35 protein-coding genes and 4 pseudogenes are annotated in these 42,266 nt (G+C 38.7%); 16 read left to right on the plus strand and 23 right to left on the minus strand.

Annotated features, from left to right (window positions below; translation table 11 throughout):
* Positions 1-132: 132 nt before the first annotated feature.
* The 3 genes from MTN97_RS18160 to MTN97_RS16470 form a co-directional block, all read right to left on the minus strand.
* Positions 133-309: a hypothetical protein gene (locus tag MTN97_RS18160; RefSeq protein WP_248474902.1), complete on the minus strand. Its 177-nt coding sequence runs from the start codon at positions 307-309 to the stop codon at positions 133-135.
* 464 nt (positions 310-773) lie between these two features.
* Positions 774-1,670 carry a spermidine synthase gene (locus tag MTN97_RS16465; RefSeq protein WP_248474903.1) on the minus strand — a complete coding sequence of 299 codons (897 nt, stop codon included), beginning with the start codon at positions 1,668-1,670 and terminating at the stop codon, positions 774-776.
* Complete coding sequence (locus MTN97_RS16470) at positions 1,663-2,283, minus strand: fused MFS/spermidine synthase (RefSeq protein ID WP_024602440.1); 621 nt, start codon at positions 2,281-2,283, stop codon at positions 1,663-1,665. The genes MTN97_RS16465 and MTN97_RS16470 overlap by 8 nt, the downstream gene beginning before the upstream one ends.
* A 160-nt stretch (positions 2,284-2,443) precedes the next feature.
* On the opposite strand from MTN97_RS16470, the pseudogene MTN97_RS16475 reads away from it, so the two are divergent.
* Together MTN97_RS16475 and MTN97_RS16480 are read left to right on the plus strand one after the other, a co-directional pair.
* A pseudogene (locus MTN97_RS16475) lies at positions 2,444-2,983 on the plus strand (TonB-dependent receptor plug domain-containing protein); the annotation flags it as partial.
* 225 nt (positions 2,984-3,208) lie between these two features.
* Positions 3,209-3,817, plus strand: coding sequence for a hypothetical protein (locus MTN97_RS16480; protein ID WP_138561057.1), 609 nt, complete (start codon positions 3,209-3,211; stop codon positions 3,815-3,817).
* Between the two features lie 291 nt (positions 3,818-4,108).
* Here the strand turns inward: MTN97_RS16480 and MTN97_RS16485 are convergent, their stop codons facing one another.
* On the minus strand, positions 4,109-6,190 hold the full coding sequence (locus tag MTN97_RS16485; RefSeq protein WP_036983575.1) for a TonB-dependent hemoglobin/transferrin/lactoferrin family receptor: 2,082 nt from the start codon (positions 6,188-6,190) through the stop codon (positions 4,109-4,111).
* A 137-nt stretch (positions 6,191-6,327) separates the two neighbouring features.
* Here MTN97_RS16485 and MTN97_RS16490 point away from each other — a divergent pair, with 137 nt between their 5' ends.
* Genes MTN97_RS16490 through MTN97_RS16505 form a run of 4 tightly spaced genes read left to right on the plus strand, consistent with a single transcriptional unit; the run spans position 6,328 to position 9,687 of the window.
* On the plus strand, positions 6,328-7,137 hold the full coding sequence (locus MTN97_RS16490) for a hemin ABC transporter substrate-binding protein (RefSeq protein WP_248474904.1): 810 nt from the start codon (positions 6,328-6,330) through the stop codon (positions 7,135-7,137).
* The gene (locus tag MTN97_RS16495; RefSeq protein ID WP_024602445.1) at positions 7,134-8,186 is read left to right on the plus strand and encodes an iron ABC transporter permease; all 1,053 of its coding nucleotides are present in this window, start codon (positions 7,134-7,136) and stop codon (positions 8,184-8,186) included. Before MTN97_RS16490 ends, MTN97_RS16495 begins: the two co-directional genes overlap by 4 nt.
* Positions 8,183-8,971, plus strand: coding sequence for a heme ABC transporter ATP-binding protein (locus MTN97_RS16500; RefSeq protein WP_051498254.1), 789 nt, complete (start codon positions 8,183-8,185; stop codon positions 8,969-8,971). Before MTN97_RS16495 ends, MTN97_RS16500 begins: the two co-directional genes overlap by 4 nt.
* Complete coding sequence (locus MTN97_RS16505) at positions 8,968-9,687, plus strand: HugZ family protein (protein ID WP_248474905.1); 720 nt, start codon at positions 8,968-8,970, stop codon at positions 9,685-9,687. The genes MTN97_RS16500 and MTN97_RS16505 overlap by 4 nt, the downstream gene beginning before the upstream one ends.
* A gap of 66 nt (positions 9,688-9,753) precedes the next feature.
* Here MTN97_RS16505 and MTN97_RS16510 read toward each other — a convergent pair whose 3' ends face one another.
* A complete protein-coding gene (locus tag MTN97_RS16510; RefSeq protein ID WP_248474906.1) occupies positions 9,754-10,734 on the minus strand; it encodes a ChaN family lipoprotein in 981 nt (326 codons plus the stop codon).
* Positions 10,735-10,839: 105 nt separating this feature from the next.
* Here MTN97_RS16510 and MTN97_RS16515 point away from each other — a divergent pair, with 105 nt between their 5' ends.
* On the plus strand, positions 10,840-11,259 hold the full coding sequence (locus MTN97_RS16515) for a hypothetical protein (protein ID WP_214551874.1): 420 nt from the start codon (positions 10,840-10,842) through the stop codon (positions 11,257-11,259).
* Between the two features lie 38 nt (positions 11,260-11,297).
* Here MTN97_RS16515 and MTN97_RS16520 read toward each other — a convergent pair.
* The 3 genes and pseudogenes from MTN97_RS16520 to MTN97_RS16530 form a co-directional block, all read right to left on the minus strand.
* Positions 11,298-11,579: pseudogene (locus MTN97_RS16520) on the minus strand (GNAT family N-acetyltransferase); the annotation flags it as partial.
* A 203-nt stretch (positions 11,580-11,782) separates the two neighbouring features.
* The gene (locus MTN97_RS16525) at positions 11,783-11,935 is read right to left on the minus strand and encodes a hypothetical protein (protein WP_409418118.1); all 153 of its coding nucleotides are present in this window, start codon (positions 11,933-11,935) and stop codon (positions 11,783-11,785) included.
* A 161-nt stretch (positions 11,936-12,096) separates the two neighbouring features.
* A complete protein-coding gene (locus MTN97_RS16530; RefSeq protein WP_248474907.1) occupies positions 12,097-12,597 on the minus strand; it encodes a lactoylglutathione lyase family protein in 501 nt (166 codons plus the stop codon).
* Positions 12,598-12,701: 104 nt separating this feature from the next.
* Here MTN97_RS16530 and MTN97_RS16535 point away from each other — a divergent pair, with 104 nt between their 5' ends.
* Positions 12,702-13,568 (plus strand): LysR family transcriptional regulator, encoded by an 867-nt coding sequence (locus tag MTN97_RS16535; protein WP_248474908.1) that lies wholly within the window; start codon positions 12,702-12,704, stop codon positions 13,566-13,568.
* 865 nt (positions 13,569-14,433) lie between these two features.
* Here MTN97_RS16535 and MTN97_RS16540 read toward each other — a convergent pair.
* On the minus strand, positions 14,434-14,667 hold the full coding sequence (locus MTN97_RS16540) for a heparan-alpha-glucosaminide N-acetyltransferase domain-containing protein (RefSeq protein ID WP_248474909.1): 234 nt from the start codon (positions 14,665-14,667) through the stop codon (positions 14,434-14,436).
* Complete coding sequence (locus MTN97_RS16545) at positions 14,651-15,001, minus strand: hypothetical protein (RefSeq protein WP_248474910.1); 351 nt, start codon at positions 14,999-15,001, stop codon at positions 14,651-14,653. Before MTN97_RS16545 ends, MTN97_RS16540 begins: the two co-directional genes overlap by 17 nt.
* A 129-nt stretch (positions 15,002-15,130) precedes the next feature.
* Between MTN97_RS16545 and MTN97_RS16550 the strand changes: the two genes are divergently transcribed.
* Positions 15,131-15,280: a hypothetical protein gene (locus MTN97_RS16550; protein ID WP_248474911.1), complete on the plus strand. Its 150-nt coding sequence runs from the start codon at positions 15,131-15,133 to the stop codon at positions 15,278-15,280.
* A pseudogene (locus MTN97_RS16555) lies at positions 15,216-15,350 on the plus strand (IS982 family transposase); the annotation flags it as partial. The gene MTN97_RS16550 and the pseudogene MTN97_RS16555, both read left to right, overlap by 65 nt.
* A gap of 195 nt (positions 15,351-15,545) precedes the next feature.
* Here the strand turns inward: MTN97_RS16555 and MTN97_RS16560 are convergent.
* Positions 15,546-16,586: a methionine synthase gene (locus MTN97_RS16560; RefSeq protein ID WP_248474912.1), complete on the minus strand. Its 1,041-nt coding sequence runs from the start codon at positions 16,584-16,586 to the stop codon at positions 15,546-15,548.
* A 31-nt stretch (positions 16,587-16,617) separates the two neighbouring features.
* Positions 16,618-17,592 carry a DUF1852 domain-containing protein gene (locus MTN97_RS16565; protein ID WP_248474913.1) on the minus strand — a complete coding sequence of 325 codons (975 nt, stop codon included), beginning with the start codon at positions 17,590-17,592 and terminating at the stop codon, positions 16,618-16,620.
* Between the two features lie 463 nt (positions 17,593-18,055).
* On the opposite strand from MTN97_RS16565, the gene MTN97_RS16570 reads away from it, so the two are divergent.
* Positions 18,056-18,865 (plus strand): sulfite exporter TauE/SafE family protein, encoded by an 810-nt coding sequence (locus MTN97_RS16570; protein WP_248474914.1) that lies wholly within the window; start codon positions 18,056-18,058, stop codon positions 18,863-18,865.
* A 152-nt stretch (positions 18,866-19,017) separates the two neighbouring features.
* Here MTN97_RS16570 and nhaR read toward each other — a convergent pair whose 3' ends face one another.
* Positions 19,018-19,911: a transcriptional activator NhaR gene (gene nhaR, locus MTN97_RS16575; RefSeq protein ID WP_248474915.1), complete on the minus strand. Its 894-nt coding sequence runs from the start codon at positions 19,909-19,911 to the stop codon at positions 19,018-19,020.
* A gap of 109 nt (positions 19,912-20,020) precedes the next feature.
* Here nhaR and MTN97_RS16580 point away from each other — a divergent pair, with 109 nt between their 5' ends.
* A complete protein-coding gene (locus MTN97_RS16580) occupies positions 20,021-20,332 on the plus strand; it encodes a hypothetical protein (protein ID WP_248474916.1) in 312 nt (103 codons plus the stop codon).
* Positions 20,333-20,765: 433 nt separating this feature from the next.
* Positions 20,766-21,053: a helix-turn-helix domain-containing protein gene (locus tag MTN97_RS16585; protein WP_008464453.1), complete on the plus strand. Its 288-nt coding sequence runs from the start codon at positions 20,766-20,768 to the stop codon at positions 21,051-21,053.
* Positions 21,054-21,258: 205 nt separating this feature from the next.
* On the opposite strand, the gene MTN97_RS16590 is transcribed toward MTN97_RS16585, so the two are convergent.
* The 4 genes and pseudogenes from MTN97_RS16590 to MTN97_RS18055 form a co-directional block, all read right to left on the minus strand.
* The gene (locus MTN97_RS16590) at positions 21,259-22,659 is read right to left on the minus strand and encodes an AAA family ATPase (protein ID WP_248474917.1); all 1,401 of its coding nucleotides are present in this window, start codon (positions 22,657-22,659) and stop codon (positions 21,259-21,261) included.
* Positions 22,619-23,581 carry a reverse transcriptase domain-containing protein gene (locus tag MTN97_RS16595; protein WP_248474918.1) on the minus strand — a complete coding sequence of 321 codons (963 nt, stop codon included), beginning with the start codon at positions 23,579-23,581 and terminating at the stop codon, positions 22,619-22,621. Before MTN97_RS16595 ends, MTN97_RS16590 begins: the two co-directional genes overlap by 41 nt.
* A 508-nt stretch (positions 23,582-24,089) precedes the next feature.
* Positions 24,090-26,441 (minus strand): S9 family peptidase, encoded by a 2,352-nt coding sequence (locus MTN97_RS16600; RefSeq protein WP_248474919.1) that lies wholly within the window; start codon positions 26,439-26,441, stop codon positions 24,090-24,092.
* Between the two features lie 134 nt (positions 26,442-26,575).
* Positions 26,576-27,467, minus strand: a pseudogene (locus MTN97_RS18055) (LysR family transcriptional regulator).
* A gap of 71 nt (positions 27,468-27,538) precedes the next feature.
* Between MTN97_RS18055 and MTN97_RS16610 the strand changes: the two are divergent.
* Positions 27,539-28,255, plus strand: coding sequence for an MBL fold metallo-hydrolase (locus MTN97_RS16610; RefSeq protein ID WP_248474920.1), 717 nt, complete (start codon positions 27,539-27,541; stop codon positions 28,253-28,255).
* A gap of 255 nt (positions 28,256-28,510) precedes the next feature.
* On the opposite strand, the gene MTN97_RS16615 is transcribed toward MTN97_RS16610, so the two are convergent.
* The 5 genes from MTN97_RS16615 to MTN97_RS16635 all read right to left on the minus strand — a co-directional run bounded on the left by MTN97_RS16615 (position 28,511) and on the right by MTN97_RS16635 (position 37,258).
* Positions 28,511-29,308, minus strand: coding sequence for a class III extradiol ring-cleavage dioxygenase (locus MTN97_RS16615; protein WP_248474921.1), 798 nt, complete (start codon positions 29,306-29,308; stop codon positions 28,511-28,513).
* 104 nt (positions 29,309-29,412) lie between these two features.
* Positions 29,413-30,882 (minus strand): DNA recombination protein RmuC, encoded by a 1,470-nt coding sequence (gene rmuC, locus MTN97_RS16620; protein WP_248474922.1) that lies wholly within the window; start codon positions 30,880-30,882, stop codon positions 29,413-29,415.
* Between the two features lie 586 nt (positions 30,883-31,468).
* Complete coding sequence (locus MTN97_RS16625; protein WP_248474923.1) at positions 31,469-34,615, minus strand: DEAD/DEAH box helicase; 3,147 nt, start codon at positions 34,613-34,615, stop codon at positions 31,469-31,471.
* A 426-nt stretch (positions 34,616-35,041) separates the two neighbouring features.
* The gene (locus MTN97_RS16630; protein WP_036983557.1) at positions 35,042-36,004 is read right to left on the minus strand and encodes a transcriptional regulator; all 963 of its coding nucleotides are present in this window, start codon (positions 36,002-36,004) and stop codon (positions 35,042-35,044) included.
* A 15-nt stretch (positions 36,005-36,019) separates the two neighbouring features.
* Positions 36,020-37,258, minus strand: a complete 1,239-nt coding sequence (locus MTN97_RS16635; RefSeq protein ID WP_036983556.1) for an AAA family ATPase — start codon at positions 37,256-37,258, stop codon at positions 36,020-36,022.
* A 771-nt stretch (positions 37,259-38,029) separates the two neighbouring features.
* Here MTN97_RS16635 and MTN97_RS16640 point away from each other — a divergent pair.
* Positions 38,030-39,244, plus strand: coding sequence for a hypothetical protein (locus tag MTN97_RS16640; protein WP_013463357.1), 1,215 nt, complete (start codon positions 38,030-38,032; stop codon positions 39,242-39,244).
* A 62-nt stretch (positions 39,245-39,306) separates the two neighbouring features.
* On the opposite strand, the gene MTN97_RS16645 is transcribed toward MTN97_RS16640, so the two are convergent.
* Positions 39,307-40,182 carry a DNA replication terminus site-binding protein gene (locus tag MTN97_RS16645; RefSeq protein WP_008464472.1) on the minus strand — a complete coding sequence of 292 codons (876 nt, stop codon included), beginning with the start codon at positions 40,180-40,182 and terminating at the stop codon, positions 39,307-39,309.
* A 588-nt stretch (positions 40,183-40,770) separates the two neighbouring features.
* Between MTN97_RS16645 and MTN97_RS16650 the strand changes: the two genes are divergently transcribed.
* On the plus strand, positions 40,771-42,120 hold the full coding sequence (locus tag MTN97_RS16650) for a class II 3-deoxy-7-phosphoheptulonate synthase (RefSeq protein WP_171034713.1): 1,350 nt from the start codon (positions 40,771-40,773) through the stop codon (positions 42,118-42,120).
* The last annotated feature ends 146 nt before the right edge of the window (positions 42,121-42,266 follow it).

A 42,266-nucleotide genomic window follows, 5' to 3' on the forward strand; every position in this document is an offset into this window, starting at 1 on the left:
TGCGACCAAGTAATTATTATGCCTTGATCTGATCGCTACTTGCTCTATAAGTTCAATTTATAATGATCTTGCCGTGGCTGTAAATAGCTGCTTGAGATAGATTTATTATCCAGAGTTCAGGTTAAATAAGTATTATTTTGATAAATAGTGCGCAGCAAGCTTTTCTAAGAAAGTATAAAGCTTATTGTTCATTTCACTATAGTCATGACTTAAGAGCTTTTCGGGCTGTTCAACAAAGCGGTAATTATGGGCATTGGTTAAATCATCGTTGGCAATGAGGAGGGTAACCACCTCGGTGGTCAATTCCATGTAGCATTGAAAACCAAAGACTAAATCGCTATAAGCGACTATTTGCCTTGGACAACCTTCGCTATTGGCAATAATACTGGCTGTAGTAGTCAGCCTGGCATATCGTTATGCCAATGCCCCACATTAAGCTCACTGCCAATTTGTTTGCCGTGATCATGCTGGCAATAAAGGCTTGTTCTTTTTTGCTATCAAAATAGGCGCATTCTGCAAGCTATATAGCGGGCGATTGTGGCCCGCCCATTACAATTAAAAAGTCTATATCATCAGCATGTTGTGGTAAGTGTTCAGCTAAATAAATACGGTTTAAGACAGCGTATGACCATTCATTTTAGCCCAAGCTTCATAAGCGCCTGGCGCTTCAAAATGTTCATGAATAATAAAGTGAATGTGCATTATCGCTTCCTTAAAATATTATCTTTTTAATAAGTAATGGCCACCGGATATAAGTGACCATGTAATAGCAATCAAAAATTAAGTAAATTAGCTGGAGAGTATTGATCTGTCAGCACCTTAGTATCACTTGGCCAATCTTTACCATCTTTAGTGAAAAACATACGCTGGCTAATTGCCTTTATATCTACGCCATAAGGAGCAAGTAACGGAGCTAGCTGCGTCACCCGCTGTGCTATTTGTTGCTCTGTAGGGATATTGCTATAACCAGCCAAAATAATACGATTACTGTTATTATTGGCTGTTACATTAATAAAATCGCCAAATACTGCATGATAGGTTGCCGACTCATGTTCATAGAGTTTACTTGATGAAAACGTGTTAGCAGCAACAATTCCGCCTTCGGCTAATACGCTTTTTATCTCTTCAAAAAACTCTTTTGTGAGTAAGTGCTCAGGAATGTAGTCGCCATTAAACGCATCCAAAATAATCCAATCAAATTGCTGTTTTTTAAGCGCCGCACGTTTAATAAAAATACGCCCATCTTGCACTTTAGCAGTTACGTTATCGGTTTCTAAAAAGTTAAAATAATCGCGCGCCACTTTAATTACCGCAGGGTCTATTTCTATATTTTCAATGTGTGCCTTTGGGTATAGCTCATGAATCATATTAGAAAGCGTACCGCCACCTAAACCAATAATGAGCACTTTTTTAGGGTTATCAATCAGTAACAAACTAGAAAAAGCCAGCTTAGTGTAGTTAAACACGAGTTTTTTAGGGTCGCTAATGTACATGCAACTTTGGCTGCTTTGTCGGGTTTTTTCATCAAACTTTAAACAGCGTAAATCGCCAGTTTCTTCAACAAGTAGATTTCGATACAAGGAGCGCTCTTTATGCACAACATTAGCTGCACTGTATGATGAAAACAGTAGCGCCGTAATACAAACAAACAGGGATTTAAACTTAAGCATAAACGGCCTCTCGTACTTTAAGTTTGTCAAAGGTAATAGCAATTAGCCCAAGCGTGCCTAATACACCAGCAAAACCTAAAATAATCGCGTTAACATCAAACGCCAATACCATATAAAAAGAGGTTATAATGGTGCCCAGTGCGCTGCCTAAGGTACTTACAAAATAAAGGCCACCTGCCACTTGGCCGCTGCGCTCACTGTTTGTAACCAGCAAACGTACGGAGTAGGGCGAGATCATGCCTAAAATAATGGTGGGTATAAAAAATAACGCGGTTGAGGCGAGTAACGAGCCATAGCGACTGTCTTCAATATGCGAAAAAATAAATGCCATAATTGGCTCAGCAAACAAAGCAATGGGTAGTACCATAATACTGGCAACTAAAAAGATTAACCCATATTTGGTCAACGAAGGATGACGAATAGACAGCTTACCCCCCAGTAAATACCCAAATGATAAGCTAAGCATAAATACAGTAATAATACTGCCCCAGATATGTACACTACTGCCAAAGTAAGGCGCTAAAATGCGCCCACCTAATAGCTCTATTCCCATAATACTAAAGCCACTACTAAACGCTAAAAAGTAAATTAATGCATTTGTTTTTGTTAACATTATATTGTTCTTATTGTGTTATTTTTACCCATCTTAACGTGATAGCTGCATAGTCGCTAGTGTAAAAATTAGACGCATACATAGAGCGCAAAAAACATTTTGTTATAAAGTAACAAATGCTGTAGTTTGAGTTATAACATAACATTACTAAAAGCATTTTATGAAGTACTTATTAATTTACTTAGCCTGCTTAAGTGCAAGCGCACAAAGCATTGCCCAAAGTCAACCAATAGAGAAAATTGCGGTTACATATAAACAAGCTTACCGAGGCGATATTCCTCAAAAGCAAATGCCACAATCAATCGAAACCCTCGATAACGCAGTACTTGATCAAAAAGGAATAACTCAATTACAAGATGCGCTGGATTTTTCTGCCAGTATTTCACGTAAAAATAACAGTGGCGCGTTATGGGATAGCTTTTCGATTCGTGGATTATTGGGTAACGAAAACATGCCATCGGGTTACTTAATTAATGGTTTTAGCGGTGGACGCGGATTCAGCGGCCCTCGTGATGTATCAAACATTGAGTACATTGAAGTATTAAAAGGTCCAAGCTCCGCACTTTATGGCCGCTCAGAGCCCGGCGGTACAGTTAATATCGTGACCAAAAAACCTCAATTTGAGCAACAGGGTGAGCTAAAACTTAGCTTAGGTAGTGATAATTTTAACCGCGTTGAAAGTGACTATACACCCAGCATTTTTAACGTCTAGTTATTTATAGTTTTTCATCCAAAGCGTCTTAATGTAGTGGTTAAGGCGCTTTTTTTTGGATAATAAGTAGCTGCTTACCATCTTTAAAGATACTTTTACTTTTTTAGGTAGCTATCTTGTTTATAACATTTTAGGTACGCTGCATTTTAAATTATGTTATAAATATTACACTAAAAATACAGCGACTCCGGTTAGATTAAAGGACAAAAATCAATGGATAAAAGCAGCAATAATGTCTCGTTAATTATCTTTCTTATTACGGCATGTTTATTGTTACCCTTTCTGGAGAGTATGCATGGTGGAGCGCTTTGGGGTTTAAATTGGCACTCTCCAAGGCTTATGGATACATTAAGCCATAATTTACTTTATATAAAATTGGTGTTGGTAATTACAGGTTTAATATTACTGCTCGCCAAATCTGAAAAAATTAAAAGCATAATTAAAAATAAAATCGCTCAGTGGTTGTTCTTTATCATTCTTACATTAGTCGGTGTAATACAAATTCCTTTTTTGTGTTTAGGGATTTTATTCAATGGTTCTTCATTATCAACCCCTGATTATATTCATAAACAAAGCACGTTTACTGATCGTACTATTTATATTTACACCGCAGACCCTGGCGCGATGGGGAAAGCCTACCATTATGTATATTTAAATTGCCCGCTAGCATTTGGCCGTTATGAGCTAAAACAAATTGCTAAACTCAATTGGATGCGCGAATACACTTTTTACATTGAAAAGAATAACCTAATAGTAATTAATAAAGATCCTGCTGGTTTAACGCATACTTTCGATATGAGTGACGTAACCTGTTCGAGCTAATACCTCCTTTTTATAATTAGCTTAGGTTTCTGGTGTTGAATACGCATGCCTTAAGTGCCTTTAGTAAACCAATATTGATTTAAGCGCACTCTTTTGAAAATGTATGAATAGTGTTATTGAAAGATATGAGCAGTACAAAGATCACGGGGCGTAAACCCCCTTTACACTATGGCGCAATACGCAGTGTTTTTAGTGCTTTATATACCAATCAGCTTAGACATAGAAAAATTCAATCCGTTAAATTATTCAGATATTTATGCTGATTGGTATATACACAACTTTTAATATTAATTAAAACTGATAGCTTATCCGAGCCGAAACATTACGTCCTGGTTGGCTATATTGGCTAAAATCAGTGCCTTTGGATTGACCAGCAATAAGTTCAAACGGTACGTACTCTTTATCGAGTAGGTTAAGTAAACCTACATTCATTTGCCATGCTTGCCACTGATAATTTGCATATAAATCAACAACACCATAACCGTTACCTTGTGTTGTTTTATTACCATTAGTATCAAGTACTACATCAGACTGCGCCTTAGCTAAACGCCAAGCAGCGGTCCAATTAACATTGCCAAACTCAGTGCTTACCAATATAGAACCATTTAACGGGCTAATACTAGTGAGTGGCTGGTCAGAGTCTTTGTTTTCACCATCTACGTAAGCAACATTGGCCTCTAATAAAATATCGTCGGTAACATACATAGCAATACCAGCTTCTACACCGCTGATCTGGGTTTCGCTAATATTTTGGTATTGGTAAAATGTTTTATTTACATTAGGAATATAAGTTGGTTCAACACCCGCAATTGCCGTTTCGATAAAGTCATCATAGGCAGCATAAAAGGTACTTAGATTTACACTAATATCGCTACTTGCGTATCTTAATCCGATCTCAAATGAGTCACTGCTTTCAGGGTCTAAATCTGCGTTTGGTAATATTTGATAAAATGGCTCAACACCATGGCTTTGATAGGCTTGGTCGTGTGGCGGTATTTTAAAGCCTCGAACATATTGCCCATACCAAGATAAATTATCGTCTACCTGATAAATCACACCCAGCTTTGGTGAAAACGCAGATTCGGTAATATCATCAAGCTCGGTGTCAGCGTATAGCGCATCTTTTTTAGCTTCAAGTGCATAATAATCGTAACGAATACCCGCAACTAACGACCAATCAGTCTCATTAAATTTAATACTGTCTTGCATATATACACCAACTAAAGAAGTATCGGCGCCAGGAAATGCTTTTTGTTTTTCATTCGTAAAATCAACAGTACCATCATTTAATACACGGGTTTTTAAGCGTGGTCGTGTTGTATCATATAAATCAATATCGATTCCATAAACAAATTCATGCTTGGTATTTTCTCCTTTAATTTCCTTATTAAATACCGCTTTTAGGCCTAAAATATCTTGCTCAAACCCGTAGTCATTATAATCAATGTAATTTCTAGCCGCGCTTATTTGGTCACTTTGTTGCTCGTAACGACTATAGGATAGTTGCCCATACCATTTATCAAATATGGCTGTTGCCATATTTGAATCATAATCGAGTGCAAATGAGATATTTGTATCTTCGTCTTCGGTTTCTTGAATGGATGGAGTGATTACTTGCTCTGTCGTTTGGTTAAAGTAATCTAAGGTGTACTTAAGGGTTCGTTTTTCATCAAATTTTTGCTCAACTTTAAGTAGTAAAGCGTCCGAGCGGGCATCGTAACCTGGTAAATTTTCAACGTAATTTTGTACTTCTTCACTATCGCGATGGCTATAAACAGCGCTAATAGCAAAGTCACCTAAATCTTTTGCTGCTGTAATATCAGCAGCAACCTGATTGCTTTGGCCTTGGTAGCCTAACGCTACTTTTACCAAGCTTTGTTGATCCACTAAATAATCACTTGGATCTTTAGTTGTTATTACTACAATTCCCCCTAGTGCATCAGAACCATATAGCGATGATGCCGCCCCTTTTGCAACTTCAACTTGTTTAACACCAGCAACATCAAAGTAGTTTCGACCCACTAAATAACCGCCGCCGCCAGCGTAGCCATCGTTTGTGCGTCTTCCATCTTTAATAAAAACAACTCTATTGCCACCAACACCCCGTACAGTTAATGTTTGCGCGCCTGCGCCACTGCCAGTACTTGAGATACTTGGATCATATTTAAACATCGTTTGTAAATCTACAGCGAGTTGACGCTCAATATCTTGTTCGGTAATAACCGTTACTGAGCCAGTTACATCTTCTAGCTTTTGTTCAAAGCGAGAACCACTAACCACAATATGATCGTCAATAATATTTTCGGCCAGTGCGCTACCAGAGCTAATTAACAAAGAGGCTAATGCTGTAAATTTAAAAGAAAAGGGATTCATCTCCACTCCAAATGATAATAGTTATTATTTACTTTTAAATGTTACAACTAACCCAAAATAAGATCAATTAATTATGATAATCATTTTCATTTAGATTAAAGTGGTTATAATACTAAAAAATAAAATCGGAGTTTGTTATGAAGTACCTAATTTTTTTTCTGGCTTTAGCCACTCAATCAGCACTCGCTAAAGAGCGTGTGATCAGTGCTGGCGGCACATTAACTGAAATAATCTACGCACTAGAAAAACAAAATAGTTTAGTAGCGGTTGACCAATCGAGTATGTATCCGCAACAAGCAACACAATTGCCACAGGTAGGCTACTATCGAGATCTAGCCGCTGAGGGAGTGCTTTCAATGCATCCAACTGCGTTACTTGCACTTGAAGGTGCAGGAAGAGAGCAGGCGCTCAAGCAAATAGAAGCGACCGGAGTGAAGGTTATTCACTATAAAAAGCCGACTTCTGTAAATGAACTACTTGCGCTAATTAAGCACCTTGGTAGTGATTTAGATGCAAACCTAAAAGCTCAAAACCTAATTACTAAAATAAAAAAATCGTTACCTACTAAAGCAAAAACACAGACTCATAACGCTTTGTTTTTACTTTCAGCTAATGAGCGTGGGCTCGTCGCAGCAGGACAAGAAACGGTGCCCAACTTACTGTTTAACTATGCGGGCATTACCAATATAGCTGCTACGCATACAGGCTTTAAAGCAATTAACAGTGAAGTACTGGCTGTAAATCAGCCCGATTTTTTAGTGGCGCCAGCGCATGTTGTGCAAAGCCTTGGTGGGAAACAAGCCTTTTGTAAACAGCCTACACTTCGCTTATTAAAAGCAGCGCAAGAGTGTCAATTACTGGTCATGGACAGCTTACTTTCACTGGGCATATCGCCGCGTATTGCTACTGCGATTCAAGCATTGCATGAGTATAAAACACGCTTATGAGCACGTTAACTTTGAATCGTTTTAACGCCATAACACTGAGTAATCCGCATAAGTGGATGCTATTAAGTTATGGCTGCATTTTTGCTTTAGCATTACTTAGCATAGGCTATGGAGCGGCAGGGTGGGATTGGCGTTTAGCGATTGCATGGCTAGCTCCTGAACATTTTAGTCAATTTGATGCGCTACAAATCAATGTGGTTACACAAATACGCCTGCCTCGTTTTGTCCTTGCAGTGATGGTGGGTTTAGTACTTGCACAAACAGGAGCTGCAACTCAAGCGCTGTGTCGTAACCCGCTTGCTGATCCTTCTATTATTGGTATAAGCGCAGGCGCTGCAATGGTCGCGGTTGCTTTTATTGCCCTTAGTGCACAATTTAATTTTAACGCCCAACACTACTTACCTTATGCCTCATTTTTGGGCGCACTATCAGTAACGTCGCTGGTATATTTAGTCTCAAAACAACAAAAACAAATTAATATAAATACACTTATATTAGTCGGTGTCGCCATTAATGCATTGGCATTCGCTGTTATTGGATTATTAAGTTTTTATGCCGATGACAGCGCACTGCGGTTAATTAACTATTGGACCATGGGCTCATTAGGCGGTGCAAGCTGGGATAATATAAAACAGGCGAGTCCTTTGCTATTACTGAGTCTTATCGGGCTATGGCGATTAAAAGAGCCAATGAATCTACTTCTTATCGGTGAATCACAAGCCCAATACTTAGGAGTGGATACCAGCAAGCTTAAATTATACGTCATTATATTAGTTGCATTGGGCGTAGGTGCGGTGGTTGCGCTAACAGGTTTAATTGGCTTTGTTGGTTTAGTTGTCCCTCACATCGCACGCCTCATGGTTGGCCCACACTTACGGAATATGCTGCCACTTTGTATGCTTTTAGGTGTCATTGTATTGCTACTTTCAGATTGGTTAGCACGCTTGGTTGTTATGCCTGCGGAGCTGCCGATAGGCATTATAACGGCGTTACTTGGGGCTCCTCTGTTTATATATTTGATCATTAAAAATAAGCGAGATTGGTCATGATCACGTTTAACAACCTCAATATAGGCTTTAACACGCATCGTGTTTTAGAGGATATTAGCGGCAATATCCAAGCAGGACAACTTGTCGCTCTGATAGGCGAAAATGGTGCAGGTAAATCAACCTTACTGCATACTTTGGCAGGCATGCATCCCTTTGAGGGAGATATACTATTTAATACCAAGCCTTTGCATTCATTTTCTAAAGAGCAATTAGCTAGCAAGCGCGCTGTAATGATGCAAAGTAACCATGTTGGCTTTGATTTTAGTGTATTTGAACTCATTGCTATGGGTCGCTATCCCTATACAGAGTCTCTTAAAACACAAGCCAATAAAGTTCAAAAATATGCCTCACTTATGGATTTAACCCATTACCTAACACGTCGAATGAGTGCGCTTTCGGGCGGCGAACAACAGCGTGTTCATATGGCGCGCACATTAGCCCAGTTAGATGCTTTTACTGCGCAAACTGAGCCTAAATTAATGTTACTCGATGAGCCAACATCAGCGCTAGATATGCGTCATCAACATACCTTACTTAGCTGTGTTAGAACCTTTGTAGAGCAAGGAAACAGCGCCATTATTGCTATACACGATCTTAATTTAGCAAGCCTTTATGCAACCAACGCTATCTTATTACACAACCAAAAAGTGCTGCAAAGCGGGTCTATAAATACCGTTTTAACAGCACAAAACTTACAACAAATGTACGCCATGAAATTGCACGTTAACCCTCATCCTTATAACGATGCGCCCATGGTTTTTTCTCAACGTCAGGAGTTTTCATGAGAGAACAAGCATTAAACGACGCACGCACGCTCGTTTTTAAAACCCATGCCGGCGTAATGTCGACCATTTCAAATAATTTACGCGGCTATCCGTTTGGCTCTGTTACACCTTATATGTGTGACGAACAAGGCCGCATCTACTTTTTTATTAGTGACATAGCTCAGCACACCAAAAATTTAAAACAGGACTCACGCATGAGTCTGACTATTTTTGATGCCGCCGATTATGGCGATCAAAACGAACATGGGCGAGTAACACTCGTAGGTGATGGCTCTATTGTGGCAAAAGAGCAAAGCGAAGTGCTACTTGATAAATATATAGCTTTGTACCCTGAGGCTGCAAGCTATCGCAATGCGCATGATTTTCAGCTTTGGCAATTAGATGTAGTGCGGGTGCGTTATATTGGCGGTTTTGGAAAAATATTTTGGCTTGAGCAAAACGAGTGGCAAGCTCAGCCTAAAAAATGGGATGAAAGCCAGCAGCAAACCATGATCACTCATATGAATGAAGATCATCAAGATGCTATGTCGCTGATATTAATGCAGCACTATAACGTAGCCGATAACACCCCAATAATGAGCGGCCTACTACCCACAGGCTTTTATATACAAAGCCACAAGCGTAATTACTTTATTAATTTTGCGAACGAGTGCGATAGCCCATTAGAGATACGTAAAGCGCTGGTTGAGCTAACCAACCAAGCTCGAAGTAAATAAACTAAATACATGACGACATAGTTAACCTGAGCCCTGTTTAAGAAATTCACTAACTATGTCGTTATTTTATAAGCAGGCTGTTTGCTCGCCTCGTTTAGCTAACGCTTTAAATGCAGTTTGTTGATGTGCTTTTTGCACATAGCGAGCAGGCAAAGCGTTAACTTCTAATTGATAACCACTTTGCTCAGATTGTACTTTTGATACTGGCGATATCCATACAATATTAAGCTCTGGGGCAATTCGCTTAATTACCCGCGCTATGCCTTCACCATTTCTCACATGAAAGTCACCGGCTAAATGTATAACCTGCGTGCCCTTATTTTGACTAATATAGTTAACGATAGACTCAGCCATGGTTTCGTCCCAAGTAACTTGCGCGGCGTATAGTTTTTCGTTTTTACTCGCCGTTCCATGATGCATGGATTGCATAAAGCGTTCTTTATAAAGGCTTGGAGAAATATCTATCTCTTTTGCAATAAAACTACGCTGCTGTGCGTCGAGCTTATTAATATAATTAATACCTTGGCGACCAATACAGGTAACAATATGCTTAGGCGCATTTGCAGCTATTACATCGCTATTTTGCATCTTCGCCAATTCCACTAACGCACGATAATCACTCTTATAATTAGCCCAAGCCTTAGTATTATCAATTAGGTATTGTTCACCTATTTTACTCTCAAGGTAAAGGCTTAGTGTTTGCTGATCAGCGCGGCTAAATTGCTCAAGCGATAGAGCAATAGGCTTATTTTGCGTGCTTAATTGCTGAAATAGCTCAGCTTGAAATAAGTGCACACCGGGGTGTGTATGCCACTCACCAACTAAAACAACATCGGCATTCAAAAGCGTGGACTCTGACAATATTGAATTAACTCGCTGGCCATTTGCGTTATAAAGCCCGTAATTATACAAGGATGAACTTTGAGATACTGATACTGTGTTTATACTGCAGCCTGATAATCCACTGAATAAAACAAGTGCTAAAAATGGGTTTTTCATATCGGTTTTTATAAAAATAAGAATCAAAACAATGAAGTTAGTATACACAACAAACTGCTTTAAACCCACAAATGCAAATAAAAACAATTATCATTTGATGTTTTGGAGTTTCTGTTTTACAGTCTTAAAAAATATACAGATATGGAACGTACCATGGCCTTACCTTTTTTATGTGCTCGACACAAACAACATGTTTTATGTCAACCAGAACAAGCAATTATAGATATTCAAAACGCGCAGCTAAGTGGCGAAGCGCTGTTTAAACGATACCAATTTGCACAAGCATTGCCGTACTTGGGGTGTGCACTTGAAAGTGCGTCCTTGTTAGCTCAAATGTATAATTGTGCAAACAAACAGCAAGTAGTACAAATTACCTCACTTACAGAGCGCCTTTATTCCACACTTCACTTTTTAGGCGAACAAAGTGCTGCGCACAATGCACTCATACAATCTATTAATCTGCTAAACGAAATATTGTATAGTGACGATGAATATCATGACTTAGCGCTTTCATGCATTACACAGCTAAAAAAATTAGCACTGCAACATCCTCCACACCTTACTAAGCACTAATTTTTATGGCAATAAGCAACGCGCTAAACAAAATTGGGTTAACTTTTTATATTAATAATGGCTAACATATCGTCTTCATCTAGGCCAACTTCTTCAAACCCAAAACTAGAATAAAAATCCTTAGCAACAGGGTTTTGCGGGTTATAACAAATCTCGATTTGTTCAAGCTTAGAAGTCGTTTTAATCTCTGCAATTGCCATGAATAATGCTTGGCGGCCAATACCTTTATTTTGATGATGTTTATCTACCATAAAACGCCAAATAGAAACCTTTGTAGGGGTTTCTTACACCCACATAAAAAAGCCTACAGGCTTATTATTTTGCTAAATAACCTGAACTCTGGTTAAGGGATTTACTAACGTATTGAGTCAAAATTGATATTCATGCTTATTCTCTCTAGCCAGAGATTTTCAGTGAAAATAAGGCGAAATTACGCGTCAATAGCTAGCCTATTGCAAGTAAATTCAACGAAGTTAGCGCTGAAAATAGCTGCTTGAGATAGATTTATTATCCAGAGTTCAGGTTAATTCGCTTTACAGGTATGCCCAACATTATAATGAGACTCAACAAGCGACCACATATTACACGCTACGTATTCTTGTTGCGCTTTGGTAACGTCTAAATCGCATACCTCTTCGTAATTAGCAGAGGTGACATCTTCCAATGAAATGTTCATTATTGTCCTTAATTTAAAATATGAAGTTATAAGTAGTTTTGTTTTATCACGTTATCAGCACTAATACATCTAGGCAATGTATTCTTTTAGGAACAAAAAGGCCGCAGTAATAAATACTGCGGCCTTTTTGTTTATAGTTAAACTTTTTAAACGAGCTAAGTTTAGTAAGCGCCTGCGCTGTATATAAGCTCGTAGCTGTGGCTGTAAATCTCAAGGATGTTACCAAATGGGTCTTCCATGTAGATCATGCGGTACGGCTTTTCGCCAGGGTAGTAGTAACGTGGCTCTGGCATACGCTTTTTACCACCTGCAGCAACAATACGATCCGCTAAGCCTTCAACATCTGGGTCTTGTACACAGAAATGAAAGATACCGGTTTTCCAGTATTCAAAGTTGTCTTTAGGGTTTTCTTGGTCTTTAAATTCAAAAATTTCTACCCCAACACGGTCGCCTGTTGAAAGGTGCGCTATTTTAAATTTTTCCCAATTTGGACCAAATACATCGGTACACATTTCGCCAATTGGGCTGTTGTCTTCAGTGATCACAGTCGGCTCCATTATGGTGTACCAGCCCATCACCTTAGTGTAAAACTCTACGGCTTTTTCAACATCCGGTACTGAAATACCAATGTGCGAAAAACTACGTGGATATGTATGACTCATAATAAATACTCCTACTTAACTATGTTTAGTTGATGGAATTAGTTTACGAACCGACCAACATTAAGTAAAATTATCATTAATCATCATTTTGAGTATGTTTTGTAATGATAAATCCTACATGGTTAAACACGTTTTGTACTTTAGTTGAGGTAAACCATTTTACCCAAACCGCCGAGCGCCTTTATATGACCCAGTCAGGCGTAAGCCAACATATAAAAAAGTTAGAGCAGCAAGTAGATTGCGCCTTGCTTGAGCGCCACGGTAAACAATTTACCCTTACCGTTCAGGGGCAAAACTTGTATCAGCAAGGCAGCTTATTATTAAAAGAATGGCAGTTTTTAGAGCAGCAATTAAAAGATGATTCACCTTACAGCGGTTTAGTAAAAATACAGTCGCCAGGCAGTTGCGGGCTAAAGTTTTACAATCAACTATTAGCACTGCAAGTAGAGCACAAGAAGCTTATTATAGATTACCGCTTTGCTCCAAATACCAATGTTGAACAAGCGGTGGCCAATCATAGTGCCGATATTGGCTTTTTAACTCAAGCGCCTACCCTTAGCGAAGTTACTAGCCATAAAATAGGCCAAGAACCTTTACTATTGGTAACACCGGCCGCAATAAAAAATCCAACATGGAGCGCATTAAATGAACTGGGTTTTATTAGCCACCCCGATGCAAAACACCACGCGCAGCTTTTACTTAGCGAAAACTACAGTGAGTTTGAACATGTTGATCAAATTAAGCGCACGGGGTTTTCTAACCAAATAAGTTTAATACTAGAGCCGGTAAGTTTAGGGCTCGGTTTTACGGTTTTACCCGCACACGCAGTAAGTGCTTTTAATAAACCTGCGCTTATTAAAACGCATCATTTAACCAAACCGATTAGCGAAAATATTTATGTATGCCATCACCGAAATAGGCCGTTAGCAAAGCGTATGCATAGCGTTATTGACGCAATAAAAGCAAGCTAGGGCACCCAAATCAGCGTCCGTAAAGCCCCTTTACAGTTTATGCTGCACGTTTAGATTTTTGCTTAAAACCAAGTAGGGTTAACTTAGTTTGCAAATACATTTTGTGTATTGCAAAAGTGAGTAAACTCATAAGCGCCATTAGGCACAAGGTTGGCACAAGCGACTGCGTATGATAACCAAACACACCCATAAACCAGCAAATAAGCACCCACTGAATAACATACAAAGCGGTAACATGTTTACAGGCATATAAAAGAGCACGTGTAATAGGGCCATTATATTTATCAGCAAAAATATACTGTATAGCCGCTAGGGCACATAAATTTAAGCCAATTAAATAGCTAATACCGCCGCCATTTAAATTAAAAAATTTGCCAAACTGACCTTTAAAATCAATGGCTAACCATATGCCGCCAATAACTAGTAAAGCAGCACCAAGTTGTGCACATACTTTATATAAGTAATCGGCACATTGGTGGTTACTAAGGTATTAACGACAAAGTACATACCCCGTTAATATCGCACTTATCAAAAGAAATACCGGAAAATACACCTGATAGTTATTAGCAAAAAAACAAATCGCTAAAATAAGGTGAAAGCGTAAATTGCAGCCGCCTTACAAACTGGCTCAAAACTGCAATTGCAATGGCTAAACCCGCAATCCATGTTGTTTTCCAACGGTCAATATTAAGCACACCAAATAGCAATAAGCTAACTCCAGCCAGTTGTAAAATAATTGTAACTGCCCAGCACTGAGCGGACTTTGCCAGCCATACGCATTTATAAACGCCTCAGGCATGGTATTAAATACTTCAATAGGCAGCCAGGACTTGGCCGCATTCATTAAATAAGCAAGCAGTAAAAGCTATATGCCACGCTTAATTAATAGCAAGGGTGTTTGCCTGCGCGAAAGCGCCATAAATAGCCCCATTGCCACCAAAAACGAGGCGGTGCCTTTGCCAAGTATATGTACAACCGTACCAAATGCGCTTTCACTTTGAAGCGTTGTGGAGGCATACATCCATAAGGTATGCACAATAATCATAATGAAAACGCTCGCACCACGCACAAGATCAATCGTTTTAAGACGTTGGTTCATTGGTATTAATGTCCTTTTTAGGGCAGGTTTGGCATTTGCTATAACAGGCTAAATAATAGCGGCAACAGGCTAAACGCTGGGTTTTTTCAGTAAATGGCGCATCAAGATTTAAGTGTTCACAAATAACGGTGTGCAGCTGACGATGGCAATTGTTGATATGTAAAATAGTAGCAAGGGCTAAACTATGAGCTCGATCAATGGCGCTACTTAATGAATCGAGTAATAACCGTGCTTGTTCTTTTTTATCCAGCGCGTAGTCGGTATTTATCCATTCACCAACTTGGCTTATAAAATGAGTAAACGCTTTGGTTTGCTCAGTTTTACTTACTAACACGTCGTTATTCAGGTTAAACCCACGACAAGAAGCGTAAATAACCTGAGCTGCACATAAGAAATGGAACTAAATGCCCTTGCGGTGATCAGATCTTTCGACCAAGAAACATAAGATTACCGAGGCAAGGGCATGAATAACTTAGATGCAATTTACCTAGGTGTCGATGATTTTTGTTTATTGTTTGAACCTCAATGGATTAAACACCTAATAGAGTCAGCTGAAAAATATGGCTCAAATAGACCACACAAGGCACCGCAGCGGCATCTCATTTATGGTTAATTTAATGGCTGGATTAATTGCCTATACTTTTCAGACTAAAAAGCCGAGTATAAAAGTGACTCGGCTTTAATTCTTATGCAGTTCTGAGGTTAATTACGCTAGGTTTGCTGCACTCACCCAACCAATATTCAACGAACTTAAACCTTTTCCCTTTCACCTTTGACCTTGCACTTTAACTGTAAACCCCCCTTACATTTTGATCAAAAAAGCCACACTTCAATATTTGTTGAGGTGTGGCTTTTTTTGCAGCAGCTGTAACTAAAAATTAAGCGACATTCGCTGCTAATAACTCGTTGCGTACTAGCTCTGCGCCTTTGCTTAGGGCGTTAAGTTTACCGTTTGCGATGTCGCGGGGTAGGGGTGCCATGCCGCAGTTGGTGCAGGGGTAGAGTTTATCGGCATCTACATATTTAAGTGCTTCGCGTAGGGTTTTGGCCACCTCTTCGGGTGTTTCTATAGTATTGGTGGCTACATCGATTGCGCCCACCATTATTTTTTTACCGCGTACCAGTTCGAGTAGCTCTATGGGTACATGTGAGTTTTGACATTCGAGCGAAATAATATCAATATTCGATTTTTGCAGCTTAGGGAATACTTCTTCGTATTGTCGCCACTCGGTGCCAAGGGTTTTCTTCCAATCGGTGTTGGCTTTAATGCCGTAGCCGTAGCAAATATGCACGGCGGTTTCGCATTTTAACCCTTCTATGGCTCGCTCTAAGCAGGCTATGCCCCAGTCGTTTACGTCGTCAAAAAACACGTTAAAAGCAGGTTCATCAAATTGAATTATGTCGACCCCTACGGCCTCTAGCTCTTTGGCTTCTTGGTTGAGTATTTTAGCAAATTCCCATGCTAGTTTTTCACGGCTTTTATAGTGATCGTCATACAGGGTGTCGATCATGGTCATTGGCCCTGGCAATGCCCATTTAATTGGTTGGCTGGTTTGCTGGCGTAAAAACTTAGCGTCTTCAACAAATACCGATTTAGTGCGAGACACAGGGCCAACCACTGTGGGTACGCTGGCGTCGTAACGGTCGCGAATTTTAACTGTTTTACGGTTTTCAAAATCAACGCCATTTAAATGTTCAATAAAGGTGGTTACAAAGTGTTGGCGAGTTTGTTCGCCATCGCTGACTATATCTACGCCTGCGGTTTGTTGCTCGTGTAGGGAAATACGCAAGGCGTCGTGTTTGCCATCAACCAGCTCACTGCCCTGTAATTTCCATGGCGACCATAAGGTTTCGGGCTCAGCAAGCCATGACGGTTTTGGCAAGCTGCCTGCTGATGATGTAGGTAATAGTTTTTTCATAATAAATGCTGCCTTTAATTTTGTTGTGTGATTAAGCGATACTTGCTGAGAACTGCTGCAGCACTGACTGATAAGGCTTAATAAAATGCTGCTCGGTAAATTTGCCTTGCTCAACCGCTAATTGACCTCGCTCTGCGCGGTCATACACAATTTGCGTTAACGAATGATCGTCATTTTTTAAATTTGGTTTATAACGGCTACCTGCGGCGGCATTGGCGTTATAAATTTCTGGACGATAAATTTTTTGAAACGTTTCCATGGTGCTAATAATGCTAATTAGCTCAAGGTTGCTGTAGTCGTTAAGTAGGTCACCAAAAAAGTAAAAGGCTAACGGTGCAGCGCTGTTTGGTGGCATAAAGTAGCGCACTTGTAAGCCCATTTTTTTAAAATATTGCTCTGTTAACGACGACTCATTAGGCTGATACTCTACGCCTAAAATGGGGTGTAGATTTTCGGTTTGCTGATAGGTTTTGTTATCAGACACGCTTAAGCAAATAACTGGTGGCTTTTTAAAATGCTGTTTATAGGTATCTGAGTTTACAAAGCATTTAAACAACTTGCCGTGTAAGTCACCAAAGTTATCGGGAATACTAAATTGCGGTTTGCTTTTGTTATGCTCAAGCAATAACACACTAAAATCGTAGTCGCGCACATACGATGAAAAGTTATTACCCACTATGCCTTCTATTCGCTCGTTAGTTTGGTGGTCAATAATATTGGTTTTTAATACCTCTATTGACGGAAATGCTTGGCCACTGCCTGCAATGTTTAAATCAACCGAAATGATCTTGAGCTCAACCTCGTAACGCTCCCCTTCTGGGTTATCCCAACTGGCCAGTGCATTAAAACGATTGTTGATCATTTTTAGGGTATTTCGCAGGTTTTGTTGGCGGCTTTCACCCCTTGCTAAATTAGCGAAATTGGTCGTAATACGTGTGTTATTTGATGGATGATAGTTTTCATCCAAGTTAGTGCTTTTAATCGTAAATGTAAGATCAGTGCTCATAGCCGTATCCTTTCAATCTGAGTTGTTACTGCTTTTATCAATGACACATTACTCGCTGTTAAAACCAAACTAACGGGATAACTGTAATGGTGCTGTGCAGAGTTAATAAATTTATACGCGCTATGTAGCATGAAGAAAAACGGTATTATTTCAGGTAAAACATGAGCCAGATTCACTCTCTTACTAAGTTGCATGAATAAATTAGGCTAGTAGACGCCCCCTCTGCGACAAAACCCACTTTAGAAGTCTAGACTTCTAGATGTTTTTACGGGTGTTGTGATTTATTCATACAAAACGTGAGTATTATTCAATGCTTATAGGCACTTAAAGTGGCATTTGCATAAACGGTTGTTGATATACTCGAGTAAACCTTGGTGAGCTTAGCTGTTTTATTAAACGTTTTTTACACGCAACTCACCGCCACAGAGCATAACAACCCCTAACATAAGAAGAGACAAAAGGAATGAGTGATTTAATAGTGTTAATTATTTACTGCGCCATACTTGGCAGTGGTGTTGGTTTTTTAGCAGGCTTATTAGGAATAGGGGGCGGTCTGGTTATTGTACCCATACTCAGCATGATATTACTGCACTTTAATGCTTTGCCACCTGAACAAGTGGTGGTGGTTGCCATTGCGACCTCGCTGGCCTCTATTTTATTTACTTCGACCTCGTCGGCTATTGCGCATCATAAAAATGGCAATGTACCCTGGGATATTGCACCTTGGGTTATGGCAGGCGTTGCCTTTGGCGCGCTTATTAGTGGCTTTATGGCTGCGCTGTTACCTGAGCATGTAGTGCGTTTGGTGTTTGCTGTAAGCGTAGTGCTAATTGCACTAAAAATGATTTTTTCAGGTAAGAGTGATTCCGCAATAGCGCGCCCGTTACCAAACAAAGGGCTACTGAGTGTTTATACGACCATAACCGGTGGGTTATCTGCCATGATTGGCATTGGCGGCGGGGCAGTATTAGTGCCGCTACTAACGTTTTTTTCTGTTGATATGAAAAAAGCCATTGGCTGCGCCTCGGCCTCAGGCATTGTGATAGCGCTGTTTGGTTCAATAGGTTATATCAGCTCAGGCAGCCAGTTATTTAGCCTAAAACAAGGATTTGCAGGCTTTGTGTATTTGCCCGCTTTATTGGGTATTGTATGCACCTCATGGTTTACTGCGCCACTCGGTGCTAAAGCCACGCATTACTTACCGGTTTCAACCATTAAAAAAATATTTGCCGGCTTATTAATAATAATGGCAATTAATATGTTTACTCGATAAGAGCATTTATATGAGCCTTAAAAACACGCGGCATAAAGCCGCTGCTACCTAGAATATTAGCGACTAGTAGCAGCGGGTTCATCCCGCGTAGGTGTTGAGCGTTAGAGTCCGAATCCTTTAACCTTTAACATCTTAAGGTGATTAACTAAAATCTACGTCATTTGCGCGTGCTTTATAAATTCGTCATAAATACTGTCTTTAATGAGCTTGTCGGGCGTAAAGGCATAATAATGCTGATAAACATTATCAATTGTACCAATGTAATTTACGCCGTAATGGCGCTCTACTTCGGCTCTTACCAAAATAGGCGCAGGGAATATCCCAAACCCTTGCTCACCGAGTGACTTCATTAATGCGCTGTCGTCAACATGGCCAGCTATTGTCATTTCAATGTCTTGCTCTTGCAGCCAATAATAAATAGCCCGCGCGACAGGGCTTTCTTTTGCGGGGAGCACTAAAGGCTTGTTATTTAAAGACTGCGGAAACTGCTTATGTAACTGCGAATGCCATGTTTCGTTACCAAAAAGAGCGATTTGGCTTTTACCTATTTCATGACAAAACGCCTTAAATGGCAAAGTAGTATCGAGTGGTTTATCGGCTAACACTAAGTCGAGCTTATGAATCGCCATTTGTGCAAGCAGCTCATCTTGTTGGCCGTCAATACAGTGTAAGTTTGTAATACGGTCGTTATTAATTAAAGGCGCTAGCCACTTCGACACCAGTGATTTAGGCAACACATCTGAAATACCCACCTTTAACGTTCGTGAGTATTGCGTGGTATCACCTTGCGTGGTTTCTAGCCATTCGTGAGCAATAGCAAACATATCATTGGTGTATTGCTGAGTTACATGGCCAAATTCAGTTAACTGTAGGCCTCGCCCTTGGCGAACAAACAGTGGTTTTCCTAATCGTTGCTCTAAGTTAGTAATTTGTGAGCTGACCGTTTGCGGCGTTGAATTAAGTATTTTACTCGCCGCTGCAATACTTCCATGCTTACTTACCTGCCAAAAATAATATAAGTGATTGTAGTTAATGTTGGTAATCATTCGAAAATACCTGTTTTAAAGTAAGAAATAATCAGCTTTTTCCTTTGCCACTAAGTTAGTAGATTACAGTCATGCCTGCAACATAGTTACTATTAAAAGGTGTAATTGCATGAAGCTAAAACTTACAGTTAAAAACAAGATAATTAACGCAAGTGAAAAGATGTCGCTTTTGAAGTTGATAAAAAGCCAATTGGAAAAACATGCTTTAAATATTCGTAAAGTAGAGATTCAAATTAATGATCTTTCAAGTGAGCGCCACGGCACTTTGCAGCAATGCAAAATTAATATTCTTTTGACTGGGCTACCCAGTATTAATGTAAATACAAAGGGAAGAAGTATGCTGCAAGCGATAAAGCGGGCACTTAAAAGTTTGCAGCACATTCTCGTTAATAAGTATCAACCTTCGCAACCAAGCTCTTAGTTTTTTATTAATATCGCACTTGCAGTAGCATGGATGCTACTCTTTTTATTTCTATTCTCGTACCAAGCTATGTTTAACATTAAACGATTCACTTATTACCTATTGAGCAGTATTTCCTTGTTGGGTTTTGTTGGACTATACCAAACTTAACGTAACTAAAATTTTTTGACCTTGTTCCTTTAACCTTTGACCTCAGCTGTAAACCCCCGTTACATTTTGATTAAAAAGAGAGTGAAATTTTCAATTACCTAAATTCATAGTTTATTGTGAATTTATTAGGTTCATGCCTATTAATTTACTAATTCACAAAATACTGTGAATTTATTCTTTAGTAAGTTAACTTTCGCTATAATTCACAAAATATTGTGAATTATTAGCTTTTTTGTACTTTTTTAACTATTATTCACAAAACACTGTGAATTTTGGATTGGTAATGGAAGTCACGATAAAGTCAGCAAAACAATTAGGTAAATTGGCTAGCATTGTGAGAAAAAGCCAAAAGCTTGACCAAAAAACTGCGGGAGATTTCTCCGGTATTAGTATTAATACAGTAAGTGATTTTGAAAATGGCACAGGTTCGTTATCAATTGGCCGCGCGTTTGATTTAATGGAAGCTTTAGGCTTAGAAGTAAAAATAGACGTGGTTGTACCTCAACATGATGAAAAGGCTAAAAATAAATTACTAATGCAAATCCAGAACATGGTGGCTGAGCATGAATAATAGATCACTTAATGTTTATGCTGGCAAACAGCTCATGAGCCAGTTACAAGATAGTAATGGTTTTTGGAAGTAAAAATAAAAGTTAGCTCTTAGCACACGTTTTAAATAATTTTTGCTCAATTAAAAAATTCGAGCGTATTTATATTTTCGTATACGTTGAAATTGAGAAAGTAATACTGTTATAAAAAATATAGTATTTAGATCATTAATCTCTATATAGAAAGCTTTTTAAATGACCTGCAAGTAATTGTGATTCTTCGACAGCCTGTTCGACTACCTTTTTATAGAGCTCTATTGGTCTGCAAAGAGGTGTTCGATCAACAGTTAACCATTTCCAATAAGATTTAGATGCTGTTTTAGGTCTTGAAGACTCAGCATAAGGTGGTACAAAATTATCAGTAAATAACGTTTCCCTATTTAAATATATGAATAACTCAAGATCATCGATTCCGGAACTAACGACACCACTTCTTCCTTCATAAGAACTTTTAAAATCAGGGTATGCATCATTATCAAGTACAGCTAAAACATTTTCTGCATTTGAGAAGAGCTCATCTACTTCATTTTTCATAAGTAAGGTTTTTAATTGATTACAACCACCTACACCAATCACTTTATATTCATAGTCAGGTTGTATATTAAAATATTGAATAATAAATAGTATAAACCCTTCTAGTACAGGATCTTCTGTAAGGATGTATTTATCTGAGCCTTTGAAACCATATAAATCAGAGTTTATATAACCAAATGATTTAGGCTCTAAAGTTAACTTTCCTTGAATACTTTCTAGGTAAAACAAAGCACCATCGGGAGTTTTTTTCATTAGTGCTAATGAGTGCGAAATAAGTATTATTTTAGACTCTGTGCCTTGCAGAATCTCAGTCAGTGCATTGTATAAATTCACTTGTGCGACAGCATCTAAAGCAATATCAACTTCATCAATAATTATAAATTTTGCACCCGTTTTGATAAAGCGGAACAATTGAATCAGAAAAAATTCACCTGAACTAAAATGATCTTCTCTTAAATAATAATCATCATCTTGCGGTATAAAATAATACTTAGTTCCTTTTACTCTTGTTTCGCATAAATTTTCATATCTATGGCTTGATAAATGCCCATACACTGAAACCAAAAATGCTTTGAGCTCATCAGCAACTTTATAGTTTGAGGTAGCAATATTAGTTCTCAAATCTACATCGATAGCTGATACATCAGAATAACGCCTAAAGCGGTCACCAAATGGAACTGGAAGCTCTGCAACCACTGTATTCTTTGCAGGTAGTACACTTTTAGTATCAAGCGCTTTTAAGTGTTTGTTGTATTGAAATATCACTTCAGGATGGTGACTTAAATGAACCGATATTTCACTTGAATCACTGATAGAGCCTTCGCTAGAGGTGTGTGTAAATACTTTAGGGTCATAAATTTGCTTAAGCGCTTTAACAATCGTAGTTTTACCTATGCCGTTTTTTCCTGTTATAACGATCATTTGTTGCTCAGAAAAGTTAAATTCCAGCTTTAATGATTGAAAGCTCTTAACATTTTTTATTGATACTTGATGCTTAGTCATTCCACTTATTTTCCAAGAGGTCTGTAATTGCATAAGCTCCATATTTGCGTTGCAACTTATTTATATATCTTGGTTCAACAGATTTTGCATAATGAAGTAAGCCAAATAAAGACTGTTCTTTTCCTGCGAAATGCTCTTCCAAATAATCTTTAAAACGCAACTTATCCGTCACGAAATAATGAAGAGCCACCTCCAAATGGTTTTTATGTTTTCGACTAATAGTTAATGTTTGGTACTGAGTAATTACTAATCCAAGAATCGTAAATGGCTGACCTATCGTATATATTTTAGTTTTATCGAGATTTACTTCTAACTGTCCGTTTGTATTTTGTGAAATTAAGCTCTGTAATTGGGTTTGAAGTTCTATTAGCGGCTCTCGAGCTTGACTTGATACAATTAAGTCATCTGAATACCTGGTGTAAGTTAAGTTTTGCTTTTTACAATAATCAGCCATTGCAGAATCAAATTGGAAGAGTGCAGCATTACTTAATTTAGGGGAAGTTACAAAACCAACAGGCAAACAGTTATTCCAACAAACTAATGTAACTATTCTCGGTATGTAATCCTCAATATCTTCAATTGGAATATTTGAAACGTTTGCCACTAATATTTTTTTTACATCTTCTGAACTTACGTTTGAAAAAAAACTCACAATATCAGAAACTAAAAAATACTTACCATTCACATGCGATTGCACAGCTGACATAGCACTTTTTTCTTTGATATACGAATGTACAACATCCTCATTTATTTTTAAGTGCTGTAAAATGACTTTATCGATAAAGCGAAGAAATGTTTTAAATTTTTCAGATACTCGGATTACTTTTCGTGGTTTTTCTTTGCCTATGTAAAACTCTTCTACTTCGTTCGATAAATCTGAACAAAGGAACTCTTCAAATAATTGAGGGTTATGAAACATAGTATTAAAAGCTTTCTCTAAGCTTTTTAAGTGCATTAAAACCTCCTCAGAAAAATTATGAGTTTACTATGTAAATTAAACATAACGACAAACACAAATCGAATCAACTTTATAAGTTTTAGAGTTTAGATTTGAAGCAAGGTGAAAAAAGCGAAAGACTCCAGAGACTAATTTCAACTAGTTGCCTTTGTCGAACCGAATCGTTGACAAAGGCAACAGAAGAAACATACCTATAGGCATTTAGGGACCAGCACATTGACTGGAGATACTCCGAGTCGCCAGTCATTCCATTATAAAAGATCCCTATAATTATGCAATCTATTACTTCATAAAAGACGTAACGGTCAGATAATGAGGTACATCTAACTATTTTTATTTATCCAGATAACTATCATTAACTGGGTTTCGTATGACTTACTCGCCCCCAACCCTTGCCAAAGCTTTAACCTTTAAACCCAGCTGTAAACCCCCGTTACATTTTGATTAAAAAAGCCGCACACTAATAATTAGTGTGCGGCTTTAGTATTTTATTTTTTTAAAGCGATTACTTGTTTAGTAAGTGCTTTTCAAAAAAATCAGCCATCATAGTATGGTAATGCAAAGTGGTGCCTTTGCCTTCGCGCAAGCTGTGTGAGCGGTTTGGGTATGAGAAAAACTCAAACTGCTTGTTATGCTTTACAAGCTCGTCAATTAAACGCTCTGAGCCTTGGTAATGCACGTTATCATCGCCTGTGCCGTGAATAAGCAATAGCTTACCGGTTAGGTTTTTAGCAAAGGTAATCGGCGAGGTGTTATCGTAACTCTCAGGATCGGTATTTGGGTTACCCGCATAACGCTCTTGGTAAATAGTGTCGTACAAACGAATGTCTGGCACGGGTGCTGAGGCAATGCCTACTTTAAATTTATCACCGTGGCGGAACAATAAGTTAAGGGTTGAACTACCGCCCCCTGAATGCCCCCACACACCAACACGGTCTGTGTCTATTACATCCCAACGTTTAGCCATAGCATCTAGGGCGTCTACTTGGTCTTGCACGGTAATTGAGCCAATTTTTTTATAAATCGATTTGCGCCAATCGCGGCCTTTTGGTGCACGTGTACCACGGTTATCAACCGATGCCACAATAAAGCCTTTTTGCGTTAACAGTGATTTATACAGGTAACTGTTGCCTTCCCAGCGATCTTGCACGGTAGAGCCCCATGGTTCGCCGTATACGTAAAACACAATTGGGTATTTTTTACTTTTATCCATGTTCTCTGGGAACATAATGTAGCCGTCAAGCTCGGTGCCATCTTGCGCGTTTACTTTGAAAAACTCATGCTTTGGTAAGCTTTGCTCAGCCAGCTTTTGTTTAAGCTTTGTATTTTCAACTAAGGTTTTTACATTACTATGATCTGCCACTTTAATGATCTCTTTAGTCGGTGGCGTACCAAATTTAGAGTAAGTGTGCATTGCCCATGAGGCATCTTTTGACATGTAGTAGCTGTTTGAACCTTCAAACTCAGCAGGTGTTACTCGCACCGGTTTGCTGCTGCCATCAAGCGGTGTGCTGTATAAATAACGCTGACCAGGATCGTTTGGCGAGGCAATAAAATACATCACGTTTTTATCTTCATTGATGGTAAGCATATCAATAATGTCGTAATCGCCAGGGGTTAGGTCGATAATAGTCTTGCCATCGCGCGATACACGATAAAGATGACGCCAACCGTCGCGTTCGCTATGCCAAATAAAAAACTCGCCGTCTTTTGACCAGTTTGCTTTATAAAACCATTCGATAAACGCATCGTCTTTGTCTTCTAAAATCTTGGTCAGTTGCTGCTTTTGCCAATCAAACAACCACACTTTGTTATGGCTTTGCGGGCGGTTTAAGTCTTGAATCATTAATTCATTACCGGTGCCTGCCCAGCTAATACGCGGAATATAACGGTCGCGGTTATCGCCTTCAAGCTCAGCCCAACGGGTTTGTTTATCAGCAAGGCTTACCACACCAACACGCACGGCAGAGTTGGTTTCACCGGCCTTAGGATAAGGGAATTCTTTAAGGGTAGGGTACAGTTCGTCGGTGTTGTTAATCATAGTGAAAAATTTAACGTCACTGGTATCAAGCTGCCAATAGGCGATTGATTTGTTGTCGGGGCTCCAACGAAAACCATCGGCAATAGTAAATTCTTCTTCGTATACCCAATCAAAATTACCGTTAACAATGGTGGCACTGCCATCGGTTGTGAGCGCGGTTACATCGTTACTGCCGACCGATTGCATGTAAATGTTGTTATCGCGTACGTAAGCCACTTTTGAGCTATCTGGCGAGAACTTAGCAAACATTAACTTAGTTGGCTCAACGTCTTTACCACCAAGTTGCTGTAATTGGTTAGTCTCAAGGTTAAGTAACCAAAAGTCGCCTCGGCTGCGCGAACGCCAAACTTGCTCACTGTTGGTAAATACCATAAGCCATTTACCGTCTTTTGACCACTGATAGCTTTCGATTGCAAATGGCTCGTCTGCGCCCTCTGGCAACAGCTTTTCAAACTCAACCAGTACTTTACGGCCTGTGCCGTCAGCATTGTAAAATACAATGTCGTTGCCTTTTACGCCGTGCTCTTTTTCGTCATCGACGTTGTTATCGTCTGCTTTTTCTTTTTCACTTTCTTCTTTTTCACTTTCGCGCTCTTCAAGCACAGTGTAGCCGGTACCATCGTCTAGCCACTTAAAATAAGTGCTACGCTGGGTTTTAAATTCTTTGTCTTTATAAATTTGCGCTAGGCTTAATGGATTATTCACGGTACTCATCGCTGCATTGTTGTTGGTTGATATGCTAGTACTTGAACATGCTTGCAAGCCTAAGCCCGCAACAATGGCCAGTGCCAAGCCCGATGTTTTGATCAGATTCATTGTTATTGTTCCTTCGGTCTTTTGACCTTTATAGATTAAGGCGCTTATTACATTTACTGTAACAAAATAACGTACACAATATCAGCATGTTTAACGCACAAAGCCATGGTTTAAACCCAAACTTTTATAATTAATTACCATGCTGGATTTTTAAATTCTTCACTGAGCGTGTCGATTAGCGCTCTTACTGTTGTCGATATATGCTGACGAGAAGGGTAAAGCACATAAATTTTCATTGGGTTTAATGTCCATGGCGCTAATACACGCTGCAAGCGACCATCCAGTAAATATTGATTTGCTAAATACGTAGGCTGCACTGAAATACCACCACCGGCTATGGCTGCATGAAGTAATGTGGTGGCCTCGTTTGCACTTAAATTACATTTAACATCAACCGATTGAAATTCATCCCCGTTGTGTAAATACCAAATATATCGGTCAAAGTTTTTATAGCCTAAACACTGATGAGTGCTTAACTGTTGTGGTGTCGTTATTGGCGGATAATCTGTAAGGTAATCAGCTGAGGCCACCCACTGATATAGATTCACACTCGGCAATAGGTTTACCTATTAACGAAGGATCAGGATTGGCTGCAATACGTATAGCCAAATCAACACGTTGCTCTATTAGATCTGTGGTTGAGTCTTCAAGATCTATGTCTATTTGCACGTTAGGGTGACGTTTCATAAAGCGTGTAAATATAGGGGCTAATTGTGCAAAACCTAACGACATACTGGTCACTACTCGTATTTTACCTGACAACTGTTGCTGGCTTTTAGTTTGTTCAACTAAACGGTTAGCCTGTGCTAACCATTGCTCTATTTCGGGTAAACAGGCCTCGCCAGCGGTGGTAAGTGTAATTTTTCGGGTAGTTCGGTGTAGCAAACGAGTATTGAGCCATGCCTCTGCCGACTCAATACGACGAGTAACCATAGGGCGTGACATTTCAAGCCGTTCGGCAGTGGCAGTAAAACTGCCTGAGTAGGCAACATCAACAAAAACCTGCGCTGCGGTGAGTTTATCCATAGTATTTACACGACTCATGAAACAATGATGCTAATTATTGGTTGTTTTTCTGAACATATCAAACCTTTATTATGCTCGCATTAGCAACCAATGATGAGAATACCATGAACCTACGCACGCTTTTATTAAGCACACTATTAACCAGCAATATCGCTATTGCAGACGAAACCCCATTAACCCTTGATGTTTATAACGCTGACAGCAATAGCTTTCATGTTAATGCCACGCTGGTTTATGGCCGTACCGATGCAATTTTAATTGATACCGGATTTACCAAAGCCGATGCACTGCGCATTGCCGCCAAAGTAATTGATTCTGGCAAACAACTAAAAACTATTTTTATTAGCCAGGCCGACCCTGATTACTATTTTGGCGCTGAGGTGTTACAACAGTTTTTTCCTGAGGCAGAGGTTATAACCACACCGGCAGTGCTTCAAAAAATAGCAGCAAAGCTTCAAAGTAAACTTGCTTGTTGGACACCAAAAATGGGTGAAAACGTACCAAAAAACCCCGTCGTACCTAAGGTATTTAATGGTAATAGCTTAAAAATAGAAGGTCACAGCATTGAAATTCGTGGCACAGAGGGTGAGCATAATCATCGTCCTTATTTATGGGTACCTGATAATAAAGCTATTTTAGGGAATGTGGCTGTATACGCTAATGTTCATTTATGGATGGCCGATGCACAAACTCAGGCAGAGCAAAATGCATGGGCAAAGCAACTTAATGAAATGAAAGCATTCAACCCTGACGTGGTGATCTCTTGGCATATGAAAGCAGACACCTAATTAGATGCTGCAAATATTGATTTTTCAATCCAGTATTTAAAGGATTTTGCACACGCTAAGCAAAGTAGTGATAGCAGCAAGCTGCTGATAGATAAAATGATCAACTCATACCCAGAGACTGTATTGCCTATGGCTCTTAGCATTGGCGCTAAAGTTCATAAAGGCGAAATGAAATGGTAATTGCTTACGCTTAACCACTGTAATAAATACACTAGAACCAAAAAACACGCCTAGCAAAGTCTGGCGTGTTTTTTATTATTGCCACAAATACATACTGGCTCGCTTATTGGCAATATTTAATTCAAATACCTCAGTGCTTGCACACATAGCAGCGCCATAGCATACATGAAGCGGTAACAAGTGCTCCTCTCTGGGGTGATTAAAGCGTGCAGCTGGAGCTTGCTGCCATGCTAATAATTGCTGTTCACGCTGTTGCTCGGTTAATGTTTGATCTGCGATTGTGCTTACCAACCAATTTTCAAATGCCTGATTTTGCTGGTTAACATCGTTTGATTGGGTAACACCAAAAGCGCGCATATTATGGAAGGTAAAGCCTGAGCCTATAATTAATAAATTATCGTAATCAATACTTTGCAACGCTTTACCAATTTCAACATGCAACAGCGGATCAAGGCCTGGGTGCAAGGATATTTGCACACAGGGAATATCGGCCTCTGGATACATAATTTTTAACGGTACAAACATACCGTGATCAAAACCACGCTGTGGATCGAGTTTTGAGTCAATATTATGTGTTGCGAGCGCTTGCTGTACTAAATTAGCAAGTTGCGGCTGGCCAGCACAAGGGTAAGTTAATTGGTACGCCTGCTTAGGAAAACCGTAGTAATCGTAAATAAGCGGTGGTGAAGAGTGCGCCGTTATACTAATTGGTTGAGCTTCCCAATGCGCGCTGATCATTAAAATAGCAGAAGGCTTTGGGATTGTAGCGGCAACTTGTTCTAAGCAGGCTCGCATTTCTGCATGGTTGGCATCACTTAGTAATGGCATTGGGCCGCCACCATGAGAAATGAAAAAAACGGTTGGGCGTTGCATGTGGTTAATCCTAAAGGACAGATATTATTATAGTGCCTGCGCAGTTAGTAAATAACTAGCCACATAAACGCACAACCTCCGTGCGAAAATATTATATGTGGTGTTTATTCATCAAGCTCTAAGTGAGCGCGTTCAACGCTTTCTTGAGGTAACTCTTTTTGCACCGATACACCCAGCTCTTTAAATTCTGAGGCTTGTTTAATTAAGTTACCTTTACCACGGTATAACTGAGAAAATGCTTTATCGTAGGTTTCTTTGGCTTTATCGAGCTGTTTACCCACCCCTTCCATACTGGTTAAAAAGCCGTTGAGTTTACTGTAAAAACGCTCAGCACGATTAGCCAGCTCTTTTGAATATTTAGTTTGCTCTTCAAAGCGCCATAACTGTTTAACAATATTTAAACTGGTTAGCAGGGTAGTAGGGGTAGCAACCAAAATGTTCTTTTCTATTGCTTGCTGGTAAATGTCGCTTTGGTATTTAAGTGCTTCTACAAAGGCGGATTCTATGGGTACAAACATAATAACAACCTCAGGCGAGTTTATCCCTGGTAAACGGTCATACGATTTACTGGCCAACTCATTTATACGGGCAGTTACGGCATTTACATGCTCTTTAATCGCTTGTTGAGATTCCAGCTCTGTTTCGGCATTTACGTAGCGGGTATAGGCATTTAACGATGTTTTTGCATCAATCACTAAGTGCCGACCTTGGGGTAAATACACCACCACATCAGGACGAAGACGACCATCTTCGGTATTAAACGACACTTCGCGTTTATAGTCTGTGCCAGCTCGAAGTCCTGCGCTATCAAGCACGTTTTCAAGCATGAGTTCGCCCCAATTACCTTGGGTTTTCTTTTGCCCTTGTAAGGCATTGCTTAGCTTGTCAGCCTGCTCGGTAATGGCTTGGCTTTTGGCTTGTAAATGTAATAGCTCGGTTTTAAGTGCTGCACGTTGTTTTAAGTCTTCAACGTGAATAGATTCCATTTTATCTCTAAAGCCTTTTAGCTCACCTTGAACCGGCTTGAGTAACTGCTCTATGCTTTCTTGATTGAGGGTTTTAAATTTTTGCGATTTTTCTTCTAAGATTTGATTGGCTAAATTTTCGAATTCTTTTTTAAGCGTTTCTTTACTTTGCTCTATGTGAGCCAGTTGCTCGCTGAAATGTTGCTGCTTTTGCTCAAGGGTAGTGCGTATATTATTAAGCTCGACATCGCGCAGATTGTATTGCTCGCGCAGGGCGGTTAGCTCGGCTTCGGCTTTACGCCAATATTGATTATAAAGTTGGCTTTGTTTTTCTTGCTCAGTTAATCGCGTTTTAAAATGTTGCGCCTGATCACGTTGCTCTTGATGAGTAAGCCCTAACAAGTCGTGCTCTTCCACTAAAGAGGCATATTGATTTTGCGTATGCTCATACTGGCTTTGTAATAACAATAATTGTTGCTGCTGCTCACTCACTTGGCGCTTTATTTTTTTGCTTAACTGGACTGATACAACGCTGAAAATAGCCATACCGGCTAAAGCGCCAGTAGCAGCACTTAACCAATCTAAATGGGATAAAAACGAAGTAAACATAGAATAAACTTTTAAAATTTAGTGACATGCCATCATAACGAATTACGCTCTTTAGCAGTAGGGTAAAACACTAAATTAAGCGCATAAAAAAAGCCAGCTAGTAAAGCTGGCTCAATATTACTAAATTAGTAATCAAACAGGGAAATCAACATGAAACTTGTAAAACAACATATCAACTACAAGCATTATAGTAGACGCGCTGCATTTAAATTAGTTCAAAATAATTTTAAAAAAGTTGAATTTGAGGCATAAAAAAAGCCAGCTAATAAAGCTGGCTCAATATTACTAAATTAGTAATCAAACAGGGAAATCAACATGAAACTTGTATAACAACACATCAACTACAAGCATAATAATAGACACAGCCATTTGTGATTAGTTCAAAATAAATTTAATAAAAAAATATTTTTTAAAAGCAAAAAAAAGCCAGCGCATTGCTGGCTGGCTTAATCATTACTATGTCTAGTAACTACTATATGGGATATCAACATGAAAGCTTGGAGAAACTGCAATTTAACCAAGCATATTAATAGACGCCTACAATTTAAATAAGTTCAAAAACTCGTCATGATTTTTTAAAATTATTTTAGCTTTTAATTAAAGACAGCATTTGTTGTTCGTCAAACTGGGTAAAACTCATTGATTTTTCAGTAAATAATGCATCTACAAGCGCTTGCTTATCTTGCTGCATTTGAAATACTTTTTGTTCAATAGAGTTAGCCATAATTAGTTTATAAACAAACACTGGGTTTGTTTGTCCAATTCGATAAGCACGATCGGTGGCTTGTTTTTCAACGGCTGGGTTCCACCATGGATCAAAATGAATAACGGTGTCGGCTTGGGTTAAATTAAGCCCTGTACCACCGGCTTTTAAGCTAATTAAAAACACGGAAGTGTTACCACTGGTAAATTCGTCTATTACTTTGTCGCGATGACGCGTTTGCCCAGTTAGCATACTAAAATTAATATTTAGCTCAATTAAACGCTCGGCAATTAAATCAAGGGCAGAGGTAAACTGGCTAAATATAATCACTTTACGGCCAAGGCTAAGCATTAAAGGTAAGTGGCTCGATAACCATTCTAATTTAGCACTGGCTGCCTCAGTTTCAGGTTCAATGAGTTTAGGATGACAACAAATTTGGCGTAACTTTAATAAAGCTTCTAAAAAAGCGAGTTTACTTTTTTGTACGCCTTGCTCGGCAAATAAATCAATGAGTTTCTCTTCAAGCGCACGGGTTATACCTTGGTACATGTCTTTTTGTTTAGGTTCAAACTCAAACTCTTTTATAAGTTCGGTTTTTTGCGGCAGCTCTTGAGCCACTTGGGCTTTAGTACGGCGCAAAATAAACGGCATAATTAACGCTTTTAGTTGCTCTGCACGTTCAATATTGCTTTCGCGTTCAATAGGGCCTTGAAAATGCTGCTTAAAGTGCGCCTGTGAACCTAAAAGCGAGGGCATTGCAAAGTCGAGCAATGACTTTAATTCAAATAAATTGTTTTCAATTGGGGTGCCACTTAAACAAAGCTTAAAGTCGGCATTTAAACGTTTTACCAGCCGCGAAACTTGTGCGGTATCGTTTTTAATATACTGGGCTTCATCAAGAATAATGTTTTCAAAATACAGCGGTGAGTAATAAGCAATGTCACGTTTTAATAGCGGATACGTGGTTAAAATACACTGCGCTTGTGCCAAATGCTGCAACGAATCATTTCGGTGTGCACCAAAAATAGTGGTCACTTTTAAGCTTTTTGCGAACTTGGTAATTTCGTTTTGCCAATTACTCACTAAACTTGTAGGGCACACAATAAGCGTAGGCCCTGCTTGCGGTGTATTGTATGAGCTTGCTAAGTAGGCAATCACTTGTAACGTTTTACCCAAGCCCATATCATCCGCTAAAATCCCACCTAACTGATTACGCTTTAAAAAGTTAAGCCAAGCCACGCCTTCTTGCTGATACTCTCTTAATACTACAGAATCGTGTAAGCCATGAATGGCAGTTTTCGGTGATAGCAGTGCATCGTTATTTAGTTCTTCAAGGTAACGCTCTAATGACGGGTCATGTAGCTCTACATCAATAGCTGTGTGCTGAACTAATTCAGGTAAGTATGAAAGCGGAATGTTAAATTCGTCACGGGTTTTAATAAATTCAAATCGCATTTTAAATTCAATTAATAAATTAAACGCTGCTTTATCAATAACCCCAAATTGACGGCCAACAGGGTAGTAATAAAATAATTCACTTTGACGGTTTAACGATTCATAAAGTTTATTATTTACATTTAATAGGGTGGCTACTTTGGTATCGTTTAGCATTACTTTACTATGCATTTGATGATTTGCAGCTCTGTTTACATGCAATGAAATTTGGCTTTTAGTATCAGCAATATTAACTTTGCTCATTGATACTTGCCAACCGCGTTGTTTAAAGCTGGGCAGTACCTCGTGAACTAGCCAATGTAAGTGAATAGCCGATTCCTGACTAAAAATAAACTCGCTGTGTAAACCCCCTTTACAAAAATCGAAGCCTAAGTTGACCAGCTCATTGGTAACGGTGTTTTCAAAGGCGCTATTAATTAACTTTGCAGGCGCGGTGCCCGCTAAATAGTTTTTATTTTTATACTTAAACGATAACGAAATAGCCATTACTGAGCCCGACATGCTGACTTTAAGTATGGCATTACTCAACGACTTAACAGGCGTGCTTGGTGTATTAGTCGGGTGGGGAATAACACCTACTCCAAAGTTATCAGCAAGCTGCTTATAAATTCGGTCAAAGTTTGTATCATGCAGCGCCGGTATAGTTTGTAAGTGCGCAATTTCATCAGCACTGAGGGGCGTACGAATACGGCCTAATTTATATTTATCTAAATCTAAGTAGATAGGCGGCGTTGTTTTAATTAACGCCCAATTAGGAATTTGATCCAAGTGAATTTTTAACTGGGTTACCTCTTTTTGTTTTTCCCAAACAAAGTTAAGAGGTAAACCAGGTTGCGCTTTAATAGGTACTCGAGAGCGTTGTAAAAATAATCGGTCTGTGGCTAGTAATTGCTGCAGCGCATTAAATCCCCATTGCCCTTTAAGCTCAATATTACCGACCGCATTTTGCGATCGGATCCAGCTATATAATCTAAAATCACTTTCGAGCAAATCGCTAGGGGTTACAAAACTATTAAGCTGTTGCTCAGTTAAATTTCGCCCAAGTGCATAATTATTATTTTTATCGTAGTTGGCAATTTTAGGGGTTAAAAATACTTTGTTGTTTTCTATGTCTAATACAAACAGTAATACTTGCGAGGGTTGAGCTTGGTCGGTGTTTTTAAGTGCGCTTAGTTCACTAAACCAATCATTAATAAAATAATCTTCACCGTACTCACCAGAATGCTCAATTTTAAGCTTTAACAAAATAGCGGCCAAATGGCGGCATTTAGTTTTAACATTACAGGTACAATGAGTATCGACCGAATAACCAGTTGGTAATTTACTGATCTCAATACGTTGGTTAAACGCGAATCCTTTATCACCTTGCACCGTGGAGTCAACCACAGAAAAATCTGCATTATGTTCTAACCAACTGATTTGGCCGTTTTTATAGTACGATTTTCCTTTGGCCAACACCGCGGGTTTAAATAATTTTTTTATGAATCGCTCAGAAAGAGGAAACTGGGTAGCCTGCTCATTTTTAATTTCTTCAAAAATAGCCATTAAATCATTTTTTGATAAGTTAGCAGACATGTCACTCAAAGTATTAAAATTTAAAAATAATTTTCCCAGTATATGCCTTATCAGCGCTGAGCTAAAGCAATATTATTTTTAAAATAAACTGGTTGGATCTGATTGGTTAGTAAAAAATTGGTTTATAGCGAATTGGCGATCATTGTTTAATTTTCATTACTAAAAAAGCACATTTAAATTACAAAAGAAAAACAATTAATTAACTTTGGCAGGAGATTTAGTTAGGCTTAGATCAGGTTTTTACTAACAAGCAAAAAATGGCATTAATAAGGAAGTGTTTAGTTAGTAAAAATATGATCTTTGATGGTTTAAGCCATGTTTTTAGCCTTTATATGCCACTAAAGATCAGATTTTTACCAACTAACAAAGGGGATTGGATCATGATTTAACTAACCCAACCCCTTTTACAGATCACGATATTACTAACTAATTAAAGGCACTTAATAACTTAGTAAGTTGCTCTAAGCGCTTGTCTGTCATCACTTTATTATTTATTTTAATTGAAACGTCACCACTTTTAAGGTTGCGTTGCACACTAATAAAGTCATTTTCTAAAACCGCTTCACGTTTTGATGCTGTTTTAGGCTCTGCAGTTAGGTATTTAGTAATTAGCATAGCGCGCTTGTCGTCGGCTTCTAAGGCGTTAATTTCATCATTGCTGGCAAGTGCAACAACTAACTCGTTAAATGCTTCCTCATCGCGCTCCTTTGCGTTAATCAACTTTTTAGCAACTTCTCTACCAACATGATTAGCTGTTGGGTAAAGGGCTATAACATCTGCAGATATTTGCTCATACGCTTTTATCGCATCAGCAATCGCTGTATGCGATACCCCTTCAATAACAGCAATTTCACGGTACGAGCCTTTTTTGCCTTGTTGAATAAGATCGTTTCTAGTTTGTTGATACGCTTGACCCAACTCCCAAAGACTAGGGGCAATGTATTGATCTGATGAAACCGCAAGTACTTTGGCATCTTGCTCGCTAAAGTCACTAGAACTCAATACGAGGTAGTCTGCGCCACCTAAAATACAGGCTTTACGACGTCTAGAGCCAGCTAATACAAGGCTTGTATCACCTTGCTCCCATAATAGGGCTGGGTGCTGATTACGGCCATCTTCTTTAATAGCAGGAAGAATATCTGCGACTGACTTTTCGTTTAAAAGCGCTTGTACGCGACGATTTTTACCATAAACTTGGGTCGATTTTTCAATTTCGTTGTGAGCAATCACTTTACAAACAAGCGTTATTTCCCGATTAGGATCACTGGGTGCAGGCATACGGATAACGTCGCCTGCATTGGCTTGCTCTAAAAGGGCATCTAAGCTGCTACTGCCAACAGCGGTTGCAAAGGGATCTAAGCGGGTGTCATTTTTACGTTTTTTAGCCATTTTTAGTCAACATCCTTACTTAGGCGTATTTAATTTAGATTGAGTGGATTGCCAATTAGAACGAATTAGCATTTCGAGTTCATCAACTACATCTTTGATATTTTCTTGTGCGCGCATTAATGACTCTCTACTCGCTAAACTATCAGACGCTTTTTGATCAAAAATGGTATTAAACGAGGATGAACTCGCAGTAATTGCTGAACTGTGATTAATAGGGTAGCTCATGACTTGGCGACCAAAAGCACTACGAACATCTTTAACTATGTCACGTTGTGAGTGGTTACCTTTTACATAATTAGTAACCAAAAATTGCATAAAGTCCCAACCATCGTGGCCAAGAGCGGCAACGGTATGATAAATCTCACCTAAGCGTTTTAAATATTTATTATTTGCATCAAAGTCTACCGCTTCAGGGTGAACCGGAATTAGCATCGCCGTTGAAGCCATTAATGCATTGTAAAACATAAAGTTAAGCGTTGGCGCTGTATCAATTAAAAGAATGTCAAACTCATCTTTTACTGGTTCAATAACGCGCTCTAGTAACTTATGGTAATGGCGCGTTTGCTCATAGTTTGAGGTATCTTTAAGCAAAGTTGCGGTTTCGTGTTCAAAATAAAAATCGTCCATACCAGAGGGCAAAACACGAATATTAGGAATATGAGTTGGTAAAAAAGAATTTGACACAAATTCAGGCCAGGTTTCACCTTCTTCAAGATCAATGCAATCACGCATCAAATCACCGACAGTAATTGGATCGGGCTCAGAGGATGGGAAAAAGCTTGATGATGACCCCTGAGGATCTAAATCAATAATACCGATGCGATAACGTTTTATGTTGGTAGTGGCAAGTGCAGCAGCAATATTAACCATGCTAGTTGTTTTACCACAACCACCTTTTAAAGAATTAATAACAATAACTTGGAGTTTGTCTGTCGGTGCACGGTGATCAGGCTTTATATCCATTGTATCGGCCATAGCAAAAATATTAACCAACGTATATGCGTAATGACCGTTTGCACCGCGTTTTATATTTAAATCGTCAAAGTCACCATTGTCATGACGTCTTTTTAAGGTACGATTATTACAGCCAAGTAAATCAGCTGCTGCTTTTTGGGTGTAAGTTCTTAATTCTTTTTCTTCAGATTTAAGATGGGCGCGGTAATGTTGGATACGTCCTTCTAGTGATTTTTCAGCAACTTCTGCGGTTGCTTTCAAAAGTCGGTAGGTATCTAGCGCATTATTATTGATAGACATACTTTATTCCTCAAAGTTAGGTGTTTAGTATAATGTCCATTCAATTAGCTGTAAACAACTATTTAAGGCGACATACATTTTAAATACATGACATATAAAATAATTTTACGCCTTTAATATTGCTTAGTATAAATAAAGAAGTTTAAGTATGGTTAAGTATATAAGGTATTAAAGGCTAAGGGCTTAAAATACGCATTTAACTATATGATTTATATGAATAATGTTTAAGAAAGTGGATCAGTATTATACGTGGTTAAGATCAGATCCTTATTTACTGGCAGATCACCTTTATACTAAGCAAATATTTAGTAGCTGAGTTACGCACAGGTTAAGCACTGAGTTACTCACAAAGTAGATGGTATAGATCATGTTTTTACTAAGTAAATTATAAAGTTATGCACCCACCATCAGAGATAATACGTGCTTTAATTAGTATAGATCTGATCTATAGTAAGTACAGATCAGATCTATGCTAACTCGAACTAAGCTTATCCACAGGCCTCTCATTTTTGCAGTAATTTGTCGTGCTAAATTTCAAAAAAATCACTTTGCAATGGACAAATTTATTATTCAGTTAGTAAAAAATCGTTTTATAAAAGCATTGTTAGTAAAAATGTGATCTGAAATCTTTTGTATTAACTTTTTCTTAGTAAAATACTGATCTGAGCATTTTATTTGAAATCAGATCACTTTTATACTAACTTAAACATTTAACTTTTGTGGCTTTATGTGTTGTTATTAGTTGCCACAATAAAAACGGAAATAAAAACCATGAGCCGAAAGGTCAACATCTCGGTAGATAACTTGCCTGATACACTTAGAGGCCAAATTCACGGGGTGGAAAGTGCAATTGATAACGAAAGTTTAGCACTATTTACAGATAACAAAGATGTGCGAATTTCGATAGAAAATGCAGCCCATGGGTTACGCGCTTACTCTAACACATTTAATCATTATGATCTGTGGGGACGCTTTGTTCGCTCAGGACATAAAAAGCTGCCACTTGAAGAAGCCCCTAAAAAAACCATTATTACACGTAAGATATCTGAGAAAGTAGACGGTATTTTATACGATGGTGAAATTAAAATAACACCGGCTGTGGTAAGTACTCGTAAAGATGGTGAAGACGTAGAATACCTAGTTTGGCCATCAGACAGAGAAGAAAAAGTTGAGCGTGCACTAATTCGCCTTGCTTCAAAAGGTAAAATAGTAAAAATTAATTTTAAATCCGGTATTCAATATGCTGTTGTGTTTTCTATGAACGAATTAGCACAAGAACTCAAAGCGGTTGGTCAGTCTATGCCATATCCGCAAATTAAAGAATCGCTTGAAGCATTGCAAGGTTCAAAACTTTCATTTAAATATTCTGCCACCGACACTAAAAATTCTGATATTGATGATTCGTTTTACGAGTCAAACATGAACTTTTTATCGTCTTTACACTTTAGCGGTAAAAAAGGCCAAGGCGGAAATGTTAAATGTGTGGCGTGTTTAAATGCGTTTGTTCATAACATGATCGATAACCTTGAATATAAAGGCTATTATTTTAATAGTGCTCAAGAATTAAAGCGCGGGTTATCGCGTTGGATGATGTTACGTTTATATCACTTATGGCGTTATGCTGCCCCAGGAAAAACGTATCATTTTAGACTGTTATCTATTATGGAAAAATATGGCTCTATTTATTCAACGGATGATATTACCGAAAATAAATTAAAAGCACTGCGTCGTGACATGACCACCACGATGAAAGATTTAATTGAAAAAGGGGCAATATCTGAGTACAGCATAACTAATGTAAAAGATGATAAAACAGGTAATATTGTAGATTACACCTATGAAATGCATCCATCTGATCAATTTTGTGATGAGATACTGGCATTAAATAAACACAACAAGCGTATAGAAATACAAGGTGGTAAACGCATTGTTGAAAATGCAGTATTAATTGATGAAGATAAGCTGGAAGAAATTGTAGAAAAATAATTATATTAATTTTTACCAGTCCGTTGTATTAAAGGCCACATTATGTGGCCTTTTTAACATAATTATTTTGTTACTTGTTCTAAATATAAACGGTCTACCAGAAAGTCATACTCTCGTTTTCGTGGATGTGATAAGGGCTTTTGGTAACTCGGTAGTTCGCCAAATTTTACGTCGGGTTGTGGGTTAATTAGTATAAAAGGTAAAGCAGCACTAACATGATAGCGATTTTGTGCAGTGTACCTCACATTAACTTGAGGACTAACTCGAGTAGGGCGCCTAATTCGCAATTTTTCTTTTTCACCCAAACTGGCTACTCGAACCTGTTCTTGTGCAACCAGTGACTGCCATTTTTGCTGATCAATCATTCGCGGGTTTTTATAGCCTGCCGATTTTTCTAACATTTCAAGCGCCATTTTTTTTGTAAGTGTTTTGGTTGCGTGTTTATGCATCCAAGTAAAGCGAACAGAAAAAGGGGATTCAATTTCACTATGAATTTTACGATACGCCGCAAGCGTTATTAAATTTGGCATTGCATTATGCACAGCTTCAAATCGCGCGTCGTTATTATCTATTGCTAAAATACAATTTTTAAAAGCTGCTTTTGCACTATTTACCTGTGCTATGCGATCAATAATGGCTTGTTTATTCGCCTCTTTTATTACTAGCAAACCAGGGTGACGCTTTAATACTCGACTGCTTAGCCCTGGCTTTTTATACATATCGGAAAAAGCATTTAAAATTGCCTTATGTGCCAATTCCCCTGTTATTTTTGAAACGCTTATAGACTCAGGGATTATATTTTCTTCAGTACTACTAATCTCAGGTAATTGAAAATACTCTGCTTTAGCAAAGCCAACCTCTTTAAGCTCATCAATTAAGCTAAGTGTTAATTCATTGAGTAAATCAAACTGACTTCTTATTTGTACCTTTGTAACCATTAGCTACCTACCTAGAACACATCTTACTGAGCACTATTTTCGCAAACAACCTTTTTTTTTGACAGATTTTTTTAAATAAAATTCTATTGCTAAGATTTACTACAATTCAAATTAAGTATGATGTGTTCTTTGTGGTTTTTTAAAGTATTTTTGCTTCATATACTTTAAAGGAAATAATAGAAGGGGTGAGTTAAGGTACTGGGCTTTGTATGCAGCACTAGCATAAATATTTAAAAGCGCATAATTGAGCAGCATTCTTTTTTAAACCTCCCGTAAAGTTAAGATTACATAAGTACAAATTAAGTATGATGTGTTCCTGTAGCTATCTGTATCACCATCGCTTAGCTATTAAGCTTCTACTCAAGCCATTATAATGCACACTCTATTTACTTAGGTTGTTGTTTTTAAATGTTTATTTGTTTTTACTTTATAAACTTGCTCATTAGAAGTAACTCAAAATAGGCTCTTAAATCTTATAAAAATTTAACTAATAACTAAATAATTGGTAAATAGTCGATTTAGTCCTTGAACAAAGCCCTCTGCATACGTTAATTTCAATGCATCAGGTAATAGGAATGAGGAATGAGCATGCAATCGTGGAACCCAAATAGTTGGAGAGAACTGCCAATACTGCAGCAACCACAGTACCCAGATCAAAACGTATTAAAGTCGGTAGAAAGTCAGCTGAAAAGTGCACCGCCTTTAGTATTTGCTGAAGAAACAAGAAGTTTATTTAAACAACTTGAAGACGTATGCGAAGGCCGTGCCTTTTTACTTCAAGGTGGAGATTGTGCAGAATCGTTTAGCGACTTTAATGCCGCTAATATTCGCGATACATTTAAAACCATCTTACAAATGGCTGTAGTATTAACCTATGGTGGAAAGTGCCCAGTTGTTAAAATTGCACGTATGGCAGGTCAATACGCTAAGCCACGTTCAGCCGACTTAGAAACAATAGACGGCGTTTCGTTACCATCTTACCGTGGTGATATAGTAAATAACTTTGAGTTTACTGAAGAAGCACGTATTCCAGACCCTCAACGTTTAATGACTGCATATCATCACAGTGCGGCAACGCTAAACTTGCTACGCGCTTTTGCACAAGGTGGACTTGCCGACTTACATCAAGTTAACCGTTGGAACATGGGCTTTGTTGCTGCTAATCCACAAAAAGCAAAATACCAACAACTTGCAGACAAAATTCAAGACGCGTTAGAATTTATGGAAGTGTGTGGTATTAATTCAACTATAGCGCCAAGCTTAAAAGAAACTGATTTATACACGTCACACGAAGCGTTATTACTAGGCTACGAAGAAGCATTAACACGTAGAGACCATTTATCAGGTGACTGGTACGATTGTTCAGCACACTTTGTTTGGATTGGTGAACGTACTCGCCAGCTAGACCATGCCCATATTGAATTTTTTAAAGGTATTAAAAACCCAATTGGCGTTAAAGTTGGACCAGGTATGGATCCAGACGAGCTTATCCGTTTAATCGATGCGCTTAACCCAGATAACATTCCTGGTAGATTAACGCTCATTACACGAATGGGTGCAGATGTATTGCCAGAGAAGCTACCAGCGCTGGTGCGTAAAGTACAGCAAGAAGGTCGCAAAGTTATTTGGAGTTCAGATCCAATGCATGGCAATACTGAAAAAGCCAGCTCAGGTTACAAAACGCGTAGCTTTGATAACATTATGCGCGAAATTAGTCAGTTCTTCGCTGTTCACAAAGCTGAAGGCTCATACGCAGGCGGTGTTCATTTAGAAATGACCGGCCAACATGTAACAGAGTGTACCGGCGGTGCATACGGTTTATCTGATGATGACCTTGCTCAGCGCTACAAAACACAATGTGACCCACGCTTAAATGCTGATCAAGTATTAGAGCTTGGCTTTTTAGTAGCTGATTTACTAAAAGATGCGCGTAAATAATACCCGCTCATAAATACCAAAAGCCGCTTTTATTTAGTAACACCACTCGTTTAAGAACGAGTGGTGTTATTTCGTTTATATCTAACCGGATATTTTTGTGTCTTTGCCAGCACTGCTCGCGGATAAGCTTTTCGCTTTCTTTTCTC

This window comes from Pseudoalteromonas sp. 2CM36K (genome assembly GCF_023161865.1).
In the GTDB taxonomy this organism is placed as follows: Bacteria; Pseudomonadota; Gammaproteobacteria; order Enterobacterales; family Alteromonadaceae; genus Pseudoalteromonas; species Pseudoalteromonas tetraodonis.

Bases quoted from the DNA above. Each gene is read 5' to 3' on its own strand.
- MTN97_RS18160 (WP_248474902.1), bottom strand. From the start codon at position 309: ATGGAATTGACCACCGAGGTGGTTACCCTCCTCATTGCCAACGATGAT.
- MTN97_RS16465 (WP_248474903.1), bottom strand. From the start codon at position 1,670: ATGCTTAAGTTTAAATCCCTGTTTGTTTGTATTACGGCGCTACTGTTT.
- MTN97_RS16470 (WP_024602440.1), bottom strand. From the start codon at position 2,283: ATGTTAACAAAAACAAATGCATTAATTTACTTTTTAGCGTTTAGTAGT.
- MTN97_RS16480 (WP_138561057.1), top strand. From the start codon at position 3,209: ATGGATAAAAGCAGCAATAATGTCTCGTTAATTATCTTTCTTATTACG.
- MTN97_RS16485 (WP_036983575.1), bottom strand. From the start codon at position 6,190: ATGAATCCCTTTTCTTTTAAATTTACAGCATTAGCCTCTTTGTTAATT.
- MTN97_RS16490 (WP_248474904.1), top strand. From the start codon at position 6,328: ATGAAGTACCTAATTTTTTTTCTGGCTTTAGCCACTCAATCAGCACTC.
- MTN97_RS16495 (WP_024602445.1), top strand. From the start codon at position 7,134: ATGAGCACGTTAACTTTGAATCGTTTTAACGCCATAACACTGAGTAAT.
- MTN97_RS16500 (WP_051498254.1), top strand. From the start codon at position 8,183: ATGATCACGTTTAACAACCTCAATATAGGCTTTAACACGCATCGTGTT.
- MTN97_RS16505 (WP_248474905.1), top strand. From the start codon at position 8,968: ATGAGAGAACAAGCATTAAACGACGCACGCACGCTCGTTTTTAAAACC.
- MTN97_RS16515 (WP_214551874.1), top strand. From the start codon at position 10,840: ATGGCCTTACCTTTTTTATGTGCTCGACACAAACAACATGTTTTATGT.
- MTN97_RS16525 (WP_409418118.1), bottom strand. From the start codon at position 11,935: ATGAACATTTCATTGGAAGATGTCACCTCTGCTAATTACGAAGAGGTA.
- MTN97_RS16530 (WP_248474907.1), bottom strand. From the start codon at position 12,597: ATGAGTCATACATATCCACGTAGTTTTTCGCACATTGGTATTTCAGTA.
- MTN97_RS16535 (WP_248474908.1), top strand. From the start codon at position 12,702: ATGATAAATCCTACATGGTTAAACACGTTTTGTACTTTAGTTGAGGTA.
- MTN97_RS16540 (WP_248474909.1), bottom strand. From the start codon at position 14,667: ATGAACCAACGTCTTAAAACGATTGATCTTGTGCGTGGTGCGAGCGTT.
- MTN97_RS16550 (WP_248474911.1), top strand. From the start codon at position 15,131: ATGAATAACTTAGATGCAATTTACCTAGGTGTCGATGATTTTTGTTTA.
- MTN97_RS16560 (WP_248474912.1), bottom strand. From the start codon at position 16,586: ATGAAAAAACTATTACCTACATCATCAGCAGGCAGCTTGCCAAAACCG.
- MTN97_RS16565 (WP_248474913.1), bottom strand. From the start codon at position 17,592: ATGAGCACTGATCTTACATTTACGATTAAAAGCACTAACTTGGATGAA.
- MTN97_RS16570 (WP_248474914.1), top strand. From the start codon at position 18,056: ATGAGTGATTTAATAGTGTTAATTATTTACTGCGCCATACTTGGCAGT.
- nhaR (WP_248474915.1), bottom strand. From the start codon at position 19,911: ATGATTACCAACATTAACTACAATCACTTATATTATTTTTGGCAGGTA.
- MTN97_RS16580 (WP_248474916.1), top strand. From the start codon at position 20,021: ATGAAGCTAAAACTTACAGTTAAAAACAAGATAATTAACGCAAGTGAA.
- MTN97_RS16585 (WP_008464453.1), top strand. From the start codon at position 20,766: ATGGAAGTCACGATAAAGTCAGCAAAACAATTAGGTAAATTGGCTAGC.
- MTN97_RS16590 (WP_248474917.1), bottom strand. From the start codon at position 22,659: ATGCAATTACAGACCTCTTGGAAAATAAGTGGAATGACTAAGCATCAA.
- MTN97_RS16595 (WP_248474918.1), bottom strand. From the start codon at position 23,581: ATGCACTTAAAAAGCTTAGAGAAAGCTTTTAATACTATGTTTCATAAC.
- MTN97_RS16600 (WP_248474919.1), bottom strand. From the start codon at position 26,441: ATGAATCTGATCAAAACATCGGGCTTGGCACTGGCCATTGTTGCGGGC.
- MTN97_RS16610 (WP_248474920.1), top strand. From the start codon at position 27,539: ATGCTCGCATTAGCAACCAATGATGAGAATACCATGAACCTACGCACG.
- MTN97_RS16615 (WP_248474921.1), bottom strand. From the start codon at position 29,308: ATGCAACGCCCAACCGTTTTTTTCATTTCTCATGGTGGCGGCCCAATG.
- rmuC (WP_248474922.1), bottom strand. From the start codon at position 30,882: ATGTTTACTTCGTTTTTATCCCATTTAGATTGGTTAAGTGCTGCTACT.
- MTN97_RS16625 (WP_248474923.1), bottom strand. From the start codon at position 34,615: ATGTCTGCTAACTTATCAAAAAATGATTTAATGGCTATTTTTGAAGAA.
- MTN97_RS16630 (WP_036983557.1), bottom strand. From the start codon at position 36,004: ATGGCTAAAAAACGTAAAAATGACACCCGCTTAGATCCCTTTGCAACC.
- MTN97_RS16635 (WP_036983556.1), bottom strand. From the start codon at position 37,258: ATGTCTATCAATAATAATGCGCTAGATACCTACCGACTTTTGAAAGCA.
- MTN97_RS16640 (WP_013463357.1), top strand. From the start codon at position 38,030: ATGAGCCGAAAGGTCAACATCTCGGTAGATAACTTGCCTGATACACTT.
- MTN97_RS16645 (WP_008464472.1), bottom strand. From the start codon at position 40,182: ATGGTTACAAAGGTACAAATAAGAAGTCAGTTTGATTTACTCAATGAA.
- MTN97_RS16650 (WP_171034713.1), top strand. From the start codon at position 40,771: ATGCAATCGTGGAACCCAAATAGTTGGAGAGAACTGCCAATACTGCAG.